The organism is Halobacterium wangiae (assembly GCF_021249345.1).
In the GTDB taxonomy this organism is placed as follows: domain Archaea; phylum Halobacteriota; class Halobacteria; order Halobacteriales; family Halobacteriaceae; genus Halobacterium; species Halobacterium wangiae.
Map to the genome: position 1 here is coordinate 2,966,680 of NZ_CP089588.1, position 52,770 is coordinate 3,019,449.

At 67.5% G+C, this 52,770-nt stretch carries 62 protein-coding genes (2 of these 62 cut by a window edge); 34 read left to right on the forward strand and 28 right to left on the reverse strand.

Going from position 1 to position 52,770, the window contains the following annotated elements; genetic code table 11:
• On the reverse strand, positions 1 to 741 hold the 5' portion of the coding sequence (locus LT965_RS15715; RefSeq protein ID WP_232701803.1) for a hypothetical protein. 24 nt of this gene lie to the left of the window's left edge; 741 of the gene's 765 nt are visible here — the first part of the coding sequence; its start codon is at positions 739 to 741; the stop codon falls past the left edge of the window.
• Between the two features lie 127 nt (positions 742 to 868).
• Here LT965_RS15715 and LT965_RS15720 point away from each other — a divergent pair, with 127 nt between their 5' ends.
• Positions 869 to 1,078 carry a hypothetical protein gene (locus tag LT965_RS15720; RefSeq protein WP_232701804.1) on the forward strand — a complete coding sequence of 70 codons (210 nt, stop codon included), beginning with the start codon at positions 869 to 871 and terminating at the stop codon, positions 1,076 to 1,078.
• 30 nt (positions 1,079 to 1,108) lie between these two features.
• Here LT965_RS15720 and LT965_RS15725 read toward each other — a convergent pair whose 3' ends face one another.
• Both LT965_RS15725 and aroC read right to left on the reverse strand, forming a co-directional pair.
• Complete coding sequence (locus LT965_RS15725; RefSeq protein ID WP_232701805.1) at positions 1,109 to 1,741, reverse strand: uracil-DNA glycosylase; 633 nt, start codon at positions 1,739 to 1,741, stop codon at positions 1,109 to 1,111.
• Positions 1,742 to 1,800: 59 nt separating this feature from the next.
• Positions 1,801 to 2,952, reverse strand: coding sequence for a chorismate synthase (gene aroC, locus LT965_RS15730; protein ID WP_232701806.1), 1,152 nt, complete (start codon positions 2,950 to 2,952; stop codon positions 1,801 to 1,803).
• Between the two features lie 237 nt (positions 2,953 to 3,189).
• Here aroC and LT965_RS15735 point away from each other — a divergent pair, with 237 nt between their 5' ends.
• Positions 3,190 to 3,501 carry a DUF7344 domain-containing protein gene (locus tag LT965_RS15735; protein ID WP_232701807.1) on the forward strand — a complete coding sequence of 104 codons (312 nt, stop codon included), beginning with the start codon at positions 3,190 to 3,192 and terminating at the stop codon, positions 3,499 to 3,501.
• 10 nt (positions 3,502 to 3,511) lie between these two features.
• Here the strand turns inward: LT965_RS15735 and aroA are convergent, their stop codons facing one another.
• A complete protein-coding gene (aroA, locus tag LT965_RS15740; protein ID WP_232701808.1) occupies positions 3,512 to 4,795 on the reverse strand; it encodes a 3-phosphoshikimate 1-carboxyvinyltransferase in 1,284 nt (427 codons plus the stop codon).
• A 78-nt stretch (positions 4,796 to 4,873) separates the two neighbouring features.
• Here aroA and LT965_RS15745 point away from each other — a divergent pair, with 78 nt between their 5' ends.
• Complete coding sequence (locus tag LT965_RS15745; RefSeq protein WP_232701809.1) at positions 4,874 to 6,046, forward strand: M24 family metallopeptidase; 1,173 nt, start codon at positions 4,874 to 4,876, stop codon at positions 6,044 to 6,046.
• A gap of 3 nt (positions 6,047 to 6,049) precedes the next feature.
• On the opposite strand, the gene LT965_RS15750 is transcribed toward LT965_RS15745, so the two are convergent.
• Together LT965_RS15750 and LT965_RS15755 are read right to left on the reverse strand one after the other, a co-directional pair.
• A complete protein-coding gene (locus LT965_RS15750; protein WP_232701810.1) occupies positions 6,050 to 6,634 on the reverse strand; it encodes a HalX domain-containing protein in 585 nt (194 codons plus the stop codon).
• Positions 6,635 to 6,662: 28 nt separating this feature from the next.
• A complete protein-coding gene (locus LT965_RS15755) occupies positions 6,663 to 8,060 on the reverse strand; it encodes an ATP-binding protein (RefSeq protein WP_232701811.1) in 1,398 nt (465 codons plus the stop codon).
• A gap of 84 nt (positions 8,061 to 8,144) precedes the next feature.
• On the opposite strand from LT965_RS15755, the gene LT965_RS15760 reads away from it, so the two are divergent.
• From LT965_RS15760 to surE, 8 genes are all read left to right on the forward strand, one after another.
• Positions 8,145 to 8,870, forward strand: a complete 726-nt coding sequence (locus LT965_RS15760) for a prephenate dehydrogenase/arogenate dehydrogenase family protein (RefSeq protein WP_232701812.1) — start codon at positions 8,145 to 8,147, stop codon at positions 8,868 to 8,870.
• Positions 8,857 to 10,248 (forward strand): small ribosomal subunit Rsm22 family protein, encoded by a 1,392-nt coding sequence (locus LT965_RS15765; RefSeq protein ID WP_232701813.1) that lies wholly within the window; start codon positions 8,857 to 8,859, stop codon positions 10,246 to 10,248. Before LT965_RS15760 ends, LT965_RS15765 begins: the two co-directional genes overlap by 14 nt.
• A 62-nt stretch (positions 10,249 to 10,310) precedes the next feature.
• Entirely contained in the window at positions 10,311 to 10,790 is a 480-nt protein-coding gene (locus LT965_RS15770; protein ID WP_232701814.1) for an Lrp/AsnC family transcriptional regulator, read from the forward strand.
• Between the two features lie 117 nt (positions 10,791 to 10,907).
• Positions 10,908 to 11,339, forward strand: coding sequence for an NAD-binding protein (locus LT965_RS15775; RefSeq protein ID WP_269782701.1), 432 nt, complete (start codon positions 10,908 to 10,910; stop codon positions 11,337 to 11,339).
• 72 nt (positions 11,340 to 11,411) lie between these two features.
• Positions 11,412 to 13,604: an amino acid permease gene (locus LT965_RS15780; RefSeq protein ID WP_232701816.1), complete on the forward strand. Its 2,193-nt coding sequence runs from the start codon at positions 11,412 to 11,414 to the stop codon at positions 13,602 to 13,604.
• A 133-nt stretch (positions 13,605 to 13,737) separates the two neighbouring features.
• Positions 13,738 to 14,991: an inorganic phosphate transporter gene (locus LT965_RS15785; RefSeq protein WP_232701817.1), complete on the forward strand. Its 1,254-nt coding sequence runs from the start codon at positions 13,738 to 13,740 to the stop codon at positions 14,989 to 14,991.
• A 69-nt stretch (positions 14,992 to 15,060) separates the two neighbouring features.
• On the forward strand, positions 15,061 to 15,480 hold the full coding sequence (locus LT965_RS15790; protein WP_232701818.1) for a universal stress protein: 420 nt from the start codon (positions 15,061 to 15,063) through the stop codon (positions 15,478 to 15,480).
• Positions 15,481 to 15,550: 70 nt separating this feature from the next.
• Positions 15,551 to 16,324 carry a 5'/3'-nucleotidase SurE gene (surE, locus tag LT965_RS15795; protein WP_232701819.1) on the forward strand — a complete coding sequence of 258 codons (774 nt, stop codon included), beginning with the start codon at positions 15,551 to 15,553 and terminating at the stop codon, positions 16,322 to 16,324.
• Positions 16,325 to 16,328: 4 nt separating this feature from the next.
• On the opposite strand, the gene LT965_RS15800 is transcribed toward surE, so the two are convergent.
• A complete protein-coding gene (locus LT965_RS15800) occupies positions 16,329 to 16,826 on the reverse strand; it encodes an NUDIX domain-containing protein (protein ID WP_269782702.1) in 498 nt (165 codons plus the stop codon).
• Between the two features lie 117 nt (positions 16,827 to 16,943).
• Between LT965_RS15800 and LT965_RS15805 the strand changes: the two genes are divergently transcribed.
• From LT965_RS15805 to LT965_RS15835, 7 genes are all read left to right on the forward strand, one after another.
• Positions 16,944 to 17,624, forward strand: a complete 681-nt coding sequence (locus tag LT965_RS15805; RefSeq protein WP_232701820.1) for a carbonic anhydrase — start codon at positions 16,944 to 16,946, stop codon at positions 17,622 to 17,624.
• 71 nt (positions 17,625 to 17,695) lie between these two features.
• Positions 17,696 to 18,457, forward strand: coding sequence for a geranylgeranylglyceryl/heptaprenylglyceryl phosphate synthase (locus LT965_RS15810; RefSeq protein ID WP_232701821.1), 762 nt, complete (start codon positions 17,696 to 17,698; stop codon positions 18,455 to 18,457).
• Positions 18,458 to 18,499: 42 nt separating this feature from the next.
• Positions 18,500 to 19,258 carry a hypothetical protein gene (locus LT965_RS15815; RefSeq protein WP_232701822.1) on the forward strand — a complete coding sequence of 253 codons (759 nt, stop codon included), beginning with the start codon at positions 18,500 to 18,502 and terminating at the stop codon, positions 19,256 to 19,258.
• Between the two features lie 64 nt (positions 19,259 to 19,322).
• The gene (locus tag LT965_RS15820) at positions 19,323 to 20,237 is read left to right on the forward strand and encodes a DMT family transporter (protein ID WP_232701823.1); all 915 of its coding nucleotides are present in this window, start codon (positions 19,323 to 19,325) and stop codon (positions 20,235 to 20,237) included.
• A gap of 120 nt (positions 20,238 to 20,357) precedes the next feature.
• Complete coding sequence (locus LT965_RS15825; protein ID WP_232701824.1) at positions 20,358 to 21,425, forward strand: metal ABC transporter substrate-binding protein; 1,068 nt, start codon at positions 20,358 to 20,360, stop codon at positions 21,423 to 21,425.
• On the forward strand, positions 21,407 to 22,198 hold the full coding sequence (locus LT965_RS15830; RefSeq protein WP_232701825.1) for a metal ABC transporter ATP-binding protein: 792 nt from the start codon (positions 21,407 to 21,409) through the stop codon (positions 22,196 to 22,198). Before LT965_RS15825 ends, LT965_RS15830 begins: the two co-directional genes overlap by 19 nt.
• Positions 22,195 to 23,208 (forward strand): metal ABC transporter permease, encoded by a 1,014-nt coding sequence (locus LT965_RS15835; RefSeq protein WP_232701826.1) that lies wholly within the window; start codon positions 22,195 to 22,197, stop codon positions 23,206 to 23,208. Before LT965_RS15830 ends, LT965_RS15835 begins: the two co-directional genes overlap by 4 nt.
• Before the next feature lie 307 nt (positions 23,209 to 23,515).
• Here LT965_RS15835 and LT965_RS15840 read toward each other — a convergent pair whose 3' ends face one another.
• Positions 23,516 to 24,373, reverse strand: a complete 858-nt coding sequence (locus tag LT965_RS15840) for a hypothetical protein (RefSeq protein WP_232701827.1) — start codon at positions 24,371 to 24,373, stop codon at positions 23,516 to 23,518.
• A gap of 714 nt (positions 24,374 to 25,087) precedes the next feature.
• Between LT965_RS15840 and LT965_RS15845 the strand changes: the two genes are divergently transcribed.
• A complete protein-coding gene (locus LT965_RS15845) occupies positions 25,088 to 25,489 on the forward strand; it encodes a hypothetical protein (RefSeq protein ID WP_232701828.1) in 402 nt (133 codons plus the stop codon).
• A gap of 596 nt (positions 25,490 to 26,085) precedes the next feature.
• Here the strand turns inward: LT965_RS15845 and LT965_RS15850 are convergent.
• Positions 26,086 to 26,415, reverse strand: a complete 330-nt coding sequence (locus LT965_RS15850; RefSeq protein WP_349292036.1) for a chorismate mutase — start codon at positions 26,413 to 26,415, stop codon at positions 26,086 to 26,088.
• Positions 26,349 to 27,203: a shikimate kinase gene (locus tag LT965_RS15855; protein WP_232701830.1), complete on the reverse strand. Its 855-nt coding sequence runs from the start codon at positions 27,201 to 27,203 to the stop codon at positions 26,349 to 26,351. Before LT965_RS15855 ends, LT965_RS15850 begins: the two co-directional genes overlap by 67 nt.
• A 108-nt stretch (positions 27,204 to 27,311) precedes the next feature.
• Here LT965_RS15855 and LT965_RS15860 point away from each other — a divergent pair, with 108 nt between their 5' ends.
• The gene (locus LT965_RS15860) at positions 27,312 to 27,740 is read left to right on the forward strand and encodes a DUF5796 family protein (protein WP_232701831.1); all 429 of its coding nucleotides are present in this window, start codon (positions 27,312 to 27,314) and stop codon (positions 27,738 to 27,740) included.
• Positions 27,741 to 27,750: 10 nt separating this feature from the next.
• Here the strand turns inward: LT965_RS15860 and LT965_RS16605 are convergent, their stop codons facing one another.
• Genes LT965_RS16605 through LT965_RS15875 form a run of 4 tightly spaced genes read right to left on the reverse strand, consistent with a single transcriptional unit; the run spans position 27,751 to position 30,729 of the window.
• Positions 27,751 to 27,885, reverse strand: a complete 135-nt coding sequence (locus tag LT965_RS16605; RefSeq protein WP_269782703.1) for a DUF7128 family protein — start codon at positions 27,883 to 27,885, stop codon at positions 27,751 to 27,753.
• Between the two features lie 22 nt (positions 27,886 to 27,907).
• Positions 27,908 to 28,582 (reverse strand): ATP-binding cassette domain-containing protein, encoded by a 675-nt coding sequence (locus LT965_RS15865; RefSeq protein WP_232701832.1) that lies wholly within the window; start codon positions 28,580 to 28,582, stop codon positions 27,908 to 27,910.
• Complete coding sequence (locus LT965_RS15870; RefSeq protein WP_232701833.1) at positions 28,582 to 29,652, reverse strand: ABC transporter permease; 1,071 nt, start codon at positions 29,650 to 29,652, stop codon at positions 28,582 to 28,584. Before LT965_RS15870 ends, LT965_RS15865 begins: the two co-directional genes overlap by 1 nt.
• Positions 29,653 to 30,729, reverse strand: a complete 1,077-nt coding sequence (locus LT965_RS15875) for a hypothetical protein (RefSeq protein WP_232701834.1) — start codon at positions 30,727 to 30,729, stop codon at positions 29,653 to 29,655.
• Positions 30,730 to 30,864: 135 nt separating this feature from the next.
• Between LT965_RS15875 and LT965_RS15880 the strand changes: the two genes are divergently transcribed.
• Positions 30,865 to 31,299, forward strand: coding sequence for a GNAT family N-acetyltransferase (locus LT965_RS15880; RefSeq protein ID WP_232701835.1), 435 nt, complete (start codon positions 30,865 to 30,867; stop codon positions 31,297 to 31,299).
• Positions 31,300 to 31,309: 10 nt separating this feature from the next.
• On the opposite strand, the gene LT965_RS15885 is transcribed toward LT965_RS15880, so the two are convergent.
• On the reverse strand, positions 31,310 to 34,120 hold the full coding sequence (locus LT965_RS15885; protein WP_232703599.1) for a DEAD/DEAH box helicase: 2,811 nt from the start codon (positions 34,118 to 34,120) through the stop codon (positions 31,310 to 31,312).
• A gap of 111 nt (positions 34,121 to 34,231) precedes the next feature.
• Here LT965_RS15885 and LT965_RS15890 point away from each other — a divergent pair, with 111 nt between their 5' ends.
• Positions 34,232 to 34,975 carry a sugar phosphate isomerase/epimerase family protein gene (locus LT965_RS15890; RefSeq protein WP_232701836.1) on the forward strand — a complete coding sequence of 248 codons (744 nt, stop codon included), beginning with the start codon at positions 34,232 to 34,234 and terminating at the stop codon, positions 34,973 to 34,975.
• 5 nt (positions 34,976 to 34,980) lie between these two features.
• Here LT965_RS15890 and LT965_RS15895 read toward each other — a convergent pair whose 3' ends face one another.
• The 3 genes from LT965_RS15895 to LT965_RS15905 are packed head-to-tail and all read right to left on the reverse strand — an operon-like array spanning position 34,981 to position 38,697.
• Positions 34,981 to 35,775: a metallophosphoesterase gene (locus tag LT965_RS15895; RefSeq protein ID WP_232701837.1), complete on the reverse strand. Its 795-nt coding sequence runs from the start codon at positions 35,773 to 35,775 to the stop codon at positions 34,981 to 34,983.
• Between the two features lie 4 nt (positions 35,776 to 35,779).
• Positions 35,780 to 37,432, reverse strand: a complete 1,653-nt coding sequence (locus tag LT965_RS15900; protein ID WP_232701838.1) for a hypothetical protein — start codon at positions 37,430 to 37,432, stop codon at positions 35,780 to 35,782.
• Positions 37,429 to 38,697 (reverse strand): Single-stranded DNA binding protein, encoded by a 1,269-nt coding sequence (locus tag LT965_RS15905; protein ID WP_232701839.1) that lies wholly within the window; start codon positions 38,695 to 38,697, stop codon positions 37,429 to 37,431. Before LT965_RS15905 ends, LT965_RS15900 begins: the two co-directional genes overlap by 4 nt.
• A 159-nt stretch (positions 38,698 to 38,856) precedes the next feature.
• Between LT965_RS15905 and LT965_RS15910 the strand changes: the two genes are divergently transcribed.
• Positions 38,857 to 39,519, forward strand: a complete 663-nt coding sequence (locus LT965_RS15910) for a 2,5-diamino-6-(ribosylamino)-4(3H)-pyrimidinone 5'-phosphate reductase (RefSeq protein WP_232701840.1) — start codon at positions 38,857 to 38,859, stop codon at positions 39,517 to 39,519.
• A gap of 60 nt (positions 39,520 to 39,579) precedes the next feature.
• Positions 39,580 to 40,107, forward strand: a complete 528-nt coding sequence (locus LT965_RS15915) for a GNAT family N-acetyltransferase (RefSeq protein WP_232701841.1) — start codon at positions 39,580 to 39,582, stop codon at positions 40,105 to 40,107.
• 69 nt (positions 40,108 to 40,176) lie between these two features.
• Here LT965_RS15915 and LT965_RS15920 read toward each other — a convergent pair whose 3' ends face one another.
• Entirely contained in the window at positions 40,177 to 40,461 is a 285-nt protein-coding gene (locus tag LT965_RS15920; RefSeq protein WP_232701842.1) for a DUF7545 family protein, read from the reverse strand.
• Between the two features lie 68 nt (positions 40,462 to 40,529).
• The gene (locus LT965_RS15925) at positions 40,530 to 41,849 is read right to left on the reverse strand and encodes an FAD-dependent oxidoreductase (protein WP_232701843.1); all 1,320 of its coding nucleotides are present in this window, start codon (positions 41,847 to 41,849) and stop codon (positions 40,530 to 40,532) included.
• A gap of 104 nt (positions 41,850 to 41,953) precedes the next feature.
• Between LT965_RS15925 and LT965_RS15930 the strand changes: the two genes are divergently transcribed.
• From LT965_RS15930 to LT965_RS15945, 4 genes are all read left to right on the forward strand, one after another.
• Positions 41,954 to 42,238 carry a DUF357 domain-containing protein gene (locus LT965_RS15930; RefSeq protein ID WP_232701844.1) on the forward strand — a complete coding sequence of 95 codons (285 nt, stop codon included), beginning with the start codon at positions 41,954 to 41,956 and terminating at the stop codon, positions 42,236 to 42,238.
• A 48-nt stretch (positions 42,239 to 42,286) separates the two neighbouring features.
• Complete coding sequence (locus LT965_RS15935; RefSeq protein WP_232701845.1) at positions 42,287 to 42,562, forward strand: ArsR/SmtB family transcription factor; 276 nt, start codon at positions 42,287 to 42,289, stop codon at positions 42,560 to 42,562.
• Positions 42,563 to 42,635: 73 nt separating this feature from the next.
• A complete protein-coding gene (locus tag LT965_RS15940) occupies positions 42,636 to 42,938 on the forward strand; it encodes a DUF8036 family membrane protein (protein ID WP_232701846.1) in 303 nt (100 codons plus the stop codon).
• Positions 42,939 to 42,993: 55 nt separating this feature from the next.
• Positions 42,994 to 43,176, forward strand: a complete 183-nt coding sequence (locus LT965_RS15945) for a DUF7836 family putative zinc-binding protein (protein ID WP_232701847.1) — start codon at positions 42,994 to 42,996, stop codon at positions 43,174 to 43,176.
• On the opposite strand, the gene LT965_RS15950 is transcribed toward LT965_RS15945, so the two are convergent.
• On the reverse strand, positions 43,177 to 43,578 hold the full coding sequence (locus LT965_RS15950; protein WP_232701848.1) for a translation initiation factor IF-2 subunit beta: 402 nt from the start codon (positions 43,576 to 43,578) through the stop codon (positions 43,177 to 43,179).
• 143 nt (positions 43,579 to 43,721) lie between these two features.
• On the opposite strand from LT965_RS15950, the gene LT965_RS15955 reads away from it, so the two are divergent.
• Positions 43,722 to 43,961 (forward strand): UPF0058 family protein, encoded by a 240-nt coding sequence (locus tag LT965_RS15955; RefSeq protein WP_232701849.1) that lies wholly within the window; start codon positions 43,722 to 43,724, stop codon positions 43,959 to 43,961.
• 97 nt (positions 43,962 to 44,058) lie between these two features.
• Here the strand turns inward: LT965_RS15955 and LT965_RS15960 are convergent, their stop codons facing one another.
• Positions 44,059 to 44,427, reverse strand: a complete 369-nt coding sequence (locus LT965_RS15960; RefSeq protein ID WP_232701850.1) for a DUF555 domain-containing protein — start codon at positions 44,425 to 44,427, stop codon at positions 44,059 to 44,061.
• Between the two features lie 86 nt (positions 44,428 to 44,513).
• On the opposite strand from LT965_RS15960, the gene LT965_RS15965 reads away from it, so the two are divergent.
• From LT965_RS15965 to moaC, 4 genes are read left to right on the forward strand one after another with little or no spacing between them, the layout of a single operon-like run.
• Entirely contained in the window at positions 44,514 to 45,404 is an 891-nt protein-coding gene (locus tag LT965_RS15965; protein WP_232701851.1) for a DNA-3-methyladenine glycosylase family protein, read from the forward strand.
• 25 nt (positions 45,405 to 45,429) lie between these two features.
• Positions 45,430 to 45,708 carry an acylphosphatase gene (locus tag LT965_RS15970; protein WP_232701852.1) on the forward strand — a complete coding sequence of 93 codons (279 nt, stop codon included), beginning with the start codon at positions 45,430 to 45,432 and terminating at the stop codon, positions 45,706 to 45,708.
• 48 nt (positions 45,709 to 45,756) lie between these two features.
• Positions 45,757 to 47,193, forward strand: coding sequence for an NAD(P)H-hydrate dehydratase (locus LT965_RS15975; RefSeq protein WP_232701853.1), 1,437 nt, complete (start codon positions 45,757 to 45,759; stop codon positions 47,191 to 47,193).
• A complete protein-coding gene (gene moaC / locus LT965_RS15980; RefSeq protein WP_232701854.1) occupies positions 47,186 to 47,695 on the forward strand; it encodes a cyclic pyranopterin monophosphate synthase MoaC in 510 nt (169 codons plus the stop codon). Before LT965_RS15975 ends, moaC begins: the two co-directional genes overlap by 8 nt.
• On the opposite strand, the gene hflX is transcribed toward moaC, so the two are convergent.
• Positions 47,692 to 48,999 carry a GTPase HflX gene (gene hflX, locus LT965_RS15985; RefSeq protein WP_232701855.1) on the reverse strand — a complete coding sequence of 436 codons (1,308 nt, stop codon included), beginning with the start codon at positions 48,997 to 48,999 and terminating at the stop codon, positions 47,692 to 47,694. The genes moaC and hflX overlap by 4 nt on opposite strands.
• A 107-nt stretch (positions 49,000 to 49,106) precedes the next feature.
• Between hflX and LT965_RS15990 the strand changes: the two genes are divergently transcribed.
• The gene (locus LT965_RS15990; protein WP_232701856.1) at positions 49,107 to 49,424 is read left to right on the forward strand and encodes an FUN14 domain-containing protein; all 318 of its coding nucleotides are present in this window, start codon (positions 49,107 to 49,109) and stop codon (positions 49,422 to 49,424) included.
• A gap of 14 nt (positions 49,425 to 49,438) precedes the next feature.
• On the opposite strand, the gene LT965_RS15995 is transcribed toward LT965_RS15990, so the two are convergent.
• The 5 genes from LT965_RS15995 to LT965_RS16015 all read right to left on the reverse strand — a co-directional run.
• Positions 49,439 to 50,164 (reverse strand): ribosome assembly factor SBDS, encoded by a 726-nt coding sequence (locus tag LT965_RS15995; RefSeq protein ID WP_232701857.1) that lies wholly within the window; start codon positions 50,162 to 50,164, stop codon positions 49,439 to 49,441.
• A 77-nt stretch (positions 50,165 to 50,241) separates the two neighbouring features.
• Positions 50,242 to 51,027: an archaeal proteasome endopeptidase complex subunit alpha gene (gene psmA / locus LT965_RS16000; protein WP_232701858.1), complete on the reverse strand. Its 786-nt coding sequence runs from the start codon at positions 51,025 to 51,027 to the stop codon at positions 50,242 to 50,244.
• 3 nt (positions 51,028 to 51,030) lie between these two features.
• The gene (locus LT965_RS16005; RefSeq protein WP_232701859.1) at positions 51,031 to 51,510 is read right to left on the reverse strand and encodes an Rpp14/Pop5 family protein; all 480 of its coding nucleotides are present in this window, start codon (positions 51,508 to 51,510) and stop codon (positions 51,031 to 51,033) included.
• A 74-nt stretch (positions 51,511 to 51,584) separates the two neighbouring features.
• A complete protein-coding gene (locus LT965_RS16010) occupies positions 51,585 to 52,238 on the reverse strand; it encodes a class I SAM-dependent methyltransferase (RefSeq protein ID WP_232701860.1) in 654 nt (217 codons plus the stop codon).
• Positions 52,222 to 52,770, reverse strand: the 3' portion of a protein-coding gene (locus LT965_RS16015; RefSeq protein WP_232701861.1) for an RNase P subunit p30 family protein. It continues 156 nt past the right edge of the window; 549 of the gene's 705 nt are visible here — the last part of the coding sequence; its start codon lies beyond the right edge, outside the window — the gene reads right to left on this strand; the stop codon is at positions 52,222 to 52,224. Before LT965_RS16015 ends, LT965_RS16010 begins: the two co-directional genes overlap by 17 nt.

Consider the following 52,770-nt stretch of genomic DNA (forward strand, 5'->3'; position numbering starts at 1 on the left):
GCCGCCGACGGGATCGACGCTGAGGCCGAGTTCCTCGACGTAGGCCGTCGTGTGGGGTGGGACGAGGCGGTGGGCGGCGTGGCGGGCGCCGAGTTCGGCGACCAGCGACCTGAGGTCGTCGCCGGTCCGGACGCGGATGGTCCGCGGGAGGAAGTCGACGTCGTGGCCGGCGTCGAGCGCGCGAGCGGTCAGGTTCTCGATGGGCGGGACGTCGTAGGCGCCGGTGAAGTCGATGGGGTCGCTGAACCCCGCGAAGTAGACGCGACCGGCGGCGGCAGGACCGAGGACGACGGGACTACGCCGGAGTTTCATCGCGGCGCTGTCGACGTCCTTCCGGAGGAACAGTGGCGCGTCGGGTTCGAGGACGGCCGCCGAGGTCACACCCTCGCGTTCGAGCAGGTGGGAGACGGTGTTGCCGACGCGCGCGGCCTTCAATGAGCCGACCTGCACCTCGACGCGGACGTCCTCGCGTTCTTCCTCGTCCAGAACGGACTCGACGAGAGCCCGGACTTCGGCTTCCGCGTCGGCGTCCGCCGGGACGTGCTCGCTGGGCAGGTCGTCGTCCGGCCGGTAGTTGACGAGCAACTCGCCGCCGCTCTCGGCGGCAGCCAGGAACGCGTCGGCGGCCATCGCCTCGTACAGCGACGTGGCTTCGGACTCCGTGAGCGGCGACGTGTCGGGGAGCTCTGGGAGCACGAGTCCGTCCCGCGGCGGGTCGATCGTGACGGCGACGACGGTCATACGTTGTCCTGGGGTCCCGGGTGGCTTGAACGCGGTGGTACGGTCGTGGGAGCGACGCGGCGGTTTGCCCCCGCGATAGTGCGACCCGCGAACCAACTAAGCCCGTGCAGCCGTAACTATCGCGACCGTGGACACGCGAACGATACTCACCGGAATCGCGCTCGCCACGATCGTAGCTGGAGCGGTCGGCGCCGTTCTCGCACTGCCGGCAGCGCTCGGACTGGTCGCGGGTGCGGCGACCTTCGCGTTCCTCGTCGTCGCCGTTCTCGCGGTCGTCGGCGCGGGCGTCGGCGGCACTGGCGGCCCCAGCCACACGAAAACACCGTACTGGCGGTAGAGACGACGTTCTCACCGCCGCTGGAGGGTGCTACCGGCCGCGGCGCCCCTTCGTCTGCCGGTAGTCCGTCCCCAGCAGGTCGAGGAAGAACTCGATGTAGGTCTCGGTCTGCTCGTCGGTCAGGTCGGTGGGGTGGACCATCGGCGCGAGTTCGAAGCCGCGCCCGCGGATTGTCGTCGCGTGGCACTCCTCGACGTCGAACTCCTCGGCGGGCTTCGTGGTGTGCTCCCGCGCGAGTTCGGTGAGCGCGCGCTGGCCCACGGGCACCAGGATCTCCGGGTTGATCATCCGGACGTCGGCGTTGAGGTACGGTTCGCAGGTCGTCACCTCCGTGTCGGACGGGTCGCGGTCGGGGTGCCGACAGCGAGTGAGGTACGCGAGGTAGGCGTTGTCCAGTTCCGGTTCCTCACTCGACGGGAGGGAGTTGTTCAGCCCGACGCTCCCGAGGATGTGCTGGAACCGTTCGCCCGCCTCGTCGCCCGTGAACGGGACGCCGGTGCGCTCGGCGCCCGCGCTCGGCGCCTCGCCGACGAAGACGAAGTCCGCGCCCACGTCCCCGTAGCCGTGGACGACGCGCTCGCGGACGTCACAGAGGCCGGGACAGTTCCGGCACTCCTCGTCCATCCCGTACGGGTTCTGCTGGCCGCGCTGGTGGGCGTCCATCTGTGCGCTACTCGGGCCCCCTCGCAAAAAGCCGCTTCGCTCGACTAGGTCGACGGCCGTTACTCGTTGCGCGGACTGCTTGGGTGGTAGTCGGTGTCGTACTCGCCGGGTTGGCCGTCGAGTCGGTCCGGGTTGATGCGGCCACCGAGCAGCATGAAGTCGAGGATGGTGACGTTGAGCATCGCCTCGACCACGGGGACGCCCCGCGGTGGGAGCACTGGGTCGTGGCGCCCGATGACCTGTTCGGTCTTCTCCTCACCGGTCTCCCAGTCCACGGTCTGTTGCTCCTTCGGAATCGACGTCGGCGCGTGCAGCGTCACCTCGCCGTAGATGGGTTCGCCGGTCGTGATGCCGCCCTGCAGTCCGCCGTGGTCGTTCTCGACGGGGACCGGCTCACCCTCATCGGAGAACTCCCAGTCGTCGTTGCGGTCCTTGCCGGTCCACTCCCGGGCCTCGCGGCCGAGGCCGAACTCGAAGGCCGTCGTCGCTGGCACGGACAGCATCGCCTGCCCGAGTCGCGCCTCCACGCTGTCGAAGCGCGGGGCGCCGAGTCCGCGGGGGACACCACGGACCTCGAAGTAGATCGACCCGCCGATGGAGTCGCCCTCGGCCTGGTACGCCTCGATCAGCTCCTGCATCTCCGCGGCCGTCTCCGGGTGTGCACAGCGGACGTCGTTGTCCTCCGTGTGTTCGAGCATCTCCTCGAAGGAGACCTCGGGCGCTTCGACGTCGCCGATTTGGTTGACGTGGGCCTTCGTCTGCACGCCCTCACGCTCCAGGATCTCCTTGGCGATAGCGCCCGCCGCGACCCAGTTCACCGTCTCGCGCGCTGACGAGCGACCGCCGCCGCCCCAGTTCCGGGTGCCGAACTTCGCGGAGTACGTGAAGTCGCCGTGGCTCGGTCGTGGCGCGGTGACGAACGGTTCGTACTTTCCGGACTCGGCGTCCTTGTTCTGGATGGTCATCCCGATGGGCGTCCCCGTCGTGTAGCCGTCCTGGATTCCGGAGTTGATGGTGACCTCGTCGGGTTCGCCCCGCGAGGTTGTGATCATCGACTGGCCGGGCTTCCGGCGGTCGAGTTCGCGCTGGATCGTCTCCTCGTCGAGTTCGAGTCCCGCGGGACAGCCCGAGACCACGACGCCCATCCCGGGACCGTGACTCTCCCCGTAGGTCGTGACCTGGAACAGTCGCCCAAAGCGATTACCGTTCATGCTCGGAGGATACGGCGGCAGGGGTTTAGTGCTTGCAGTACGCGCAACGGGTGCCGGTCGTGGACGAATCCGACCCGCGGCCCTGCAACCACCTGGTAACTACTCGATGGTAACAGGTGCGTACATAGACTTCACGAGACACGTAGATGTCCCCAGACGACCCCAAGACGCATCCTGTCGACAACTTAATCGTTGAGGTGAAGGCCTTATGGCCGACTGTGGCCTTCCATATTCGACATGGCAGAATCGATGCGGATCGGCGCAGAGAGGGGCGACGTACGTATTCACGGCGCACTGGCGAACGAACGCCGGCGTCACGTCCTCTCGATACTCGAGGACGCGAATGCCGAGCTGTCGCTGAACGAACTCGTGCGGGAACTCGCTGACCTCGAGAGTGGGAACAAACCGGGAGCGACCTGCGACGAGGTCAAGCAGATCCGTATCTCGCTGTACCACCGCCACCTCCCGAAGCTAGCGGACGTCGGACTCGTCGAGCACAACCCCGGGAAGCAGACCGTCGCGCTCGCGAACGACGAACTCGACGTGTAGCGGGACCTCCTCACCGAGCGACGTCGGCGCCGAGATCCTCGAGTACGTCGAAGAAGTCGGGGAACGAGACGTCGACGTGTTCTGCACCCTCGATAGTGGTCTCACCGTCGGCGACCAGTCCAGCGACGGCGAGCGCCATCACGAGGCGGTGGTCGCCGCGACCGTCGACGCGTGCCCCGACGAGCTCGGACTCGCCGCCGTGGACGAGCAGTTCGTCCGGGCGTTCCTCGGTTTTGACGCCGAGTTCCGCGAGCTCCTCGGCCATCGCGCTCACGCGGTCGGTCTCCTTGTAGCGGACGTGCTCGGCGTCCGTGATGTGCATCGTGCCGTCGGCGGCGGCACCGAGGACGGCGAGCGTCGGGAGCAGGTCCGGCGTGTCCGCGACGTCCACGGTGACGCCCGAGAGCGCCGACTGCCGGACGACGATCTCGCCCGCGTCGTCGCGCCACTCGACGTCCGCGCCCATGCGGTCGAGCACGTCGACGATAGCGGTGTCGCCCTGCGCGCTCGGGTGGGCACCCTCGACGACCACCTCGTCGTCGGCAGCGAGCGCGCCCGCCGCGAGCAGGTAGGAGACCGAGGAGAAGTCGCCGGGGACGTCGTACTCGCTGCTGGCGGGGTCGTAGGACTGCCCGCCAGCGACACTGTAGCCGTCCGCAGTCTCCTCGGCTTCGACCCCGAAGTCCGCCAGCACGTCGAGGGTGATGTCGACGTACGGCGCGGACTTCAGCTCCGTCGTCAACGCGACGTCGATGCCGCGCTCCGTGGCGGCGCCGGCCATGAGCAGCGACGTGACGAACTGCGAGGAGACGTCGCCCGGCATCTCGACGTGGCCGCCCTCGATCGGGCCGTCGACGACGAGCGGCGCCTGGCCGTTCCCGCGCGTAGAGCACGCACGACCGCCGAGCGCCTCGATAGCGTCGAGGAGCGGTCCCTGGGGCCGCGAGCGCAGCGACTCGTCGCCGGTGAGGACGGTGGTGCCGTCGACGAGCGCCGCTGTCCCGGTGACGAGGCGCATCGTCGTCCCGGAGTTCGCGCAGTCGACGACGTCCGCGGGGACGGAGGGGGTCCCGTCGAAGCCGGTCACGTTCCAGTCGTCGCCCTCGCGTGCCTCGCTGCCGCCGAACGCCTCGACCGCCGCGGCGGTCGCACGAGTGTCCGCGCTGTCCAGGGGATTCCGGACGAGTGCGCCGTCGGCGTACCCAGCGGCGAGCAGCGCGCGGTGCGTGTAGCTCTTCGAGGGCGGAGCGCGCGCGGCGCCGCTCACCCGCGAGTTCCCGACAGTGGCTTGCATGGGCGTGGCGACGGCGCGCCACCCCAATAGGGTTCCGGAGGCGGTAGCGTTTAGGTGCCACCTCGACGACTCGGTGGCATGGACCCCGACTTCGGGCGACTCGACGAGTACCTCGACGAACGCGGACTCAACGGGTACGCGTTCTACGACGACGCCTCGAACTCCGACCTCTACTACGTCACCGGCTTCGGCGCGCCCGACCCGTTCTTCGCCGTCTACACGCCCGAGGCCACTGGCATCCTCGCCTCCTCGCTGGAGTATGGCCGAGCGAACAAGGAGAGCCGCGCGGACGTCGTGAAGCGCTTCTCCGACTACGACTTCCAGGAGAAGCGTGCCGACCACGACGCCGAGACGGCGTCGGCACTCGTTCGCGCGGAGTTCCTCGCCGACCTCGGCTGCGAGTCCCTCGCCGTTCAGAGGAAGTTCCCGGTCGGCGTCGCCGACGCGCTCCGCGAGGAGGGCGTCACGGTCGACGCCGACGACGACAACGTCGTGATGGACATCCGGGCGGTGAAGACCGACGAGGAGATCGAGCACGTCCGCCGCGCACAGCGCGCCAACGAGCGGGCGATGGCGCGCGCCGAGGAGTTGATCCGGGGCGCGGACGTCGTCGACGGCGTCCTCCACCACGACGGCGAACCGCTCACCAGCGAGTTCGTGCGCCAGGAGATCGAGATCACGCTGCTCCGCAACGGCTGTTCGCTCGACGAGACCATCGTCGCCTGCGGCGCCGACGCCGCCGACCCCCACAACCGCGGCAGCGGCCCGCTGACGGCAGACGACTTCGTCATCGTCGACATCTTCCCGCGGGACAAGGCCTCGAAGTACCACAGCGACATGACGCGGACGTTTCTGAACGGGACGCCCTCGGAGACCCAGCGCGAGTGGTACGACGTGACCGAGGAGGCGCTGGAGGCCGCCCTCGACGCTGTCGGTCCCGGCGTCTCCGGCGAGGACGTGAACCAGGCGGTCGTCGACGTCTACCAGGAGCACGGCCACCCGACAGTCTTCACGGACCCGGAGACGGAGACGGGGTTCATCCACTCGACGGGGCACGGCGTCGGCCTCGACGTCCACGAGAAGCCCGGCGTCTCCCGCGGCGGCGACGAACTCCAGGTCGGCCACGTCGTCACCATCGAACCGGGACTCTACGACCCGGAGGTCGGCGGCGTCCGCATCGAGGACATCGTCGTGGTCACCGAGGACGGCTACGAGAATCTGGTCGACTACCCCGTCTCGCTCGCGGAGTAGCGGTCAGCGGTACCCGTCCGAGTTCTCCTCGCTGAGGTCCTTGAACACCGCGAGGAAGTCCGCCTCGTCGAGCTCTCCGACCAGCTGGTCGAGGTTCGACCGCATCGCCGTGATCTCGTCGCACAGCGACTGGTAGCGGTCGTCGTCGACGAGTTCCTCGTCGGTCTTCGACGTCTCGAGGGTCGCGCGCTTCGACGCGAGCGAGAAGTACTGCTGTACCTCGTCGCTGTACAGCGAGCGGGCGAGCAGTCGGCTGACCAGCCGCTCGAGGTCCTCGCGGTCGACTGGCTTCACGACGTAGGCGTCGAACCCGAGTTCGAGGATGTCGAAGTCCGGGTCGACGGCCGTCACCATCGCCACCTGGCAGTCGTTGCCGCGCTCACGGACGGTCTGTAGTACGTCGTCCCCGGAGCTCTCCGGGAGGCGACGGTCGAGCAACACCACGTCTACGTCCTCGTCGAACTGTTCGAGAGCGCTCTCGGCGCTGTACGCCGTCCGTACGTCGTACCTGGCGCAGAGCCAGTCCGCGAACAGGTCTGCGAGTTCGCGTTCGTCCTCGACGACGAGGACCGTCGCCGGCCGTGTCATTCCAGACCCACCAAGTCCGGCGGGTGGTTTAGTTCTTTCCCGCTCCCTCAGGCGACTTGACAGGTTCGGCGTCCGGCCGAACGACGACGTTCCCCTCGTCGGTGACCCCGACGGTACCGTCGGACTGGGTGACGAGCCAGTAGACGAGCCAGAGACCGACCCCGGAGCCGTGCCGGAGCGGCGTCTCCTCGACGCCGCCGAGCGCACGGCGCTCGTTCTCCGGGATGCCGGAGCCGTTGTCCGCGACGCGAACAGTCGGCGGGCCGGCCTCGACGGTGACGTGTACCGTGGGGTCGGCGGCGTCGTTGTGTTCGGCCGCGTTGGACAGGAGCTCCCTGACGGCCAGCCGGAGTCGGCTGTCCGCCTCCAGTTCGCAGCTGACGGTCGTCTCGAAGGAGACGTCCGGGTACTGGTCAGCCGCGCGCTCGACCTCCTCGGTGACGATCTCCCCGAGTCGGTCCGCCGGCGCGACTCCCGCTTCGAGGGCGCGTTCGAGCAGTCGCGCCTTCTCGCCGGCAGCCAGCAGGTTCTCGGCCGCGGCGACGATGCTCTCGATGTCCTCGTCGTCGCCGTGTCGCTCCCGGAGCCGTTCGGCCCGCCCCAGCACGAGGTTGAGCGCGTTGCGGACGTTGTGGCGCAGTACGCGGTTCAGCACGCGGAGGCGCTGGTCGCGCTCCTCGCGACCGGTGACGTCCCGGCAGACCCAGACGTAGCCGTCGCCGGCCAGCGCCGTCATAGAGAGGTCCTGCGGGTACGTGGTACCGTCGACGCGCCTGGCGGTGACCGTCCCTTGCCACTCCTCGCGTTCGCCCGCGTCTAGTTCCGCGAGCACCGCTGCGACGCGCTCGCGGGTAGCCTCCGGGTAGCAGACCTGCCAGGGGTCGCCGACGACGCCGCCCGGACTGTCGACGCCGTAGCCCTCGGCGAACGCGGCGTTCGCGAAGGATACGTTCCCGGCGTCGTCGAGCACGGCGATCCCGTCCATCGCGGCGTCGAGTGCGCGCAGCAGTCGGAGGTGCGAGCCCGCCCGCCAGCGGTCGCGTTCGCTGTACGTGCCCGCGATGGCGGCGCCCAGCGCCCCGGTGCTCGTGTGCTGGATGACCACGTGGGTGACGGTCGTGGTGCTGCCGTACGTGCCCACCAGTACGGCCCAGAGGTCGAGCGTGATGACGACCCCCGCGCCACCGATCGCCCACGCGAAGACGGCGTCGCCACGGGCGCCAGCCGGTGCCCGCAGCCAGAACCAGAGTCCGTACCCCAGGAGTGCGAGCGCCGGGAGGATCGTCGCCACCGCCACCATCGGGCCGGGCACGCCGTGCGTGCCGAAGTAAGCGAGCCCCGCACCCGCTAGCGTCACCCCGAGGGCCGGAACCAGCCAGCGACGCCCGGGAGCGGGCGCACCGAGGTGGACGTCGACGGACGACATGAATTCGGAGATACGGCGGAGGGATAAAAATCCACGCGTCGACTAGCGAACGTCTTTTGCCGGGTGGGGCGCTACCGTCGGTCGATGGACGTACTCGTGGTGGGGGCCGGCAACGTGGGGCGGTGGTTCGCGGCGCTGGCGGACGCACCGGTGGCGTTCGCCGACGTCGACGACGAGCGAGCCGCGGCGGCCGCCGAGGCACACGACGGCCGCGCCCGGACGGTTCCACTGGACGCCGAGGAGTCGTTCGGACTGGTCGCTATCGCGGTGCCGATGCGCGTCGCGGAGGCCGCCATCGAGGCACACGCGTCGAAGGCCCAGCAGGCGGTCGTCGACTTCACCGGCGCGATGGAGCAGCCGCTGCGCGCGATGGCGACGGTGGCGCCCGCCCGCGAGCGGGTGAGCTTCCACCCACTGTTCGCACCCGAACACGGACCCGGCCGCATCGCCGTGTCGTCGAGCACACCCGGGCCCGCCACCGACCGCGTGCGCAAGTGGCTCGAAGCCGCGGGCAACGACCTCGTGGACGTGGAACCCGAAGACCACGACGACGCGATGGCGACGATCCAGGGGCGGGCGCACGCCGCCGTGCTGGCGTTCGCGCTCGCGGCCGACGACGTGCCCGAGGAACTAGCGACCCCGGTGTACGAGTCGCTGTCCGACCTCGCCGAGCGCGTCACCGACGGGAACGCCGGCGTGTACGCGGACATTCAGGACGCCTTCGGGGGTGCCGACGAGGTCGCTGCCGCCGCGCGCCGCCTCGCCGACGCCGAGGACTTCGCGGAGGTGTACGAGGATGCCCGTCGATAGGGACGCGATCCTGGACAGCGCGAAGTACCTCCGTGGAGTCCGCCCGCTGGACCCCGCAGAACTCAGAGAGTACGTCGCCGACCAGCCACACGACGCGGTCGTCCGGCAGGTGCTCCGCGAGCACGCTGCGGAACTCGGCATCGTGGAGCGCGAGGACGGCACGTTCGTGCCGGCCAGCGACGACCCCGTCTCCCCCGACTTCGACGGCGTGAACGCGCTCCCCGCGGCCTACGAGCGAACCGTCGAGAACCTGCTCGTCGACCGCTGGGGTCCGGAGTGGCACCGGGGAGCGTCGGGGGACGCGTTGCGAGAGAAGATCCGACGCTTCAAGGACGACTACTACCGCCAGGCGGACGTCGAGTACGACAGCGACGTCGCGCTCGGCTACGCCGTCTACCACCTCGCGACGTACTACGCGGCCATCCAGTACGTGCTCGCGGACCTCGCTCGCGACGGCCTGCTGAGCGGTAACCTTCGAGTCCTCGACGTCGGCGCGGGCGTCGGCGGCCCCGCGCTCGGGCTGTTCGACTTCCTTCCCGAGGACGCGCTCGTCGAGTACCACGCCGTCGAGCCGAGCGCCGCGGCGGACGTGCTCGAGGAACTGCTCGAGGACGCCCCCCGGAACGTCCACCCCGAGATACACCGCCAGACGGCCGAGGCCTTCGAGCCGGAGGGCGAGTACGACCTCGTGCTCGCGTGCAGCGTCCTCAGCGAACTCGACGACCCGGTCGCCGTCGTCGAACGCTACCTCGACTGCCTCGCCGGGGATGGGACGTTTCTCGCGCTCGCCCCGGCGGACAAGCACACGAGTACGCAGCTCCGCTCGGTCGAGCGGGCGGTCGAGCGGCGCGGGGCGACGGTGTACAGCCCGACGCCGCGGCTCTGGCCCGGCGAACGGCCGACCGACCGCGGCTGGAGCTTCGACGAACAGCCGGAAGTCGAGGCGCCGGCGTTCCAGCGGCGTCTCGCGGAGTCCAGTCAGCGCCCCTCCGAGTTCCTCCACACCGAGGTCCGGTACTCGTACTCGCTGCTGCGGACGGACGGTCGCCGCCAGCACGACGTCGCCCTGGGCGCGGACCGCCTGCTGAAACTCGCGGACGCCGACGACCGGGTGACCGACCGAACGGACGCGGTGGTCGCGAAACTCTCCCGGAACCTCGCCGACGAGGACGCTAACCCGCTGTTCAAGGTGAGCGACGGCAGCGAGAGCGAGGACTGTTACGCGGTGCTCGTCCGGCCGACGAGCCTCAATCGCGACCTCCTGGACGCCGACTACGGCGACCTGCTCTCAGTGGAGTCCGCGCTCGTCCTCTGGAACGACGACGAGGAGGCGTACAACCTCGTCGTCGACGAGGAGACGGTCGTCGACGCGGCGTAGGCGTTCGGGAGTCGACGGTCGCAGGGTGGTATTTTATGCGGATTCGTCGGTGAGTACGTCCCATGACTCTCGAAGGGCTCGACGACCTGGACCGACTGATCATCCACGCGCTCCAGCGGAACGCCAGGAAGACATCCTCGAAGACCATCGCGGACCGCGCCGGCGTCTCCCCGAGTACGGTCCGCAACCGCATCCAGCGCCTGGAGGACCGCGGTATCCTGCGGGGCTACCACGCCGACGTCGACTACGAGCGAGCGGGCTACCAGCTGCACACGCTCATCGTCTGTACGGCGCCAGTTCCACGGCGCGAGGAACTCGCGGCGTCCGCCTTGGAGATCCCGGGTGTCGTCCGGGTAGAGGAGGTGATGACCGGGGCCGAGAACGTACACGTCTCCGCGGTCGGGACCGACAGCGACGACCTGAGCCGCATCGGCCGGGACCTGAACGAACTCGGCCTGGAGGTGGTCGACGAGGACATCATCCGGAACATCCACCACGGGTCCTACACCGAGTTCGAGACGGGTGCTGAGGACGGAACGTGAAATTCTAGCTTGGAAAATCCTGTTTCGTGAATTAATACGCGTTACTTATGCTGCTCCGTTCTGTAGGTGTGGGTGAGCGGCGGTCTCGACCACCGAGGCTGCACTCGCCTCCCAACCATGAGCACACCACGACAGAACCCCAGAGAAGCGGAGCACCGACACAGTAACGATCCCGTCTTCGTGGTCGGTGGCGGACCCGTCGGACGAGACGTGGCCGACCGACTCACCGCGGACGGCCAGACGGTGACGTTCGTCGACCGGTCCCCACCCACCGACCCGCCCCCCGAACAGTCGGTCCACGGCGTCGAGGAGGTCTGCAGTGCGGTGCTCCGGGACCTCGAACTCGGAGACGTCACGACGGCTCTCGTTCTGGAACCCGAGGACGCGACCAACCTGCTGCTCGCACAGTGTCTCCGGACGCAGTTCGACGTCGAGCGCGTGATCGTCCGCGTCAACGACCCCGACCGACTGGACGTCTTCGAGAACGTCGACGTCGAAACCGTCGACGCGACGGCAGTCCTCGGTACTGAGATCGTTCGGAGGCGGTAACGTGTCGATTAGACAGCGCGAGAACCCCGTACAGACGAGTCCAGCAGCACGTTCGTCCATCCACCTGACACTATGAAGAAACTCGAACGAGACCTCGGACTCGGTGCAGTGTTCGCCATCAGCGTCGGTGCGATGATCGGCAGTGGCATCTTCATCCTCCCGGCGCTCGCACTGGAGATCGCCGGCCCGGCGGTGATCCTCGCGTACCTGCTCGCGGGACTCCTCGTCGTCCCGGCGGCGCTCTCCAAGTCGGAGATGGCGACGGCGATGCCGGAGGCCGGCGGCACCTACCTCTACATCGAGCGCGGGATGGGACCGGTGCTCGGCACCATCGCCGGCGTCGGAACGTGGTTCTCGCTGTCGTTCAAGAGTGCGCTCGCGCTCGTCGGCGGCGTCCCCTACCTGGTGTTGCTGTTCGACCTCCCCGTGAAGCCGGTCGCGCTCGGCCTCGCGGCGTTCCTCGTGCTCGTGAACCTCCTGGGCGCCAAACAGACCGGTCGGCTCCAGGTGGTCATCGTCTCGGTGATGCTCGTCGCGCTGGGCTGGTTCGTCGCCGGGAGCGCCGGCGGCGTCGAACAGGCCAACTACCAGAACTTCTTCGTCGGCGGCTGGGAGGGGCTGCTCGCCGCGACCGGCCTCGTCTTCGTCTCCTACGCGGGCGTCACGAAGGTCGCGAGCGTCGCCGAGGAGGTCGAGGACCCCGGTCGGAACATCCCCATCGGCATCCTCGGGTCGCTGGCGTTCACCACGCTGCTGTACGTCGGTATCGTCGCCGTGATGGTCGGCGTGACGGAAGCCGGAGCAGTCGCCGGGTCCGCGACTCCGGTCGCCGTCGCTGCGGACGCGACCCTCGGGCAGTGGGGCGTCTACGCGGTCATCGCCGCGGCCATCCTCGCGCTCGTCTCGACGGCCAACGCCGGGATCCTCTCGTCCTCGCGGTACCCGTTCGCGATGAGCCGCGACAGACTCGCGCCGCCGACGTTCGCGGAGATCCACGAGAAGTTCGGCACCCCCACGACGGCCATCACGCTCACCGGGGCCGTCGTCCTGGTGCTCATCGCGTTCGTCCCCATCCTCGAGATCGCGAAACTCGCGAGCGCCTTCCAGATCCTCGTGTTCGTCCTCATAAACCTCGCCGTGGTCGCGTTCCGGCACGGCAGCACAGAGTACGAACCCGAGTTCCACTCGCCGCTGTACCCGTGGATGCAGGCCTTCGGGGTCGTCAGCGGCGTCGTGTTGCTGACCCAGATGGGGATGGTCCCGCTCCTCGGAGCCCTCGTCATCACGCTCGGCAGTATCGCGTGGTACGTCGTGTACGCCCGTCCGCGCATCCGCCGGGAGGGCGCCGCTACGGACGTCATCCGGCGTCGACTCGGGCGCGACGTCCTCACGGAGACCGAGGACATCGTCGCCGAGGCCGGCGACGGTGACTACGAGGTGCTCGTCGCGCTCACCCGGTACGCCACCGCAGACCGCGAACGGTCGCTGCTGGCGCTCGCCGCCGACCTCGTCCGTCCCTACGACGGCCGCGTCGTCGTGGTGCGATTCGAGGAGGTCCCCGACCAGGCACCCCTCGACCACGCGGCCGAGGTCCAGTCGCCCGCCGACGTCTCCTTCGAGGAGCAGACGGACGCCCTCGCCGCCGAGTTCGACGTGGACGTCGAGTACGGCGAGATCGTCAGCCACGACACGAAGCGCGCCATGGTGAACTTCGCGGAACACCGCGACGTGGACCTCGTCGTCGCTGAACACGAGCGACTGCGGCTCCGGTCGCGGCTCCTCGGCGACCCTATCGACTGGTTCGTCAGGCACGCCCACTGCGACGCGCTGCTGGTGGAGAACCGCGGCTACGACGACCCGCAGAACGTCGTCCTCGAGGGCGACGGCGGCCCCTACGACCCCGCGACGGTCGCCGTCGCGAACACGATCGCCGGCGAGACCGGAGGCCACGTCACGCTCCAGTTCCCTGTGTCGGACGGACAGCCGGACCAGCGCCGGGAGACCATCGAGGCCTACCAGGAGGAGCTCGCGGGCCTGCTGTCGGCGCCGGTCCGGGCGCCGTTCCCCCGGACCGACGGCGGCGACGAGACGCTGGACGCGGGCGTCGCAGACCTCGTAATCCGCACGGGGACCCGGAACCGCATCCGTGGCGGACGGGACCGACACACGCCGACCGCGGCCGACTGCACCGAGGTGACCGTCTACCCCCACGAGTCCAGACAGCCCGGGCTGGTCCGCCGGCTGGTCGAGCGCGTCGTGTTCTGAGTTCCACGGCCCGTTCGCCGAGCCAAATTCTCTTTACACCGCCGCCCGACAACGTACCGTATGGGCTGCTCAACTGCGAGAGTTCTACGTCTCTGTTCCCGTGTCGGGGCGTCTCCGACAGGAGGTGCCTGAGGTGGTTTCGTTGCTCGCCGTGGTCGGCATCCTGGTCGCGGCGTTCGTCGGGTTCAACATCGGTGGCTCCTCGACGGGCGTCGCGTTCGGACCAGCGGTCGGCAGCAGACTCGTCAGGAAGGCGACAGCGGCGGGGCTGTTCAGCGTGTTCGCGCTCGCCGGCGCGTGGACCATCGGGCGGAACGTCATCGCGACGATGAGCGACGGCATCGTGCCAGCCGCACAGTTCTCGCCGGCGGCAGGCGTCGGCGTCCTCTTCTTCACGGGCTTCTCGCTGCTCATCTCGAACATCTACGGCGTCCCCGCCTCGACGTCGATGACCGCCGTCGGTGCCATCGTCGGCCTCGGTCTCGCGACGGGGTCGCTCAACGAGGCGCTGATGTTCACCATCGTCTCGGCGTGGATCGTCGCGCCACTCGTCGGCTTCGCCATCGGCGCGGTCATCGGACGGTACGTCTACCCGCAACTCGACGCGCGGCTGTCGTTCACGCGACTCCAGCGACAGTTGATACAGGTCGACCGGTCGGGGCGGCTCCCCCGGTTACACCTCAACCCGAACGCGTCGTCCCGCGACCTCGTCGCCTCGTTCCTGGTGCTCGGCATCGCCTGCTACATGGGGTTCAGTGCGGGCGCGAGCAACGCCGCGAACGCCGTCGCGCCACTCGTCGGCAACGGCACGGTCGACACCAGCCAGGGGGTGTTGCTCGCGGTCGCGGCCATCAGTCTCGGCGGGTTCACCATCGCCCGTCGCACCCTGGCGACGGTCGGCGAGGGTATCACCGACCTCCCCATCCTCGCCGCCCTCATCGTCTCGACGGTCGGCGCGACGATCATCACCGTCCTCTCCTACCTCGGTATCCCGGCGAGTCTCGCGGTGAGCACGACGTGTTGCATCATCGGCCTGGGCTGGGGGCGGGCGAGTCGCGCCGTCACGCTGGCCGAACTGGCGACGCCGTCCGTCGAACCCGAACCGGGACCCGGCCTCTCGACGGGGGCGCTGGCGGCCCCGTCCGTCGCCGACGACGACACGGGCGGGACGACGGTGGGGGACATCGCGAGCGGGGAGACCGAGGAACCGGCGACGCCCCCCAAGGAGACGCCGACGGTCCCGCCGATCGGCGAGGAGGACATCGAGGAACTGACCGCGGAGGACCTCTTCGACCCGGCGGCGACCAGCCGCATCGTGTTCCTCTGGGTGGCGACGCCCGCGCTGTCGGTCGTCGGCTCCTACGTGCTGTTCGCCTTCCTGCTGTAGACGGCGGGGTCGACTGGTCGTCGGCCCACCCACCGAGCGTTTATCCGGGAATCACCCGTCTGTTCCCGTATGGTCTCGCGCGTTCTCGTGCCGATGGACGGTTCCGAGATGGCCGAACACGCCCTCGAGTACGCCCTCGACGAGTTCCCCGACGCCGAACTGACCGTGCTGACCGTAGTCGGGCAGCCCACCGCGTTCTGGGCGGAGGCGACGGCGCTCGCACTGGAGGACGACATCGTACAGGCCGCCGAAGAGCGCGCGGAACCGGTCCTGGCTCGCGCTCGCGAGATCGCCGCGGACTACGACACCGAGATCGCCACCGAAGTCAGGGTGGGACACCCGAGTCGCGCCATCGTGAACATGGCATCGGACTTCGAGACGGTCGTCGTCGGTAGTCACGGCGGGTCGATGGCCGACCGCCTGATCGTGGGCAACGTCGCCGAGACCGTCTTCCGTCAGTCGCCGTCGCCGGTCGTCGTCGTTCGCTGAACCCGAGTTCGCCGCGCTCCGTCCGCCGGCCGTCGATACGCTTTTTCGCCGTCGCGTCGACGTCCGTCCAATGGCAGACAGTCCGGAAATCCTCGTCACGAACGACGACGGGATCGACGCCCCTGGCATCCGTGCGCTCGCCGAGGGTCTACGCGACGTCGGCAACGTGACCGTCGTCGCGCCCGCGAACGACCAGAGCGCGACGGGGCGTGCGATGTCCCGGGAGGTCACCGTCGACGAGCACGAACTCGGCTACGCTGTCGGCGGCACTCCCTCGGACTGCATCGTCGCGGGCCTCGAGGCGCTCGGGCCGTACCCCGACCTCGTCGTCGCCGGCGTCAACGAGGGCGCGAACCTCGGGATGTACGTCCTTGGGCGCTCGGGGACGGTCAGCGCCGCCGTCGAGGCGGCGTTCTTCGGCGTCCCCGCCATCGCCGCGTCGCTGTTCCTCACGAGCGAGGACTTCGGCGCCGAGACCCACTCCGAGGACTACGAGGCCGCCGTCGAGGCGACCGCCTACCTCGCAGAACACACGCTCGAAACCGGCGTCTTCGAGGACGCCGACTACCTGAACGTGAACGCACCCCACCCGGGCGCCGAGCCGTCGGGCGAGATGAAGGTGACGCGGCCGTCCCACGGCTACGACATGACCGCCGAACGGAACGGCGAGACGGTCGTCCTCAAGGACCGGATGTGGGACCTGATGGACGCCGGGACGGTCCCCGACCCGGAGGGGACGGACCGCCGTGCTGTCGTCGACGGCCACGTCTCCGTCTCGCCGCTCACCGCGCCACACACCACCGAACACCACGAGTCCCTCGACGAACTCGCCGACGACTACTGACCGCTCAGTCGAGGCGGCAGTCCCGGAGGAGCGCCCGGGCGTCCACGAACGACTCGGTGTCCGTCGGGGGGTCGCTGAACCACGCGGCAGCCGCGATCTCGTCGTCGTCCTCCCCGAGGTCGTCGCCGAACTCGGTCTGGTCCGTGCGTGCCGCGAACGCCACGAACCAGCCGCGCACGACCTCGTCGCCAGCGCGGAACACCTGTTCCTCGACGCGGCCAGGGTGGAGTATCTCGGCCGACAGCCCGGTCTCCTCGGCGACCTCGCGCTCGGCGGCTTCGGCGAACGTCTCACCGGGTTCGACGCTCCCACCGGGCAGCACCCAGCCGTCGCTCCACGCTGTCTCCACGAACGCCGCCTTGCCACGGGGGTTCCAGACGACGGCGCCAGCGGCCGTCCAGCCGTCCGCGGTCAGGTCGAGCTCCTCGGGAGCTACGTCGAACTCGCGGACGGCGTGGGTCGCGGACGACTCCGCCAGGAGGGCAGTGACCGTGTCGCTCACCCCCGGAACTCTACCGACACGGACCAAAAGTCTACTGTCGCCACTCTCGACAGTCGTCCAGTCGCCACCCGAGAACGGTAGTACCAAAGTCCCCGGCGGCGAACTGCCGAGCGACCCATGAACAGAACCGTCCGCGAGTTGCTGGAGCGCAACGCCGAGCACGCGGCCACGTTCCACGACCGCCTCGACGGCCACCAGGACGGCCAGCGGCCGGACGTCGTCTCGGTCTGCTGTTCGGACTCCCGCGTCCTCGGCGACCACGTCTGGGGGAACGACGAACCCGGCCGGATCTTCACGTGTAGCAACATCGGGAACCGCGTCGTCCAACGGACCGACGATGGCCTGGTCGTCTCCGGGGACGTGCTCTACCCGCTCGAACACACTGGTACGGACACCGCTGTCGTCGTGGGGCACACGGGCTGTGGCGCTGTCACGGCGACGTACGACTACCTCACCGACGGGCTCTCGGAACCACCGGGCATCGAACACTGCATCGAACTGCTGGCCCCGCACCTCGAAGCCGGCGTCGAGCGCCTCCCCGAGGAACTGGACCGCGAAGCCGCCATCGACCGACTCGTCGAGTACAACGTCGACCGGCAGGTGGACTCGCTGCTGGACAGCGAGGACGTCCCCGACGGCGTCGACGTCCTCGGCGTCGTCTACGACCTCCACGGCACGTACAGCGAGCGGCGTGGCGAGGTCCACGTCGTCAACGTCGACGGGGAGACCGACGTCGACACGCTACGAGACGCACATCCGGACGTCGACTCGCGAATCGCGCGGCTCTGGACGTACTGAACCCGCAGCGACGCTCGCGGCGGCTTCGCCGAGTCGGAGGAATCATTACTCACTCTCTCCACTCGCACACCATGTCCATCGACTGGAACGATATCACACACGTCACGAAGGTCGACCCCGCCGAGGACCTGCCGGCGAACCTCGACATCCTGGACCACACCGACCTCGTCATCGTCGGCGGGTCCGACGGCGTCACTGAGGCGAACTCCCTCGACGCCATCGAACGGATTCGGGCGGAACTGCCGGGGCTACCCGTGTTCCAGGAGCCGTACAGTTCGAGCCACGTCTCCACGGAGACCATCGACGCCGTCGACTACCTCTCGATCCCGGCGGTGTACAACGGCGACCGTGACAACTTCGTCGACAAACACGTGGAGTTCTTCACCGAGGTCGCCCGGAAACCCGCGGAGACGCTCGGCACCGGAATCCCGCTCGTCGGCGAGGTCATCGCGTCGAAGGGTCGAGAGGCCGTCCTCGAACTCTCGGAGAAGATTCTGGCCGAGGGGTACGTGGTCCAAAACCTCGACTCGAAGGCCGCCGACGAGTCGGGCGTCGACACGAAGTACACTCCGGACCAGGTGGCCGGCGCGGCACTCGCGACGGAGTCGTTCTACGACTTCCCCGTCTTCTACGTCGAGTACTCCGGCACCTACGGCGGCCCAGAGGACGTCGAAGCGGCGGCCAACTACCTCGACGAGACGGTGCTGTTCTATGGCGGCGGCATCGAGACCCACGAGCAGACAGAGGAAATACTCGCGGCCGGCGCCGACGCGGTCGTCGTCGGCGACTGCTTCCACGACGACCCCGAGCAGTTCCTCGAGACGATCCCCTGAGCGGTCAGTACACTTTTCGACGGCAGCGCCGAACCAGTAGTAATGGCCTCTCCAGTCGCCGCGACGCTCCTCGCGGGCGGACTGGCGGCGGTCCACCTCCTCGCGGGGAGACTCCGCTTCCTGCAGGCCATCCCGCGCAGTCGGACGCTCTCCCTGGCGGGCGGCGCGTCGGTCGCGTACGTCTTCGTCCACCTCCTCCCGGAGGTCACCGAGCGCCAGGCCGAACTCGCCGAGGGCGGCGAGACGGCGACCGCGCTCGTGGCGGTCGACGAACACGTCCTCTTCCTCGTCGCGCTGGTCGGATTCGCCACGTTCTACGGCCTCGAACGCCTGGCCGTCCGGTCGAAGTCCGAGGTCGACCGCCGTGCAGTCGCCGGCGAGCGAGAGACACAGACGCCCCAGGACGTGTTCTGGGTCCACATCAGTTCGTTCGCGGTGTACAACGCGCTCGTCGGCTACCTCCTGGTACACCGTGAGGAGTCCGGCACTGCGGCGCTCCTGCTGTACTTCGTGGCGATGGCGCTGCACTTCGTCGTGAACGACTACGGTCTCCGCGACCACCACCAGGAGGCGTACACGCACCGCGGTCGGTGGATACTCGCTGGAGCCGTCTTCTCCGGACTGGCAGTCGGCCTCGCCGTCGACGTCCGAGACGTCGTGCTGGGACTGCTCCTGGCGTTCCTGGCCGGTGGCGTCGTCCTCAACGTCATCAAGGAGGAACTCCCCGAGGAGCGCGAGAGTAGTTTTGGCGCGTTCGTCGCCGGCGTGGCGGGCTACACCGTCGTCCTGTTGCTCCTGTGAACGCGACGTTCGAACCGCGTTCACCACGGTTGCACTTTTTGACCGCCCTCCCGTTGGTCCGAACGTGAGTCGTCTCCGCTCTCTCGGGCTGTTCGTCCTCATTGCCGCGCTGTTCGGCGGCGCGTTCCCGGCGATCAAGGCGGGCCTGGAGTACGTCCCACCGTTGCTGTTCGCGACGCTCCGCTACCTCCTCTCCGCGGTCCTCCTCCTCGGTTACGCCGCCGCGACCACGGACGACTGGACGCCCGAGACCGCGAGCGACCGCCGCGCCGTCCTCGCCGGTGGCGTCTTCTTCATCGGGGGGACGGGGCTGCTGTTCGTCGGCCAACAGTCGACCACCAGCGGGGTGGCCGCCATCATCTACAGTTCGATTCCAATCCTGACGCCCATCGCCGCGTGGTTCCTTCTCCCCGAAGAGCGCCTCTCGCGGCGCGGACTGCTCGGCGTGCTCGTGGGTTTCGTCGGCGTCGTCATCGTCGTCCAACCCGACCCAGCGTCGCTGTTCGGCGGGGCGCTCGGCGGGCAACTGCTCGTGCTCGCCGCCGCGGCCAGCGTCACCCTCGGTACCGTGCTCGTGCGCCGGACCCACCCCTCGATGTCCATCGTGGCGATGACCGGCTGGGCGATGCTCCTCGGTTCGGCCATCCAGTACGGATTCAGCCTCGTGCTCGGCGAGTCGCTCGCAGACGTGGCGTTGCCGGTCCCGGCGCTGCTGATACTCGGCTACCTCTCCGTGTTCGCCAGCGGCATCGGGTTCGTGGTCTACTTCACGCTGCTCGAACAGTTCGGCCCCCTGGAGATCAACCTCGTCTCGTACCTCATGCCGGTCGTAGCCGTCGTGACAGGCTGGCTCCTGCTCGAGGAGTCGATAGCGGCGACCACACTCGTCGGGTTCCTGGTCGTCGTCGCCGGGTTCGTTCTGCTGAAAGAACGAGAACTCATCGCCGAACTGGCGAAGTTCCGGGGCGCGACGAGGTGAATAGCCACGAACCACCACGGCTGGAGGGACACCCGAGGAGAGGCACTGTTTTAGACTAGTCGAATTCCTCAGTTAGACCGATAGCATTAACATATTTGGGGCCACTACCATCGACTGACAATGACCAACAGGACTCGCTCGGAGACGTCTCCGTCTCTCTCCAGAAGAGACGTGCTTCTCGCCGGGTCGGGGGCCGTCGCCACGGGGCTCGCCGGCTGTCTCGGCGGGGCGACGAACCGAGCCGACCCCGGCGGTTCCGGGGACGGCCCCGTCGTCGTCGCGTCGTTCTTCAGCTTCTTCGACTTCGCCCGGAAGATTGCGGACGGGACGCCCGTCGAGGTACGCAATCTGATCCCGACCGGCCTCCACGGGCACGGCTGGGAGCCGAACGCGAGTATCACGAGAGACATCATCGAGGCCGACGCGTTCGTCCACGTCGGACCGGACTTCCAGCCCTGGGCCGACCGGGCGATACAGACGCTGAAAGACGACAACGTCGATACACAGCTCGTCAACGTCCGCGAGGGAGTCGAACTCGTCGACCTCGCCGCCAGCCTCGACCCCGAGGAGGAGGGTGTCGGCGATGGACGAGGGAAGGACCCCCACTTCTGGCTGGACCCCGACCGCGCGAAGCAGTCCGTCGACAACATCACCGAGGGACTCGTCGAACTCGCACCAGAGCACGAGTCGACCTTCCGGGAGAACGCCTCGACCTACAAGAGCGAGGTCCTCGAGCAGATCGACCGGGACTACCAGTCCATCTTCGACGCCGCCGACCGCGACGTCGTCCAGCTAGCGGCCCACAACGCGTTCCAGTACGTCGGCGCCAGGTACGGCGTCCAGATGCGTCCGCTCGTCGTCAACCTCGCCGCCAGCGGTGACGTCAAGCCCTCCGACATCACCGAGGCCAAGCGCGTCATCGACGAGAACGACATCGAGTACATCGGTGCCGGCGTGTTCGAGACGCGGAAGCCGGCCGAGCAACTCGTCGCCGAAACGGCGGTCGAAGGGTACTATCCTGTGACCCCCTACGCCGGCGTCCGCGAGGACTGGGTCGAGAACAACTGGGGGTACGAGGAGATCGCCTACCAGATCAACATGCCCACCTTCGAGGTCGTCCTCGGGAACAGACCGCCCGAAGAGGCCGGCTACGACGGGTGGAACGAGGAATGGAGGAACTTCCAGTGAACCCCGATACCGGACCCGACTCGAGGAGGACCGACGACGCGCCCATCATCGGGCTGTCGGGCGTCGACTTCGGCTACACCGCGACGCCCGTCGTCGAGGACATCTCGCTGCAGGTCGACCCCGGCGAGTATGTCGGCATTGTCGGACCGAACGGGTCGGGCAAGTCGACGCTGATGAAGCTCATGCTGGGTCTGCTCCAGCCGGACGACGGCGACGCCCGCCTGTTCGGCGAGCCCGCCCACGCGTTCGACGACGGCTCGCGCATCGGCTACGTCGCTCAACACGCCAGCGCCTCCAAGGAGATGCCAATCACCGTCCGCGAGGTCGTGAAGATGGGGCGGTTCCCCCACGTCGGCTTCCGTCGGCTCTCGGACCGCGACTGGGAGATCGTCGACCGGGCGCTGGAGACGGTCGGGATGTCGGCGTTCGCGGACCGCCGCGTGACTCAGCTCTCGGGCGGCCAGCGCCAGCGCGCGTTCATCGCCCGGGCGCTCGCCAGCGAGGCCGACCTACTCGTCCTCGACGAACCCACCGTCGGGGTCGACGTCGAGTCGGTCGACGCGTTCTACGACCTGCTCGAGTCGCTCAACGAGGAGGGGATCACGATACTCCTCATCGAACACGACCTGAGCGCCGTCACCGAGCACGCCGACCGCGTCGTCTGTCTCAACCGCGAGATCTACTTCGACGGGCCGACCGGAGCGTTCGTCGAGAGCGACGCTCTCGGCCGTGCGTTCGGCACCGCTGCGACACTCGTCGGTGATGCCGCATGACCGACGCCCTCTTCGTCGCGTTGCAGCTGGGGGCAGTGGATTCCGTTCTCACGCCCCTCTACTGGTTCCTCGACCTCTGGTACTGGCTGATGACGCAGCTCTACTACCTGACCGGCTGGGAGCTGATCAACCCCAGCTACCGCTTCATGCACCGGGCCATCCTCGTGGGGCTGTGCATCGGGGTGATGGCCCCGCTCATCGGGACGTTCCTCGTCCACCGCCAGCTCGCGCTCATCGGCGACGCGCTGGCCCACACCGCGTTCGCCGGGGTCGCCGTCGGGTTGTTCCTCAACGCAGTCCTCGATCTGGGAGTCTCTCCGTACCTGACGGCAGTGGTCGTCGCGATGATCGCGGCGTTGCTCATCGAGTTCATCTCGGAGGTGACCGACGCTTACAACGACGTCTCGATGGCCATCGTCCTCTCGACGGGGTTCGCACTCGGGACGGTGCTCATCAGCATCAACGCCGGCGGGCTCGCCGTCGGGGTCAACCAGTACCTGTTCGGGAACCTCTCCACCGTCTCTGCGGAGAACGCGGTGATCCTCCTCGTCCTGTTCGGCGTCATCGTCGCGACGGTCGCGCTCACGCGCAACCAGCTGCTCTACGTGACGTTCGACGAGACCGCAGCGGCGGTCTCCGGCATCTCGGTCTCGTGGTACAACCGCGTGATGGTAATGCTGACGGCACTCGTCGTCGTCGGCGCGATGCAGATCATGGGCGTCATCCTGGTCGCGGCGATGCTCGTCGTGCCCGTCGCGGGCGCGTCGCAGGTGTCCCGGAGCTTCACCGAGTCGCTGTTCGTCTCGGTGGCCCTCGCGGAACTGGCCGTCCTTCTGGGCATCGGGTTCGCCTACTACGGCGAGGCGACGGCAGGGGGCGTCATCGTCCTCGTCGCCGTCGCTATCTACGTGGTAACCGTCGTCGTCGGGAAGTTCCAGTCCCGAGCGGACGAGGGAGAAGCCGAGGTCGGCAGCATCAACACCGACGACGTAGAATCGCCCTCTGACTGACCGTCGTTCGAGGAGGGCAGCGCTCGACGCTCCTCACCGCTCTCGTGTTGCTCGACCTCGTTCAGGTGGCTGAGATCGATAACAGATCGCTACGAAAATAACTGGTTTGGCGGATGCAGACGCCCGAAAACAAACGATAGAGAGTGTTTGACGAGATCGCGTGAAATTGACCGTCTGGTACCGGTGGTGAAACTTTGTCGAAATCCTCAGTCGGTGAGATATCGCTTCAGTAGTGCTGAGGGTACGGCGCGTTCGCTTCTCGAACGTATGCTCGAGTAGCAATCTGCGGGGGACTTCGAGGAGGGAATTATACCCGGTATTCTCTTGGACCCTTCTCGTCCGCGTCGAGGACGAAGAGACGTTCGACCCCGACCACGATGACCAATGCGACGAAGGCCGTTCCCAGCAGTGGCGGTAGTGGTTGTTGGTACGAGCCGATCTGACCCGCTTCGTCGAGCGTCGACACGACGCCGATCAGGGCCATGAAATTGTGGAAGGCCAGGGCCCCGTAGAAGGAGTGGCCGACGAAGTATATGAGGCCCGTTCCCACGCTCACGACCGTCAGGAGGCCCACCATTTCGACCGTGTTGAAGGGAGGGCTATGGGCGAAGTGGTAGACGCCGAACAGAAGACTGGAGAGGACTAGTGCACTCCCGCTGGCGATATACCGGTTCGACCCTCGATGCCGCAGGAGCGCCCCAATGCTTCCTCCGACGACGACCCAGCACACGATAACCTCCGCGATAGAGACGGGGAGTACTTGCGCGAACACGTTCATCAATACCACGGGGTCGGTCGTAGGCGGCTGTTGGAGCGCGTAGAGGGTGAAGCCGAGAGCCCCGCCGATCAGAGCGGCGACGATAGTGCGGGGGAGAGAGCGGAACCCGAGACTCGAACGGGAGACGAAATCAGACGCGACGAATTCCCGGACGAGTAACAGGGCGAGAATTGTACCGACGAGTATGTTCACGGCGCCTGTGTACACCAACCTGTCAGTCACGGCTTCTGGGCGGAGCAGCGTCTGAATTCTACCTTCGAGTAGCCACGTAAGCGCCGTCCAGGTGGCGTACGTGCCAACTGCTATGAGCGTCTTCAGGAGCGGCGAAAGGCCTCGGAGGACTGGAAATTCTAACGCCTCTCTGGTCGACTGAACAATCGATTCCATCCGAGTATGTTCGTCCTCTGGAAGGATAGCTATTCAGTGCACGTTTCTCCGCTCCGGATGGCCTTTCGAGATGCGCAAGGAGAGACCTGTATCGCAGAACTGCTGGGCGATTCTACGTCTGCTGCGCGCGACTCATGTCTGTCGAAGAAATCGAGGACGCCGATTTTCGTGCCGAGTGAGCGGGTCCCCTCGAATAGTTTGCCAGTCGTCGCGAGGGCACGCTTGGCTTCAGTGCTGGTGGCGGCTCTGGAACAGTGTACCGTTCATCTGTCGAGGAACGAAAGAGTATCTACCGGACGAAGAATTGACTCCTCAAGCAGTGATAGAGGCCCTGAGACGACCAATTACGGCTACCTGATCTCCCGCTGCTCGGCCTCGTTCAGGTAGCTGAAATCCATAATGGATCCTTGTGAAAACAGACCTCGACTACGGATTTATTCCGCCGAATACAGGGTAGAGAGTCCATCATATCGGGTGTAGTTAAACAACCTTGTCGTATCCTATCCGTTGTTGTTAGGACAAACATGACAATTCATGGTCGTGTATCGGTGGTCAACGAGCGAATGATCATCAACGGACTAACTATCCCCAAGAATCCATGTTGATGAGCGTATTGAGTGGAGCACGACGATGTTCTGGTCGTTGGCCTATCAGCACTCCCACTTGATAGTCCCCAACAACTATACTCAGTGTTCACAAACGGCCGTATCAGAAATGGCATCAACTGCTGAAGAGACTACTATCGATCAGGAAGACCCTCCTGACTTGAACGTCGGAGAGCTGGTAAAGGGCCGACTTGAGAAGTCTTTGCCCCGGGTTCTCTGGATTCCGCTATTCTACGGGGTATATATGCCGTTAGCCGTTGTCACGGGATTCTCGTGGATTGTATTCTGGGCAGGTATGCCATGGACGGGTTTTGGAGGGATAATTACCGTTGTGGGCTTCGTCTTCGGTGTCCAAGCAGCGTATAAGGCGATAGGTCTCTTAGTTGTGTTAATCGTTGTTGCAACGGGTGTATATGGGAATCTCGAACCAGCCCAGGTCAACCGGGTTCGGGACTTTGGAGCGCGGGGTAGAACATATGCCAAGTGGTATCTCTACAACTCGATATTCTGATACCGGCTCTATCTCACCTTGCTTCGCCAGATACGGATGTCTATTCTGAAGTGTCGCGTGTATCCACAGTTTCATTAAGCATGACAATAACGGAAGCGTAGTCGGATGACAGATTCTGATTCCTCAATCGCGCGTCGTGCATTCGAGATAGCAAAGATACCAGTTCGAGGCACTGTCAAATTCGCAAAGTTCCTCGATAAAGTCGCTGATGGACTCATAAGCATAAAAGACCACTCTATCATGACCGTCACGAAAGAAGGAGTCCGTGTGATAAATGAGGCCTACGACGATGTGTTCCGCGACAAACGTGAGTAAAGTGTCGGACTAATGCGGCAATCGGCTCCCCTTGGCAGAACCGTTCCAAGATACTGATTCTAGTAATGCATCGACTGGTTGCGAGCATAACCACCTGACAGAATCGGGTTCGAATTACTTCATAGATCCCGTCCGCTACCTAAATAACCCCTCTCGATTTAGTAGCCGAAGCATCTATGCAACTGTGTTCTCGCTCATCGACCTAGAACCGAAAGCGCAACTACCGGAAGAAGGTTCCTCGCATCCAGGGGAAGTATACGCCCTGAAACGCCCAAACTCGACTACCGTCTCTCCCGCTGCTCGACCTTGTTCAACTCGATGAGCAGCCGGAAGATCGCCTTCACGAGGTTCGGGTCCACGTCGAACGCCTCGGCGTTGTGGCCCGCGCGCTCCATGACGGCCTCCTCCTGGGACTCGTCCGTGGTCGCCATGTCGCGTTCGTCTTTCACGGCTGCGATTGTCTCGGCGACGTACGTGCGCCGGGCGATGAGGTCGACGATCTCGCGGTCGATCTGTTCGATCTCCTCGCGCAGTTCCTCCAGGCTCATGTCGTCCGGGCCCCGTCTGACCGCGTCGTCGTCAGCCGGACCGTCCCCGGGTTCTCGTTCCATACAGATTTCACCTCCTTGAGTGCGTCTCGCTCCCCGACTGCGACGTAGCTCGGACCGGTCCCCGACAGTGACGCCCCGTGTGCGTGTGGGAGCGCGTCCACGATCGGGGTCGCCGGGAAGTCGAGTGCGGCGCAGAACGCCAGCCCGTTCACCGTCATGGCCGTCCCGTACTGGCCGCGTGCGGCGAGGTCCGCGACGTGCTCGGCGAGCGGCGCGATGTTCTCGCAGCGGTTCACGTCGGCGTCCGCGGAGAACGACTGCCGGGGCGGCGTCCAGACGACGGCGTTCCAGTCGACCTCCTCGCGGAACAGTAACTCGTCGACGCCGTTGTCGGTCATCGTGAGTCCACCGAGCATGCTCGCTGTCGCGTCGTCGAACGCGCCCGTCACCGTCACGCCGGTCTCGCGGGCGGCCCGCACGCCGAGCCGGGCGGCGTCGATGCGGGCGACGTCCTCGGCCCGACCGAGCGCGTCGAGCGTCGCGAGCACCGTGGCGTTCGCCGCGGCGCTCGAACTCTTCAGCCCCGAGGCCAGCGGCACCTCCGTCTCCGTCTGTACCGCGCCGCCCTCGCCGTCGCCGTACTCCGCGGTGACGAGTGAGACGCAGCGCTCGACGAGCGCGGTGTCCGCGCCGGGGTGGTCGACGACCTCGCCGGTCACGTCGTCGGTGTCCGGGTCGAGGGACACCGACGCGGTCACGTCGATGTCGATGGCGAACGCGCTCCCGACGCCGGTCGCCAGCGCGTTCAACACCGTGCCGGCGGCGGGGGCGACTGCACGGCCGTCCATGTGTGAACCTGCCACGGGTCGTACTTACGACTGGCGCTTGGGGCAACAGCCGACACGCGTCGGCCGGCAAACGGCGGGCTTTTCCTCCCGGCCCGAGAATCCGCAGGCATGAGCGCCCGCAGCGACATCGCGCCGAGCACCGTCGGCGTCGAACTCGACGAGGGCGGCGTCTACGTGGAGTACACGGACGGCCGCCGGACGTTCTACAACGGCGTCCCAGAGAAAGTCCACGGCACACTCAGGTGTCGGCCCGGCAAGGACGTCCACGTGCTCGTGACGGACCCCAGCGAGACGGAGGGCGTCCTCGTCTACGTCAACGACCTGAAGACCCACGACGACATCCTCGAGTCCTCCGGCGTCGGGCGCGTGCTACTCGACCCGGGCGAGGCGGAGGAACTGTTCCCGGGCGTGACGGTGCGCGCCGACGGCTACGCGATCGAAGTCGAGGCGGACCCGGAGGAGGCGCGCGGCCGCGTGTTCGTCTTCGAGGAGGACGAGATCGGAGAGTACTCCTACGAACTGTTCCCCGAGGAGTGACCGCGGCGGGTCACTGGAGGTAGGAGGGCGGTTCTGCGTCGCAGTTCTGCTCGTGTTGACTGGCGTCGCCCCTGTCGTCGAACATGAGGCCACACTCCTCGCAGCGGTACCAGGTCATGTCGTCCCGCTCTGTCGCCTCGACCATGGTTGAGGATGGGCGGCCAGTGCTAAAAACCGTTGCCCCGCTGGGACTGTAGCTCCGCGAGCAGGCCGTCGTACGCGCTCGCGGGGCCGGTGGACAGCCCCTCCCGGCTCCACTCCCTGCGCACGCGCCCGTCGACGAGCACCGTCAGCGTCTCGTACTCGTCGCGGAACGCCGCGAGGTTGTGCGTACACGCGAGGACGCAGTGGTCCTCGGCGTACTCCGTGGCGACGGCGACGAGACGACGACGGGTCGCCGGGTCGAGGTCGGCCAGCGGTTCGTCGAGGATGAGCGCGTCGGGGCGCTTCAGGAGCGCGAGCGCGAGGTCGAGTTTCTTCCTGAAGCCCCCCGAGAGGTCGCTGGCCGCCCGGTTGCGCTCCGGGCCGAGACGGAGCCGGGAGACGAGCGTCTGTCGCCAGGACGCCTTCGCGCCGGTCAGGGAGGCGAACACGTCGAGGTTCTCCCGGACCGTCAGTTCGGGGTAGACGTTGGGCACCTGGAAGGCGTACCCCAGCGAGTCCGGCTTCGACACGGTGCCCGAGTCCGGGCGCGTCAGCCCGGCGAACAGCCGCATCAGCGTCGTCTTCCCGGAGCCGTTCGGCCCCGCGACGCAGTGCAGTCCCTCCGCGAACTCGACGCTCACGCCTTTGAGCGCCGTCGTACCGTCGTAGCTCTTCCTGAGGTTGCGTGCTTCGAGCATCAGGCCCTCCGTTCGTACAGTTCGACCGCAGCGGCGAACGCGAGCGCCGCCACGAGGACGGCGCCGACGAGGCCGAGCAGCCAGTCGGCGTACAGTTCGACGGGATCGTCGCGCAGCACGAACCCCCGGGTCGATATCGCCGCGTAGTGCGTCGGGACGTGGCGGACCAGCCACCGGCGCGCCGGCGAGAAGAACCCGACTGGGTACGCCAGCCCCGAGAACCCGAGCACGAACAGCAGGACGAGCAGGTTCGCGATGCGCCCCCACGCTCCGAAGCCGACGAGCAACATCACCGTCGCGGCGACCAGTCCGAGCAACAGGAACGTCAACACGGTGACGACGATTGTACCGACGCCGAGGACCTGGACGCCCGCGTCCATGTACACGCTCATCAGGTCGAAGACGACGAGCGGGACGACCAGCAACACCGCGAAGAACGCGAGTTTGCTCGCGACGACGGCGTGCAGCGACGTCTCGACGCGCAGGCGGTCGAGGACGGCGGCCTCCGAGTCGAACGTGTACGGCAGGTACGCCAGTGCGACGAGCGCGACGAGCGTGAGAACGAACGTCGGCACGAGGTACGACGACAGGGAGTACTCCGTCCCGACGACTTGTCTGGTCACCTCGACGTCCCGGGGGAGTGTCCCGTCTAGCCCGTAGGCGACGATGTTCTCGATGGCCTGCGCGGGCGTCAGGTAGGGCACGACGCTGCCGTCGACGTACACGTCGAACTGCGCCGGCCCGAGCGACCCGTCGGTGAGGTTCGGCGGCACCGTGACGACGGCGTACACCTGTTCGCGGCCGAGTGCGTGCATCGCCGACGCCTCGGTCGCGAACGGCTGCGGGTCGCTGAAGACGGTCACCGCCGCCGTGGCGATGTTCATATCGTCGTCGGTCACCGCCGCGGTCTGGGGCGCGATGGCGATGGGGGCGTCCGTCGGGAGCACGTGCTGAAAGCCGAAGGTGGCGTACGCGAACACCGCGGGCAGCACGACCAGAATAGCGACCAGTGCGAGCAGCTTGTGTCGTCCCCACGTCAGCTCCTTGCCGAGCAGGGACGAGAGGTCCATCTATGCGTCGGACGAGTTGGACGCCGAGGCGCTCCCGCTGGCCGACGCGGACGCGCCAGTGTTCATCGTGTACATCGTCTCGACGAGGTCCTCGAGGTTCTCGACGCTGTCGGTGAACGAGACGGTGGTCGTGTCGCCGTTCTGGGAGACGGAGATCTTCTCGAGGGTCGTGCGGATCTCCTCGTTCCCGACGCCGGAGTACAGCGAGAGCGCGCCGTCGACGAGGTCCGCCGTACGGGAGGCGTCGTCGCTGGACTCGCTGACCATGTTGACGTTCGCGGTGACGCTGTCACCGGACGTGGAGAACGACCCGGAGACGAACCGGACGGTGTTGAACGCGCTCGTGTCTATCGGAGAGCCTTCGCCGAGTTCCTCGCTCGGAATGTCCTCCTGCGGGACGTTCATCGCGAAGCGGACGTAGCCGTCGTCCGTGTTCTCGTACGCGCTGCGGAGGTCGCCGGCGAGCGCGTCGGCGTCGCCGGCACGCACGTCGACGACGCTCTCGACGGCGGCCACGTCGCCGAGTGCGAAGGTGCCGTCACCGAGCACCGCGAGCGCGTTCTGGTTCTCGTAGCCGTACGTGTACACCGTCGTGTCGCCGTACGTCTCCTCGGTGAGTTCCGTGCCCTCGTCCTCCATCGAGGAGACGAGCTCCTCCGCGGAGAACTCCGTAGTGACGATCATGCCGGCCTGCTCGGCGTTCGTCGCCACCTGGTCACCGGACGTACCGAAGAACGTCACGTCGTTGAACTTCTCCGGGGAGAGGCCGGACTCCGCTTCGGCCTCGTCGAGCATCTCGGAGACGCTCTCGGGACCCTCGTAGTACGGGGACGTCTCGGCCTGCGTCTCGAGTGCCGTGTTGGCGAGCGAGCGCAGCGAGTCGTCGCCCACCATACCACTGGCGTCGACGTAGCCGACGAACTCGGCGTCGTTGGGCACGCTGTCGAGCTGGGCGCCGCTCCCGGCACCGTCGCCGCCGGAGTCGAGGATGCCTGTACAACCTGCCGTGACCAGCATCGCAGCCAGCGCGACGGCCAGTAACGCCTGCCGTCCGCGCAAGCGGGGACTTGCTGTCATGGCCACTTGTTTGCAACACGTCTATGAATAGCTTGTGACGTCGAGACCACCGTGGGTAACGCAGTTTCGCGACCACTGCCACCACGCCACACACCGGCGGAACTGACTTCGGCAGCGCCGTCGAGAGTCGAACCGATGCCGACCGTCCGCGACCTCGACCCCGAGGATGCACCAGCGCTGACCGCCCTCTACGGAGAGTACGAGTGGTGGGCCGACAGGACCGTTCCCGAAGTACGCGACGCGCTGGCCGAGACCGAAGTCGCCGTCGGCGTCGAAGACGACAGTGAACTGGTGGCCGCCGCTCGCGTGCTCACGGACTACCAGTACTACGCGAACGTCTTCGACGTGATCGTCGCCGCCGACCGCCGTGACGACGGCCTTGGCGAGACGCTGATGGAGGCGGTCATCGACCACCCCGACCTCCAGTCCGCGCCCGGCGTCTCGCTCCTCTGTCGAGACGGCCTCGTCCCGTTCTACGAGTCCGTCGGCTTCGAGCTGTTCGGCCCGGAGTACGAGGTTCCCGAGGGCGGCACCGAGGAATTCGTGCGGATGACCTACCAGTTCGACTGAGGGCGACCGCTCACCAGAACGCCTTCGTGCGGGCGTACTCCCGCTCTCGTTCGAGGATGTCGCGGTAGAAGTCCGCCTCGTCCTCGCGATGGCGGTTGATGACGCGGGCCGCGTTCTGCGGGCCGACGCCGCGCGCGGACAGCGCGATGACCGCCTGTTTCCCGTGGCTCTGGACGATACTCGCGTTCCGGTAGGCGCGCTCGGTCTGCTTCTCCTGTTCGTCGTCCTTCTCGTCGGCGCGCACCGCGGTCACCACCTCGTCGGCCCACGGGGACAGCGCGGCGACGCGCGTCGACCCGCAGCGGGGACACTCCGGCTGGTCGCTCACGCGACTCACCGTCGTCTCGCGCTCCCAGTCCTTGCAGTGCGTACAGAAGAGGTTCACGCGGTCGTCCTCGATGCGGTTCCGGATGGCCTGCACGACGCTCGCGTCGGCGTTCTGCGGGGTGAGTAGCTCCTGGCCGGACGACCGACCGCCGGTGCCGATGGCGGTGCGCTCGCCGACGATGTCGACGGCCAGCGCTCCGGACTGGACGGCTTCGAGGACGGCGCTCGCGCGCTCGACGTCGAGGTCCGTGTGGAACACCTCGCGGACGGCCTCGTCGTAGACTGGCGTGTCCTCGAGCGCGCCGAGCAACCGGGAGAGACCGACGCCGTCCCGGCCCTTCCAGCGCTTGAGTGCGCCGAACTTCGCGGCGACCTGCGCGAGCGTGAACTTCAGCGTGTCCGACCGTTTGAGGCTGAGTTCCAGCAGCGGTTCGACGTGGTCGGGGTCCGTCTCGCGGAGCAGGTCGACGACCTGGTTCGCACTCACTCGCGCCGGAACCTCCAGTTCGATGCGGTACGGCCCCACGTCCAGCCCCACCGAGGAGCCCGTCTGCTGGCCGAGCAGCGACGACAGCAGGCGGCCGAGTGTCTCGTTGGTCTCGTGGCCGAAGCAGGCGTTCACGCCGATGGTCCGCCCCATCTGCTCGACGACGATGCGGTCGTCGGTGGGGACCGGCGTCTCGGCCTCGACCTGCCGGCTCACCTGGTCAAGTGCCTGCTCGGCGGTGTACTGGTCGGACGGGTAGCGGGTCGTGAACTCCCGGGCCACGCCCTCCCTGGTCCCGCCGCCGGCGAACTGGTCGCCCGCCACCGCCCGCATCTCGCCGACCTCCTGGGCCACCGCGTATGGCACCGGAATCTCCTGGCCGGTCCACGACGGCACCTCTCCCGCGGGGTCCTCGATGGGCGAGACGTTGACCTCCTCTTCCTCCTCGTCGATGTTCGTGATGCGCCACATCTCGCCGCGCTGGACGAACGTCGCGCCGGGTTCGACGAAGTTCACGACGAACCGTTCGTCGAGGGTCCCGACCTGCCGTCCCGCGGCCATGTCGTAGACGTCGTACGTCTCCTCGTCGGGGATCATCGAGAGGTTCGCGTAGTAGTACTGCCACGTGCCGCCGGACTTCGAGATGGTGTCCTCCTCCTCGTCGACGTAGACGACGCGGTTCGAGTGGAGTTCCAGGGCCACCTCGCGGAACGTCGACTCGTCGAGGTCTTCGAACGGGTACGCCCGCGTGATGATCTGGTAGGCGTGGCGCGCGCTCGTCTCTCCGAAATCCATCGCGATACCGACGATCTGGTTGGCCACTGTGTCGAGGCTCCCGTGGTGGATCTGGGTCGTCTCCACCTCGCCGGCGGCCGCCCGTCGCGCTATCGCGAGCGCCTCGAACGTGTCGTCCGGGTGGCCGGTGATGACGGTGCCCTCGCTGACCTCGTCGCGGCGGTGGCCCGCGCGCCCCACGCGCTGGAGCAGGCGGGCGACCTCCCGGGGCGAGGCGTACTGCACGACGTGGTCGATGCGCCCGACGTCGATGCCGAGTTCCATCGAGGACGTGCAGAGCAGGCCGTCGAGTTCCCCGGCCTTGAACTGGTCCTCGACCTCGATGCGGGCGTCCTTCGACAGCGACCCGTGGTGGACGCCGATGTTGGCGTCCAGTTCCTTGAAGCGCGAGCCGAGCGCCTCGGCGGTCTGGCGCGTGTTCACGAAGACGAGCACGGAGTCGTGGTCCTCGACGATACGCCGGATCTCCCGGACGTGGCTCGCCATCTCGGGGCTCGTCATCAGTTCGTTGCCCATGCGCTCGTCGGCCCGCGTCACCTCCGGTTCGCGGACCGTGAAGTCCACCTTCGAGGCGACGTCCACTTCGATTATCTCGCAGCCCCGGCCACCGGTGAGGAACGCCCCGACCTCCTTCGGGTCGCCCACTGTCGCGGAGAGGCCGATGCGCTGGAAGTTCCCCGCTAACTCGACGAGTCGCTCCAGCCCGATGGAGAGCTGTGCACCCCGCTTCGCGCCCGCGAGTTCGTGGACCTCGTCGACGACGACGTGGCGCACGTCGGCGAGCCCGTTGCGCAGTTTCTCCCCGCTAAGCATCGCTTGCAGCGTCTCCGGCGTCGTCACCAGCACGTCCGGCGGGGCGTTCGCCTGCTTCGTTCGCTGGTACTGCGTGGTGTCGCCGTGGCGCACGTCGACGTCGATGTCCAGCGTCTCCCCCCACCAGTCGAGGCGCTCGCGCATGTCGCGGTTGAGCGCCCGCAGCGGCGTCACGTACAGCGCCGCGAACCCCTCCGGCGACCCCCGCTCGGCGATGCTGTTCAACACCGGGAGCATCGCCGTCTCCGTCTTCCCGGTGCCCGTCGGCGCGACGACGAGGCCGTTGCGGCCGTCGGCGAGCGCCGGAATCGCGCGGCGCTGTGGCTCCGTGGGCGTCGCGAACCCCCGCTCGGAGAGCGCCTCGCGGACCTCGGGACCCAGGTGCGAGAACGCGTCCATCCCCCGCGTCTCAGTCACTGTCCGTGGTAGGGGCGTGGCGGCCAAAAGCGCGTCGCCGGTGAAGAAACGTTCACAGAATCGCTTTCCGGGAGCGCCACGCCACTCCCACCGATGAAGGTCGGAACCACCGTCGGCCCCCACATCGGCATCGTCGAAGGCGACACCGACCCCTTCGAATTCGTGGAACCAGCTCTCAACCCCCGGGACTGCCCGGTCGACGAACTCGACGCCGAACGCCGCCGCGAGCAGATGGACGCCGCGGGCCTCGACTGCATGGTCCACCTGCCGCACTTCCCGCACCTCGCCACGACGATCACGGAGGTCGACGAGGGAATCCGCGCATACCAGGAGCGCGCACTCGACGTCGCGGAGACGCTGGGCGCGACGAAGGCCGTCGTCCACGGGAAGTCGAAGGTGGCCAACGACCAGTACCGGGAGGCGTTCGTCGAGCAGGCCGGCTGGCTCGCCGACGAAGCGGCCGAGCGCGGCGTCGAACTCGTCGTCGAGAACATGGGGTACTCGGGCGGCTTCCCGCTCGACGAACTTCCGGACGTGGTCCGGGAGGTGGGTGCGAGCGTCTGCTTCGACGTCGGCCACGCGTTCCGAGAGGGCGGACAGGACGCCGTCGAGTCGTTCCTCGCGGAGCACGGCGACCTTGTCAGCCACCTCCACGTCCACGACGCCCGCAGTCGCGGCGACGACCACATCCCGATCGGCACCGGCCAGATCGACTTCGCGCCCGTGATGGCGTGGGCGTCGGGCCGCGACGTGACCGTGGCTGTCGAACTACTCGTCGACGACTTCGCGTTCCACCGAGAGAGTGTCCGCCGCCTGCGCTCGATGACCCCCGAGTAGAACGACTACACGTGGTCGTACTGTCCGAGCCGCGTGCCGTCGAGCAGGTACAGTTGCGCGTTCGGACAGCCGTCGGGGAGGAACGGCGCGAGGAACTCCTGTCCCTCGACGTTCACCCACGTCCCGCCGGAGAGGTCGTTGAACGCCGGGAACACCGAGAGGTCGCCGTGCGCGTCGATGGTGTGGCCGTGGTACTCCTCGAACGGCGCGGCGACGAGGGGGCCACGGAGCCACGCGCGCTCGACGCGTGTGCCGCCGACGTCGTCCTCCAGGCGGACGGAGGGGTGTTCGTGACCCACGCAGACAGCCTCGGCTTCGAGCACTTCGGGACTCGGCCACGTGTGGCCGTGTGCGAACCCGACGTCGCCGAAGCGGGCGCCCTCCGGGGGCGTCACCTCGACGTCGAACTCGTCGCCGATGCCGCCGTCGTGGTTCCCGACGACGAGGGTCACCGGGACGGTGAGCGCGTCGAACAGGGCGTCGAGTTCCTCGTGCTCGGCGCCCACCGGTGTCGCGATGTCGTGGCCCAGGTCGCCGAGGAAGATGACGCGCTCGACGCGGTTCTCCTCGACGAGTCGGAGCAGGCGCTCGCGGCGCTGCGTGCTGCGACTCCGTACTTCGAGGCCCTCGCGACGGAGCGAGCGCTCGATGCCAGCGTGGTAGTCCGCGACCACGAGTGCACGCTCTCTGGACGCGTCGCTCCCCGTTCGCCCGTCCGCGGCCTCCACACTGTCGGCCGCGCGCTCACCGACGTCCGCCACGGCGGCGGGCGCGCCCGGTACTGGCTCGACGAGCGCCATCCGCTCAGATGGCCTTCAGGTGGTCGTCGCCGGACTCGTAGCAGCGCCCGCTCATCAGCGCCGACTGGATGGCGTCCTCGACCTCGCCCTCGTCGGCGTCGCGCTCGTCGGCCGCTGTGGCGATGACCTCCTCCCGGTTGGCACCGTCGCCGTCGTCGAGTTCCTCCATCAGTTCGACTACGTAGTCCTCGAGGTCGAGTTCCATCGACCCCGCCTCCGCGTCCTCCCTCTCGGAGGACGGCTCGTCGTAGGCGTCCTCGGTGAAGTCGTCGAGGTCGTCCGAGTCGTCCTCCTGGGACTCGTCGAACGCCTCGTCCTCGGCGTCGAAGTCACCGAGGTCGTCGTCTTCGTCGCCTGCTCCCTCCCCGTCGGTGGCCGGCGCCGCCTCGGTGTCAGCACCGGCGTCCGGTGCTGCTTCGGTCTCCGGTTCGGCACTGTCGAGGTCTGTCTCGCCGGACTCCGGGATCTCGTCGCCCGAGGAGAAACCGACGTCGTAGTTCTCCTCGACCTCCTGGCGCTCCTCCTCGGAGAGTTCGTACATCTCGCCGTCGCCCGACGCGGCGTCTGCTGGGGGTTTGGCGTCTGCCGCAGATTCGGCGTCTGCCGCGGATTCGGCGTCTGCCGCGGAATCGTCCGACTCCGTGCCCGTCGCCACCGTCTCGGTGGCCGTGCCCTCGTCGGTCGCCGTCGCGTCAGCGGCCGAGGATTCGGACGCCGCTTCCGCGTCCGTCTCCGTCGGTCCACTCTCGTCTGCTGTCGCTTCGACCGACGAGTCGGCCGTCTCGGCGTCCGGACCCTGGGCCTCGCTGGCCCCGGTTTCGGCAGTCTCGCTGTCGACAGTCTCGGCCCCGGCGGGTTCGTCCTCCGCAGGTTCAGGCTCGGCAGCCTCGGGTTCGGCAGGTTCGGTCTCTGCCGCCGCCACGTCGACGTCCTCGAGGTCCGCAGCGAAGTCCAGTGGCACCTCGCCACCCTCGTCCGGTGAGAGCGACAGTTCGCCCGCAGACTCCACGTCGCCGGAGACCACGCGCGCGGCGTCGAGGGCGAGGTCGCGGACCGCCGCGAGGTACGCCGGCGACGTGCCGTAGTGGTCGAGTGCGAGCGGGATTCCCGCGGCGAGTCCGTAGTCGACTCCGGCGGCTTCGAGCACCTGACGGAGGGTGTCGTCGCGCTCGACGCGCTGATAGGCTGCGGCCGCCGTGGCGACGCGGTCGACGGTCCGCTCGGCGGTCGTGACCACCCAGCGGTCGCGGGTGTCGGCGTCCACCTCGCTGACGGTCTCCGGCCGGATGGACGTGTAGACGACGTCCGAGTCGTCCGGCGAGAACGTGCGGGCCTTCCCCGTCACCGCGACGAACGACGGCGTCGCCGCCGATTCGAGGGCGGCAAGCGCCTCCGGCTGGTACTGACCGGCGTAGACGACGAACGCGCCGGTAGGGTCGACGACGCGGGCGCGCACGACGTCCTCGTTGACCTGTTCGACCTCCGTGAGCACGCCGACGACGAACAGGCGATTGACCCGCGCGCCGGTCGGCGTCACGACGTAGTTGGGCGCGCGCTCCTCGTCGCTCTCGGCGTAGCTGTAGTCGGCATCGTCGAACTCCGCCGCGAACAGTCGGTAGGCGACCTCGCGTCGGTTGATCTCCTCCGATTCGCTCATGCTCCCACCTCCTGGAGGAAGCGACGAGCACGCTCCGCCGGGTCGTCCTCGCTCTCGTCGAACTCGACGGTCTCGAGGTTTGCGCCGTACTCGTCGACCGAGAGGTGGCCGCGAACGCGGTACTCCTCGCCGACGAGTTTCTCGGCGATGGTGTCCGCAACGACCTCCTGGTCCATCGCGTCGCGTGCCTGCTGGCGGGCGTCCTCGATGCCGCCGCCGTACACCATCTCGGTGAGGTCGCGGTCGAGGACGGCCGTGACGGTCTCCGTACCGTCGTCGAGGATGGCCTTCACGCGCAGGTCGTCCTCACCGTCTACGTCGCCGTGCTGGCGGCACTGGCCCTTCTGGACGACGCGGCCGCACTCCGGACAGCGCTGGATGAGCCCGGAACCGTCCCGTACCTCGATGACGTTCCCGACGAGTTCCACGTCGTAGGCGCCGCCGCGCTCGACGGCCTCCCGGATTGTGAGTCGGGTCGGCCCGCCGACCTCGACGTCGCGGTCGAGCGTCGACACCGTCGAGAACTCCGAGACGTTCACCGACGGGACGCCCCGGAACTCCCGGACGTAGACGTCCTCGAGTCGCACCGAGGCGCCCTCGGTGAGTTCGTCGTGGGGGTTCCAGTCGGTGAACGGGAGGCGGGCGGACTCGTCGCCGAGCACGCCGCTCAGGATCTCCGTCTCGCCGTCCCGGCCGTCGATGGTGCGCGTCTCGACTTCGGTGACGCGAACCTCCACGTTGCGGCCGCGGTCGCCCGGCTGGAGGTCGGCGAGGTCGCGGTCTCCACCCACGTCGTACGGAATGTCGATGGCGTCTGCCGTACTGACAGACGAGGACTCCCCGAAGTTCAACTCGGGGTTGCCCTCCCACTCGCGGACGCTGGCGTTCCCGATGGTGACGGTGTCGCCCGGTTCGAGGCCGAAGTCCTCCCACGCCGTGTAGGAGATCGTCCCGGTCGCGTCGGCGACTTCGCCCTCCCGGATGACGTGGTCGTCGCCCTGGTAGCGAATCGAGCGCTGGCCGGCCGTTAGCACCGTCACAGTCACGGTGACGTTGCCGCTGTCCGGCCCGATGTCGGCGATGTCCGCGGCTGACGGGCCGCTGGACTGGCTCTCGCCCTCGTCGCCGAACTTCCGGCGGAGGCTCCGCTTGGCCTCCTCGACGGGGACGCTGTACTCCACGAGGTTCTGCAGGCTCTCTTTGACCTCCGCTTTGTCTACACCGAGGTCGGAGGCGAGCTCCTCGGCGTGATCGTCGATGTTCATGCGTGTTGAACTGAGGCATCCTGGGGTAAAAGAGTTCCCGCGAGCGGGCGCGCGGCCGACACTGTGGAGGCCGCGGACGGACGAGCGGGGAACGCAGAGGTCCGCGAACGCGCGCTCGGGAGCGAAACCGGTTTCCCGTCCCCGCCGCCTACCCCGGGTATGCACGTCGTCGTGAACGCCGCGATGAGCGCGGACGGCAAACTCTCCACGCGCCGCCGCGAGCAGGTCGCCATCAGCGGGCCCGAGGACTTCGACCGCGTGGACGCCCTCCGCGCCGAGGTGGACGCCGTGATGGTCGGCGTCGGTACCGTGCTCGCGGACAACCCCTCGCTCACGCTCGACGACGCCGACCGCATCCGCGAGCGCGAGGAGCGCGGCGAGTCGCCCCACCCCGCGAGAGTCGTCGCGGACTCGCACGCCCGTACGCCCCCCGACGCGAAGGTGCTCGACGGCACCGCCGAGACGTTCGTCTTGGTCGCCGAGGAGGAGCCACGAGGCCACCGGAAATCACTGGAGGAGGCCGGCGCGACCGTCGTCGTCGCGGGCGACAACCGCGTCTGGCTGCCCGACGCCCTCCCGCAACTGGAGTCCCACGGCGTCGAGCGCCTCATGGTCGAGGGCGGCGGCGAACTCATCTTCTCGCTGTTCGAGTCCGACCTCGTGGACGAACTGTCCGTCTACGTCGCGCCGACGATCATCGGCGGCCGGGACGCCCCGACACTCGCCGACGGCGAGGGCTTCGTCGGCGAGTTCCCGGAACTGGAACTAACCGACGTCGAGCGCGTGGACGACGGTGTACTGCTCCGGTACGACTGCTCGTAACGGCAGCGGTGCACCGTTTCCCTGGAAATCCTCTTGTTTGCGGGGGATGTCTCGTACGCCATGGGCGGAGCAGTTGTCGTCCGACGTGCCGAACCCGCCGACGGTGACGACATCTACCAGGTGATGCGTCGGAGCAGGCGGGAAGCGTTCGCCGGGCTACTACCCTCGTCTGCGCTCGACTGGGGACCGGAGGTTCCCGACGAGTTCCGGGAGTTCGTCCGGGCGACGGTCGCGGACGAGGAGAGCGCCTTGCTGGTCGCTGTCCGCGAGGAGACGGTCGTGGGACTCGCCGAACTCGTGTGGAACCCCGAGGGGACCCGGGACTTCGCCGGAGCGACGGACGCCGAGTTGAGAGCAATCCACGTTCGACCGGCCGAGTGGAACGAGGGAATCGGTACGAAGCTCCTTCGTGTCGCGATAGACGCGCTGCCGTCGCGTGTTTCTGGGGTTGCGCTGTGTGTTCTCGTGGAGAACGAGCGGGCCCGGACGTTCTACGAAGAACGAGGCTTCGAGCAGACGGGAACGGTCGTCACCACGCATGGCGACGACGACGTCACAGAGGCCGTCTACCACCGACCGCTACAGTAGGCAGTTCCGCTACACTACCCGCTGTCCCAGTCCGAACACTGCACAAGGGAACCGTACGGTCAGCTACTACTAGTGCTGGTGGCCGGTCGCTTCGCCGTAGGTCATGCCGAAGCGCTCCTCGAACTGGTCGAGGGTCGCCGTCTCGATGGCCTGGAGTTCCTCGCTCGGGTCGTCCTCGTTGTGGTGGACGACCATGTGTGCGCGCTGGGCGAACGCCATCAGCGCGATGTCCCCGACGACCTGCGCCTGGGAGTCGTCGTCCTCCTCGCTGAACAGTTCGACGAGTTCGGCGGGGAGCGTGAGTTCGTCGGCGTTGCCGTCGGCGTCCTCGATGGTGAACGTGGTCTCGTTCATGTGCCGACAGAGGACTGCCCGCCTAAAAGGGGTGTGGGTACGCGGCTACCGTTGCGAAGGATCGATGTTCAGTCGTCGGCAGGCGCCGCTTCGCTGCCCTCGTCGGTCGCCACCGCGGCCTCGCCTTCGAGGTACTCGTCGGCGTCGATAGCTGCCTTGCAGCCCATCCCGGCCGCAGTGACCGCCTGCTGGTAGTGGAAGTCGACGACGTCGCCCGCGCCGAAGATGCCCTCGACGTCGGTGTGGGTCTGGTGGCCGCCGTCGCCGCCCTTCGTCAGGATGTACCCCTCGTCGTCGAGCTCGACGCCGGTGTCCTGGAGGTACTCCGTGTTCGGCGTGTGGCCGATGGCGACGAAGAACGCGCCGACGGGTAGCGAGAACTCCTCGGTCTTCTCCGCGTCGAGTTTGGCCGTCGGGTGGCCCGCGGGGTGCTGGGCGAGTCTGACGCTCTCGACGCCATCCTCCTTCGACCCGGTGACCTCGAGCGCCTCCGTGTTCCACAGCACCTCGATGTCGCCCGCGTCGACGTGCTTCTGGACGCGGTCCTCCCAGTAGTCCTCCGCGCGGAGGTCCTCGCGGCGGTGGACGAGGTAGACAGTGTCCGCGAACTTCGTGAGGAACGTGGCCTCCTCGGCGGCCGCGTCGCCGCCTCCGACGACGACCATGTCCTCGCCCTTGAAGAACGCGCCGTCGCAGGTCGCACACGTCGAGACGCCGAAGCCCATCAGTTCGTCCTCGCCGGGGATGCCAAGCGTGCGCGCGCTGGCGCCGGAGGCCGCGATGACGGCGTCCGCGGTGTAGACGGTGCCGTCGGTCAGTTCGACCCGGAACGGGCGCACGGAGTCGTCGACGGACGCCACCATCCCGTGTTCGATGTCGGCGCCGAAGCGCTCGGCCTGTTCTTTCATCCGGTTGATGAGATCCGGCCCCGAGAGACCCTCCGGGAACCCGGGGTAGTTGTCCACTTCGGTGGTCAGCGTGAGTTGTCCGCCGGGTTCGTCGCCCTCGAACAGCAGCGGGTCGTTGTTCGAGCGGCCGGCGTAGATGCCCGCGGTCAGCGCCGCGATGCCGGTGCCCGTGATGATGAGTTTGCGGTGCTCCTCGACGTCCGACCCGCCGTCGGCGATGCCGAGTCGTTCGTCGAGTTCGCCGCGCTGGTCGAGTTCGCTGGTGTCGTCCCAGCCGCCGATCAGTTCGTCGTCGATGAACACCTCGGGGGCGGTCTCGCGGCCGTTCGCGCGCTCTTTCATCTCCGCGAACAGCTCCTTGTCGCCCGTGACGTTGTACGTCACGTAGTCGACGCCCTTCGAGTCGAAGAGCTCCTTGGCCTTCTCGCAGTACGGACAGTCGGTCTTCGTGTAGATCTCCACTGTCGGCTCGTCGCTCATACTCGTACTTCGACGACCACGGGGTTTGTAGATTGTGTTGGGCGAGCAGGGTGCCGCTTCGTGACACCCAAGCGCTTACGCCGCCACTCCACGCAGTGACGACTATGACCGCGGACCTCCACGAGAAGATGGACCGCTACGAGGGGTTGCTCACCGAGGCGCTGGACGAGGCCGAGTCGGTCCCGCCGTCGGGGACGCCGCTCGGCGAGGCGGCAGCCGAGTACGAGGAGATGGCGAGGTCGTACCTCGAGGACGGCCGGCACTTCCGGGAGCAGGCCGACCCCGTCAACGCGCTCGCCGCGTTCTCCTACGGGCACGCGTGGCTCGACGCGGGCGCGCGCATCGGTCTCTTCGACGTCCCCGAGTCCGGCCACCTGTTCACCGTCTAATCACCGACTTGGGAGGTTTTACGGTACTCCGCCGCGACGCCCCGACCAATGGAGGCTGCGCTCTGGTACGTGTTGACCGGGACGCGCGGCGGGCCCAACCGGGTCCGGCTGCTGCGTGCCGTCGACGAGCAGCCGCGCAACGCGAACCAGCTCGCAGAGGACCTGGAACTGGACTACAAGACAGTTCGCCACCACCTGGACGTGCTCGTCGAGCACGACATCGTGGCGTCCAGCGGCGACGACTACGGCGCCATCTACCTGCCGACCGAGCGGGTGCGGGCGAACTGGGACACCGTCGAGAGCATCCTCGAGGAGGTCGAATGATGGACGAAACTGGGCCGCGAACGGTCGAATTTGGGAAAGCGTATAACTGTCGGAGTTGCCAACGGTGGTGTAGATGACCGTCTGGGCCGACGTCTCGCGGGTCGCGATGGGGGTGAACGTGGTACTCCTCCTCGGGCTGTGTGCGATCTGGGCACGGAACTACCGTCGGTTCGGCTCGAAGCACACCCTCGGGCTGTTGCTGTTCGGCCTGCTGTTACTCGGGGAAAACGCCCTCGGACTCTACTACTTCATGATGCACGCGACGCTGGCTGGCTGGTTCGGCGGGCTGCCGGACCTCGCTGGCACCGCGCTCATGGCGCTGCGCGTACTCGAGACGTTCGCTATCGCGTTCCTCGTCTGGGTCACCTGGGACTGACGCGTTCTGCGACGCCGCGGCAACCTTTTTCTGCACTCCCGTTGGACTGTGAGACATGGCTCACGAGGCGTTCGTCCAGCTGGACTGTCCCGAGTGTTCGAAGAACTGGGAGAGCACACCCAGCGAGTTGCCCCCACACGACGCCAACTTCAGCTGTCCGAACTGTCACGCGACCCGCCGTCTGGCGGAGTTCATGCGGACGGACCGCGACCTCGAGAACCTCAAGCGACTGCAGTAATCAGACCGCAGACCGGGCGCCACACGCCTCGCAGTGGAGGCGTTCGTCGCCCTCCTCGTTGGCTTCGATGTTCGTGTCCGGGAGGCCACACTCCGGACAGATGACGTACGTGTCGACGTAGTCGTCGAGGACCTCCTCGACGCGACGCTGCCCGAACTCACCGGTGAAACGCGCGCGGCCGCGGTCGTCGATCTGTGCGCTCGTCCCGAGTTCGTTCTGGATGAACTTCAGCACGTGGTCCTGCTGGCGGCTCAGGTCGTCGAGGGTCGACTGGAAGTTCTCGTACACCGTGACGTTCCCCTCCTTCCGGACGTTCGGCTCCGGCACCTCGAAGCGGCTCTCGTTGCCCGCGATGTCGGGTTTCTCCTCCATCGCGCGGTCGAGTTGCTCTTCGTAGTCCATACGAGTCCGAAGTGGCGTCCTGCACAAAAGCCTTTCATAAGAGGCGGCGGAAACGGCCGTGAACGCGGTTGTCGTTTCCCAGAAGCCGTGTTAACGGTTCTCAGGATAATACTATAACCCCTTACCCGTTAGAACCGGATGTCATGAAGAAGCAGGAGCTAATCCACCTTCACGGCCTTCTGGCGGAGGTCGGGAACTACTACGAGCAGCGTGAGAACGACGACATTCCACTCGACGAGTACGAGGACCTCGGTGTACGACCGACATCCATCCACAAGTCGAAAACCGACCACAAAGCAGCGGTCTTCGCACTGGCCGGCGGCATCACGTCCACGATGAACGACGCCGAAGAGACGGACGCAGTCCCGGCCAAGGCCGACTAACTCGTCGGAACGCGACGGTTCCTCGTGCAGCAACACCCTCCAGCGACGGCTCCACCGACCGACACGCCCTCCGCCGACGGCTCCACCTGTTACGTTCTCAGTCCACCTCGCCCGCCTCGTCGTCGCTCTCCTCGATCTCCTCGACCGTGAGCACCTCCAGGGGGATGTTCTCCAGTCGCTGGCCGATCTCCTTGCGGGCGATGCGGGCGGCGTGCTCCTCGCGCTCGACGTTGAACACGGTCATCTCCAGTTCCAGGGCGACGAGACTCTCGTCGGCCGCGACGAACGCCGGTTCGATGACCTCCCCGCAGTGCGGACACGACCGGTCGCCCATGCTGATCTCGACGTAGTTGAGATCCGGGTTCAGCATCTCGCCGGTCTTCGAGATGGCGATGCGTACTGCTTCGTCTGCGGACTGCACGTCGTAGACCGGGACTGCAGCCTCGACGACCACCCTACAATCCATAGCTACGTGACCTGTTCGCGGGCGACGTAGAAGAAATTTGGCCCGGAACCGAACCCGTCTTGTCCCGCGACGGCCAACCTCGCCCGATGGAGCGCGGCGCGATTCCCCTCGACGAGATCCCTGGCGCGGTAGACCTCCAGTCGACCATCGAGAGCGGGCAGACGTACCTCTGGTGGCGACCGGACGGCGCGACCTACGAGACGGCCGGCGCGTACGGCGGCGACGCCTGGTACCGGACCGTCGTCGACGGCGACGTCGTCGAGGCCAGACAGACGCCCGACGCCGTCGAGTGGCGCTCGACGACGGACGCCGCGCCGCTCGTCCGGGAACTGCTCGGCCTGAACGACGACCTCTACGCGATCCGGTCAGCGGCCAGCGACGACGACCTCGTCGCGTCCGCGTGGGACGCCTACGACGGCCTCCGCATCGTCCGTGATCCGTTTTTCGGCTGCCTCGTCTCGTTCATCTGCTCGGCGCAGATGCGCGTCGAACGCATCTTCGCGATGCAGGAGGCGCTCCGCGAGACGTACGGCGCCCCGATAGCGTACGACGGCGAGACGGTGTACAGCTTCCCGGATCCCGAGGCACTCGCGGCAGCCACGGAAGCGGACCTCCGCGAACTCAAACTGGGCTACCGCGCACCGTACGTCCAGCGAACCGCAGAGATGGTCGCGTCCGGAGAGCTCACGAGGCAGGACGTCGCGGGTCGCGCCTACGAGGTCGCTCGCGACGAACTCACGGGGTTCGTCGGCGTCGGCGATAAGGTCGCGGACTGCGTCCTGCTGTTCTCGCTGGGCTACCTCGAAGCCGTGCCGCTGGACACGTGGATCCGGACGGCCATCGAGGACTACTACCCGGACTGCGACCAGGGCAACTACGCCGACACCTCGCGGGCCATCCGGGAGCGGCTCGGCCCGTACGCTGGCTACAGCCAGACCTACCTCTTCCACTACCTGCGGTCGGGGAACGGGAACTAAGGCGCTCGCAGACCCACGTTCGCCCATGACGGAGCCGACGCGCGCACACGTCTTCGTCTCGGGCCACGTCCAGGGCGTCTACTACCGTGCGACGACCCGCGAGAAGGCGGGCGAACACGGCGTCGACGGCTGGGTACGGAACCTCGACGACGGCCGCGTGGAAGCCGTCTTCGAGGGCCCCGAGGACGCCGTCGAGGCGATGGTGGACTGGTGCCACGAGGGGAGCCCCGCGGCACACGTTGAAGCCGTCGACGTCGAGTACGGCGAACCGGAGGGCGAGACCGGGTTCCGCGTCCGCCGGTAGTCGCCCGGCCCCCACGGTTTTAGGGTGGGTGGCGACGAACGACCGGACATGATCACCAGCGAGCGCATGGCCGTCGTCGATCGGAACGCGGCCGCCCTCGGCGTCCCGCAGAAGCAGTTGATGGAGTCCAGTGGGAACGCCGTCGCCCGCGAGGTCCGGGACGTCGCCGACGCCGACGCGAGTGTCGCCGTCGTCGCCGGCCGCGGGAACAACGGCGGCGACGCGTTCGTCGCGGCGCGCTTCCTCGACGACTACGACCTGACCAGCTACCTGCTGGGTCGCCCCGAGTCCATCGCGACCGACATCAGCAGGGAGAACTGGGAGGCACTCCGGGAGGGGGAGTACGACGCACGCGCGGTCAAAGATTCGAGAAACATCGACCTCGGCGACCCGGACGTGGTCGTCGACGGACTACTCGGCACGGGCGTCTCCGGCGCGCCCCGCCAGCCCGAAGCGTCGGCGATCGAGGCCATCAACGACTCGGACGCGACGGTGGTCTCGGTAGACATCCCCTCGGGGATGGACGCGGATTCGGGCGAGACGCCCGGGGTCGCCGTCGACGCGGACCGCGTCGTGACCTTCCACGACCAGAAACCCGCGCTCGCCGACCGCGGTGACGTCACCGTCGCCGACATCGGCATCCCGGAGGCCGCGGAACTGTTCGTCGGCCCGGGCGACCTCCAGCGCCTCGAACGCGACCCGCAGGCCCACAAGGGCGACTTCGGGCGCGTACTCGTCGTCGGCGGCGGCCCGTACACCGGCGCGCCGGCGCTGAGTGCGCAGGCGACGCTGCGTGCGGGCGCCGACCTCGCGTTCCTCGCGGTCCCCGACACCGTCGCGGACAGTGTACGCGGGTACAGCGAGAACCTCATCGTCGACTCCCTGGTCGGCACCCGAATCGTCCCCGAGCACGTCCCGGAACTCCTCGAACGAGCGGCGGACGTCGACGTGGTCGTGTTCGGCCCGGGCCTCGGCGACGCCGAGGACACGCTCGCCGCCACGATGGCGTTCCTCGAATCGTTCGACGGGACGGCGGTCGTCGACGCCGACGCGCTCCAGGTCGTCCCCGAGGTGGACACCGACGCGACGCTGGTCTGCACGCCCCACCAGGGCGAACTCCGGCAGATGGGAGGACCGAGCGCCGACGACTGGGCGGAACGAGCGGACGCCGTCGAGGAGTTCGCCGCCGAACTCGGCCACACGCTGCTCGTGAAAGGCGCCTACGACGTGGTCTCCGACGGCGAGACGACTCGCGTGAACCGGACCGGCAACCCCGGCATGACCGTCGGCGGGACCGGCGACGTGCTGGCCGGTGCGACCGCCGCGATGGCGTCGACGCTCGACCCCGTACCCGCAGCGAGCGTGGGCGCGTACGCCAACGGCGCGGCCGGCGACCTCGTCGTCGACGAGCAGGGGTACGGCCTGCTCGCGACGGACCTACTGGACGCACTGCCGCGGGCGCTGTGGGGTGACCGCGATGAGTGAGAACGACACGGGCGACGACTCGACCGGAGACGACCTCACACACACGACCGACGACGGGGACGTGCAGATGGTCGACGTCGGCGACAAACCGGATGCGGCGCGGCGGGCGGTCGCCCGGGGCGAGATTCGGCTCTCACCGTCGACCGTCGACGCCATCCGCGCCGACGAGATCGGGAAGGGCGACGTGCTCGCGACGGCCAGGGTGGGCGCCGTACAGGCCGTCAAGCACACCTGGGAGACGATCCCAATGTGTCACCAGATCCCCATCACGAACGTCGAGACGGAGTTCGACGTGCGCGACGACCGCGTCGTCCTGGAGGTTGCCGTGGAGACGACCGGGAAGACCGGTTGCGAGATGGAGGCCCTCGAGGGCGTGACGACGGGACTGAACGTCGTCTGGGACATGGTGAAGGCGGCGGAGAAGGACGACGACGGACAGTACCCGGGCACCGCTATCGAGGGCGTGGAGGTCGTCTCGAAGGAGAAGCGCGTGCTGGACTAGGCTTCGGCGACGAGTTCGCTGGCCTTCGCGTGGGACTGCTCGACGACGGTGGGCCGCGCCTCGAAGTCGATGACGACCTGTTCGTCGCCGTAGTCCACTTCGCGGACGTAGGCGTGGTCGTGGACCCAGGAGACGACGCTCATCGTGTCGTCGGTCATCGGGAGGACGAGTTTCTCACGCTCCCGCGGCGGGAGTTCGGCGTCGATGCGAGCACGGAGCGCGTCGAGGTTGGTGGCTTCGAGGCCACTCACCGCGACTGGGTTCGGCGCGAGCGCCGACAGCGCCTCCATCTTCTCCGCGAGTTCGTCGTCGTCGACCGTGTCCACCTTGTTGAACACGGTGACGATGGGCGCCTCGTTGCGCTCGTAGAGGGTGTCGTGGCTCGTCGTCAGCTTCTCCCGTATCTCGTCGATGGACTCGCTGGCGTCCACGACGAGGAGCACGAGGTCGGCCTGGTAGACGGACTCCAGGGTCGACTTGAACGACTCGACGAGCCAGTGGGGCAGGTCGCTGATGAACCCGACGGTGTCCGTGAGGAGGACGTTCCGGCGGTCCATCTCGAGGCGCCGGGTCGTCGTACCGAGCGTCGTGAACAGTTTGTCCTGGGACTCCGCGGTGGTGTCCAGGTCCGGGTGGAGGTCCTCGTTCTCGTCGACGTCGAGGTCGTCGGCGAGCTGGCGGAGCAGCGTCGACTTCCCGGCGTTCGTGTAGCCCGCCAGCGCCACGAGGTCGAAGCCGGACTCACGGCGGGTCTCCCGGCGCTGTTCCTCTGTCTTCTCGATGTTCGCCAGTTCGTCGCGGATGCGGCTGATGCGGGCCTTGATGTCCTGCTCGCGGCTCTCGTCGTACTCGCCCAGCCCCATGAACCCCGGGCGCTCGTCGCGTTTCGCGAGGCTCGTCTTCGCCTCGGCGCGCGGGAGTTCGTACCTGAGCTCCGCGAGTTCGACCTGCAACTGGGCCTTCCGCGTGTGCGCGCGCTGCCCGAAGATGTCCAGAATAAGGCGGAAGCGGTCGACGACCTCCGTGTCCTCGGGGAGGCGCTGTCCGAGGTTGTACGTCTGGTAGGGTCCGAGGCGGTTGTCGAAGACGACCCGGTCGGCGCCCGTCTCGTCGACGACCACCGCTAGCTCCTCGACTTTCCCCTCGCCGAACTGGAGGGCTGCGTCGGCCTTCCGTTCCTGGGTCACTTCCGCGGCCACGTCGTAGCCCGCGGCGCGCACCAGGTCCCTGATCTCGGCGGTGTCCGGCGTGCCGTCGTCAACGCGCTTGGCGACGACTGCAACGTTCGTATCGGTTCCTGTCACTCGCTGTGAGCTACGCCCCGCCGATACTTAACTCCGGGGCGAGGAACGTGTCGGAAACCGTTCGACTGAGCACAAGAGGTTTACCAGTTGGTTGCACACTACCCCCTATGCCAGACGTAGATCTCACCACGCTCGGCATCGAGTTCGGCGGTGGTGCGGGCATCGGTGCGATAATCGGGTTCGCCGCGAAGAAGATCGCGAAGCTCATCGCGGTCATCGTCGGCCTCCAGCTCGCCCTCTTCAAGTTCCTCGAGTCGCGGGGCATCCTCCAGGTCGACTGGAACCGCCTCACCGCGGGGATGGTGAAGGCGACGGAGATGGGGTCCAGCGGTGCGCCGCCGTCGTGGATGAACACCATCCTCTCGACGCTGTCGGTCAGCGCAGGGTTCACGGGTGGCTTCCTGCTGGGCTTCCGGCGCGGATAACTGGCCGCGAGCGGTTATCGCGTGTCCAGTTCGTCTTTCTCCTTGACGATCTGCGTCTCGCCCTCCCCCTCCGAGACCTCGTTGACGAGTCCGTAGAAGTCGTTCTGCATCCCCGCGGGGAACGTCAGTACGCCGACCCACGAGCCGTCGGCCTGCCACTCCTCGCGCTCGAGTTCCGCGAACTCGCGGACGCGGGCCTGGCCACTCCCGGCGTAGTCGGCGGGCAACTGGACGGCCACGGTCACCTCCTCGAACCGGATGGGGATCACCGGCCGGAGCGCTTCCAGGGCCTCGTCTACCTGCTGTTCGGCGGGCGTCATCGGGTCGACGGTGAACCCGGCCTCCTCCAGCGCGCTCTCGATGCGCTCCGGCGGGTGAGGCGCGTCGTCCATCTGCGGGTTGATGGCGTTGCGCGTGATGGTGTTTACGAGCTTGCGGCGCTTCTGCTCCTGCATCTCCTCGCGCTGCTCGGCGGTGATCTGGATCTCCCCGCGCTCGATGACCTCCGGGATGATCTCCAACGGGTCCGTCGTCCCGAACACCTCCTCCAGGTCCTCCTCGGCGGGTCGGTCCCCCCGGGAGGCGTTCTCGAAGACGTCGCGCGCGGCGATGACGTCCTCGAGTTCTCCCTCGAACTCGCCGCGTTTCATCTCCAGGGCGGCGTCCGGGTCCACGAGTACTTCGAATCGTTCCCCGTGCGTCTCGAGCCGAGCCGTCACGGCCTCGTCGAGTGAAATCATACGCGTCGTTTCGTCGGGTCACTAAAAAGACCTTCTCCCGTGAGCCGTGGTAACGTGGACCAATCGCGGTGTCCGTTCTACGTCTCGGACTCTTCGTCGCCGTCCGCCTCCTGCTCGTCGTCGGCCTCGCCGTCCTCGGGTAGCAGTTCGTGTTCGCCCAGGTACTCCTGGATCTCGTCGTCTGACAGTTCGATGAACGCGGCGGTCTCCGCGTCGATGGTGGCGACGCCGACGTCCTTCGGGGAGAGGGAGTCCCGGATCTCGCCGAGCGCGCGCAGCGCCAGTTCGACGCCCTCGTCGAGGGTGAGGGTGGGTTCGTACTCGTCCTCGAGGTAGCTCTGGACGTCCGAGCGGTTCTCGCCGATGGCGATGGCCTTCCACTCGTAGGGCGTCCCCGAGGGGTCCGTCTCGTAGAGGTGCGGTTCGCCGTCCGAGATTCCGCCGATGAGGAGCGCGACGCCGAACGGACGCGCGCCACCGACCTGCGTGTACTGCTGGATGTGGTCGGTGATGTCCTTCGTGAGCGTCTCCACCGCGATGGGTTCGTCGTAGCGGACGCGGTTGACCTGGGCGTCACGCCGTGCGAAGTCGATGAGCTGGCGGGCGTCGGCGACGTGACCCGCGCTCGCGATGCCGATGTGTTCGTCCGCCTTGTGGATCTTCTCGACGGACGCCTCCTCCATCAGGTTCGAGCTGATGCGCTTGTCCACGAGGAGGACGACGCCGCCCTCGGTGCGGACGCCGATGCTCGGCGTGCCGCGCTTGACGGCCTCCCGAGCGTACTCGACCTGGTAGAGTCGGCCGTCCGGGGAGAAGATGGTGATACCGCGGTCGTACGCCTGTTGCTGGTTCTGGCCTTGCATAGTTCACCTGCAGTCGAATGTCGTCGCGCCGACGAACGACCCGTCGCCCTCCACGTCGACGCGCTCGCCGCGGACGACAGCGCGCCTGGAGTCGCCGTCGAACGCGACTGTCTCGTCCGATGAGGATTCTGCTCCGTCTCGTAAATACTTTTCCGCGGCCGCCCTGATCGTGCCCGAGACGCCCCGGACGGCGACTCCGATCGGGTCGTCCCGGACCGAGTCCACGCACGCGACGGCGGCGCGCGCTCGCTCGACCTCCCCGCGTCGAACCCGGAGGAGCGCCTCGCCGGTCCCCGAGTCGAACGAGAATCGGACGACACGGAGGTCGGCGTCCGCGCTCCCCACGTCACCCACGAGGTTCTGGGCGGCGAACCAGACGCTGCGCTGGAAGTCCGCGCGGGAGACGTCGGCGTCCGGCCACGCCTCGAGTCCGACGGCGAGGTACCGCCAGCGCGGCCGGAGGTGTTTCGGGAGGTGCTTCACGCCACTACGTTCGCCCGGCTCCCATTTGTCAGTTTGTGTTGGGCGACGGACCGGACGCCGGTCGCGACGCGCGCCTACACCCGTTCGGCGACCAGCACGCCGACCTGCTCGTGGACCATCTCGACGGCCGTCAGCGCGTAACCCGCGTCCGTGAACGCGTCCGCGAGCAGGCCAACCGTCGCCGGGTCGTCGACCTCCGGACTGAAGAACGGGTCCTCGGGGTCCGGCGCTCCGAAGAACATCACGTCACCGAGCACGATCTTCCGGGGACCGAGGGCGGCGATGGTGGCGATGGCGTCGCGCTTCTCTGCGTCGCTGAGGTGGTGCATCGCGAAGTTCGAGGTGACGATGTCGACGCGAGCATCGCGAGCGTCTGCTTGGAGCGGCTCCGCCGACCCAGCGTCGACCCCCTCCGGGAAGTTCGGGTCGCGGAACCGTCCCTCGCCGAACTCGACGTTCTCCAGGCCGCGCTCGGCGGCCTTCTGGCGGGCCTGGGCCAGCATCCCCTCGCTGATGTCGCGACCGACGACGCGCCCGGCGTCTTCGGCGAGGCCCAGTGCGATGGCGCCCGTCCCACACCCGAGGTCGAGGACGGTGTCGTCGCTGTCGGGCGCGGCGTGTTCGATGACGAGCGCGACGCACTTGTTGTACTCGGCAGTCTCGTTCTCGTCGTACTCCGCGGCGACGTCGTCGAAGCGAGCGGCGTGCTCCTCAAGCGTCTTCTTCATGGTCGGCGACTTCGACGCCCGGCGCAATGAACTCCTCGGACAACAGCTCTCGGTTGCGCTCGGCGAGGACGCCCCACTCCGCGAGGCCCGCCCGGACCTGCTCGCGGTCGAACCCGATCTCCTTGCCGACGGCGAGCAGTTCCCGGGGGGCGCGCAGTTCGAGGTGGGAGGTCGGGTCTGCGCTCACGACGAACGGTGCGTCGTAGTAGAACACGAGTTCGCGGAGCTTCCGGAGGTCCCGCAGCGCCTGCACGCGCTCGCCACCGTTCGCGCGGAGCACGCCCGAGAGGTCGAACTCGATGCGGACGCCGTTCTCCTTCGCGGCCTTGACGACGACGTGGTTGACGTCGCCCCCGCCGCGCATCGGCCCCGCCAGCACGTCGACCTTCGGGGACTCCGCGACGAACCGGTTCACTGGCGGCGTGCCGCCGCGCACGACCAACACGGTCGTCTGCTCGCGGAGGCTGGCGATGGAGCCGCTGGCGTGCGAGCGGTCCTCGGCGTCGATCTCCACGCCGTCGACGACGTCCAC

Excerpts from the sequence above, each read along its gene's own strand:
- LT965_RS15725 (WP_232701805.1), bottom strand. The coding sequence starts at position 1,741 with ATGGACGCCCACCAGCGCGGCCAGCAGAACCCGTACGGGATGGACGAG.
- aroC (WP_232701806.1), bottom strand. The coding sequence starts at position 2,952 with ATGAACGGTAATCGCTTTGGGCGACTGTTCCAGGTCACGACCTACGGG.
- LT965_RS15735 (WP_232701807.1), top strand. The coding sequence starts at position 3,190 with ATGGCAGAATCGATGCGGATCGGCGCAGAGAGGGGCGACGTACGTATT.
- aroA (WP_232701808.1), bottom strand. The coding sequence starts at position 4,795 with ATGCAAGCCACTGTCGGGAACTCGCGGGTGAGCGGCGCCGCGCGCGCT.
- LT965_RS15745 (WP_232701809.1), top strand. The coding sequence starts at position 4,874 with ATGGACCCCGACTTCGGGCGACTCGACGAGTACCTCGACGAACGCGGA.
- LT965_RS15750 (WP_232701810.1), bottom strand. The coding sequence starts at position 6,634 with ATGACACGGCCGGCGACGGTCCTCGTCGTCGAGGACGAACGCGAACTC.
- LT965_RS15755 (WP_232701811.1), bottom strand. The coding sequence starts at position 8,060 with ATGTCGTCCGTCGACGTCCACCTCGGTGCGCCCGCTCCCGGGCGTCGC.
- LT965_RS15760 (WP_232701812.1), top strand. The coding sequence starts at position 8,145 with ATGGACGTACTCGTGGTGGGGGCCGGCAACGTGGGGCGGTGGTTCGCG.
- LT965_RS15765 (WP_232701813.1), top strand. The coding sequence starts at position 8,857 with ATGCCCGTCGATAGGGACGCGATCCTGGACAGCGCGAAGTACCTCCGT.
- LT965_RS15770 (WP_232701814.1), top strand. The coding sequence starts at position 10,311 with ATGACTCTCGAAGGGCTCGACGACCTGGACCGACTGATCATCCACGCG.
- LT965_RS15775 (WP_269782701.1), top strand. The coding sequence starts at position 10,908 with ATGAGCACACCACGACAGAACCCCAGAGAAGCGGAGCACCGACACAGT.
- LT965_RS15780 (WP_232701816.1), top strand. The coding sequence starts at position 11,412 with ATGAAGAAACTCGAACGAGACCTCGGACTCGGTGCAGTGTTCGCCATC.
- LT965_RS15790 (WP_232701818.1), top strand. The coding sequence starts at position 15,061 with ATGGTCTCGCGCGTTCTCGTGCCGATGGACGGTTCCGAGATGGCCGAA.
- surE (WP_232701819.1), top strand. The coding sequence starts at position 15,551 with ATGGCAGACAGTCCGGAAATCCTCGTCACGAACGACGACGGGATCGAC.
- LT965_RS15805 (WP_232701820.1), top strand. The coding sequence starts at position 16,944 with ATGAACAGAACCGTCCGCGAGTTGCTGGAGCGCAACGCCGAGCACGCG.
- LT965_RS15810 (WP_232701821.1), top strand. The coding sequence starts at position 17,696 with ATGTCCATCGACTGGAACGATATCACACACGTCACGAAGGTCGACCCC.
- LT965_RS15815 (WP_232701822.1), top strand. The coding sequence starts at position 18,500 with ATGGCCTCTCCAGTCGCCGCGACGCTCCTCGCGGGCGGACTGGCGGCG.
- LT965_RS15825 (WP_232701824.1), top strand. The coding sequence starts at position 20,358 with ATGACCAACAGGACTCGCTCGGAGACGTCTCCGTCTCTCTCCAGAAGA.
- LT965_RS15830 (WP_232701825.1), top strand. The coding sequence starts at position 21,407 with ATGGAGGAACTTCCAGTGAACCCCGATACCGGACCCGACTCGAGGAGG.
- LT965_RS15835 (WP_232701826.1), top strand. The coding sequence starts at position 22,195 with ATGACCGACGCCCTCTTCGTCGCGTTGCAGCTGGGGGCAGTGGATTCC.
- LT965_RS15840 (WP_232701827.1), bottom strand. The coding sequence starts at position 24,373 with ATGGAATCGATTGTTCAGTCGACCAGAGAGGCGTTAGAATTTCCAGTC.
- LT965_RS15845 (WP_232701828.1), top strand. The coding sequence starts at position 25,088 with ATGGCATCAACTGCTGAAGAGACTACTATCGATCAGGAAGACCCTCCT.
- LT965_RS15850 (WP_349292036.1), bottom strand. The coding sequence starts at position 26,415 with ATGGAACGAGAACCCGGGGACGGTCCGGCTGACGACGACGCGGTCAGA.
- LT965_RS15855 (WP_232701830.1), bottom strand. The coding sequence starts at position 27,203 with ATGGACGGCCGTGCAGTCGCCCCCGCCGCCGGCACGGTGTTGAACGCG.
- LT965_RS15860 (WP_232701831.1), top strand. The coding sequence starts at position 27,312 with ATGAGCGCCCGCAGCGACATCGCGCCGAGCACCGTCGGCGTCGAACTC.
- LT965_RS16605 (WP_269782703.1), bottom strand. The coding sequence starts at position 27,885 with ATGGTCGAGGCGACAGAGCGGGACGACATGACCTGGTACCGCTGCGAG.
- LT965_RS15865 (WP_232701832.1), bottom strand. The coding sequence starts at position 28,582 with ATGCTCGAAGCACGCAACCTCAGGAAGAGCTACGACGGTACGACGGCG.
- LT965_RS15870 (WP_232701833.1), bottom strand. The coding sequence starts at position 29,652 with ATGGACCTCTCGTCCCTGCTCGGCAAGGAGCTGACGTGGGGACGACAC.
- LT965_RS15875 (WP_232701834.1), bottom strand. The coding sequence starts at position 30,729 with ATGACAGCAAGTCCCCGCTTGCGCGGACGGCAGGCGTTACTGGCCGTC.
- LT965_RS15880 (WP_232701835.1), top strand. The coding sequence starts at position 30,865 with ATGCCGACCGTCCGCGACCTCGACCCCGAGGATGCACCAGCGCTGACC.
- LT965_RS15885 (WP_232703599.1), bottom strand. The coding sequence starts at position 34,120 with ATGGACGCGTTCTCGCACCTGGGTCCCGAGGTCCGCGAGGCGCTCTCC.
- LT965_RS15890 (WP_232701836.1), top strand. The coding sequence starts at position 34,232 with ATGAAGGTCGGAACCACCGTCGGCCCCCACATCGGCATCGTCGAAGGC.
- LT965_RS15895 (WP_232701837.1), bottom strand. The coding sequence starts at position 35,775 with ATGGCGCTCGTCGAGCCAGTACCGGGCGCGCCCGCCGCCGTGGCGGAC.
- LT965_RS15900 (WP_232701838.1), bottom strand. The coding sequence starts at position 37,432 with ATGAGCGAATCGGAGGAGATCAACCGACGCGAGGTCGCCTACCGACTG.
- LT965_RS15905 (WP_232701839.1), bottom strand. The coding sequence starts at position 38,697 with ATGAACATCGACGATCACGCCGAGGAGCTCGCCTCCGACCTCGGTGTA.
- LT965_RS15910 (WP_232701840.1), top strand. The coding sequence starts at position 38,857 with ATGCACGTCGTCGTGAACGCCGCGATGAGCGCGGACGGCAAACTCTCC.
- LT965_RS15915 (WP_232701841.1), top strand. The coding sequence starts at position 39,580 with ATGGGCGGAGCAGTTGTCGTCCGACGTGCCGAACCCGCCGACGGTGAC.
- LT965_RS15920 (WP_232701842.1), bottom strand. The coding sequence starts at position 40,461 with ATGAACGAGACCACGTTCACCATCGAGGACGCCGACGGCAACGCCGAC.
- LT965_RS15925 (WP_232701843.1), bottom strand. The coding sequence starts at position 41,849 with ATGAGCGACGAGCCGACAGTGGAGATCTACACGAAGACCGACTGTCCG.
- LT965_RS15930 (WP_232701844.1), top strand. The coding sequence starts at position 41,954 with ATGACCGCGGACCTCCACGAGAAGATGGACCGCTACGAGGGGTTGCTC.
- LT965_RS15935 (WP_232701845.1), top strand. The coding sequence starts at position 42,287 with ATGGAGGCTGCGCTCTGGTACGTGTTGACCGGGACGCGCGGCGGGCCC.
- LT965_RS15940 (WP_232701846.1), top strand. The coding sequence starts at position 42,636 with ATGACCGTCTGGGCCGACGTCTCGCGGGTCGCGATGGGGGTGAACGTG.
- LT965_RS15945 (WP_232701847.1), top strand. The coding sequence starts at position 42,994 with ATGGCTCACGAGGCGTTCGTCCAGCTGGACTGTCCCGAGTGTTCGAAG.
- LT965_RS15950 (WP_232701848.1), bottom strand. The coding sequence starts at position 43,578 with ATGGACTACGAAGAGCAACTCGACCGCGCGATGGAGGAGAAACCCGAC.
- LT965_RS15955 (WP_232701849.1), top strand. The coding sequence starts at position 43,722 with ATGAAGAAGCAGGAGCTAATCCACCTTCACGGCCTTCTGGCGGAGGTC.
- LT965_RS15960 (WP_232701850.1), bottom strand. The coding sequence starts at position 44,427 with ATGGATTGTAGGGTGGTCGTCGAGGCTGCAGTCCCGGTCTACGACGTG.
- LT965_RS15965 (WP_232701851.1), top strand. The coding sequence starts at position 44,514 with ATGGAGCGCGGCGCGATTCCCCTCGACGAGATCCCTGGCGCGGTAGAC.
- LT965_RS15970 (WP_232701852.1), top strand. The coding sequence starts at position 45,430 with ATGACGGAGCCGACGCGCGCACACGTCTTCGTCTCGGGCCACGTCCAG.
- LT965_RS15975 (WP_232701853.1), top strand. The coding sequence starts at position 45,757 with ATGATCACCAGCGAGCGCATGGCCGTCGTCGATCGGAACGCGGCCGCC.
- moaC (WP_232701854.1), top strand. The coding sequence starts at position 47,186 with ATGAGTGAGAACGACACGGGCGACGACTCGACCGGAGACGACCTCACA.
- LT965_RS15990 (WP_232701856.1), top strand. The coding sequence starts at position 49,107 with ATGCCAGACGTAGATCTCACCACGCTCGGCATCGAGTTCGGCGGTGGT.
- LT965_RS15995 (WP_232701857.1), bottom strand. The coding sequence starts at position 50,164 with ATGATTTCACTCGACGAGGCCGTGACGGCTCGGCTCGAGACGCACGGG.
- psmA (WP_232701858.1), bottom strand. The coding sequence starts at position 51,027 with ATGCAAGGCCAGAACCAGCAACAGGCGTACGACCGCGGTATCACCATC.
- LT965_RS16010 (WP_232701860.1), bottom strand. The coding sequence starts at position 52,238 with ATGAAGAAGACGCTTGAGGAGCACGCCGCTCGCTTCGACGACGTCGCC.